The following is a 56995-nucleotide window of genomic DNA, read 5'->3' on the forward strand; positions in this document are numbered from 1 at the left end:
GGACTCACGCTGGCCGACCACGTACTGGGCGGTAACCCGAAGGGCCCCAAGCCGACGCGCGCCGCCGGGCTCGGCCTGTTCCACGACCCCTTCGTCGCCTTCGGCTTCATCGCGGCGTGCACGCAGAAGGTCGAGCTGTCGACCCAGGTGCTGATCCTGGCGCAGCGCCAGACGGCGCTGGTCGCCAAGCAGGCCGCCAGCCTCGACGTGCTGGCCGGCGGTCGCTTCCGCTTCGGCGTCGGCGTCGGCTGGAACGAGCTCGAGTTCGTCGGCCTGAACGAGAACTTCCACAACAGGGGCAAGCGCTCGGAGGAGCAGGTCATCCTGATGAAGAAGCTGTGGGCCGAGCCCTACATCAGCTTCAAGGGCAGGTACCACACCATCGAGGATTCCGGCATCAACCCGCTGCCGCCCAGGCGCTCGATCCCGCTGTGGTTCGGCGGCCACATGGACGTCACCCTCGACCGCATCGCCAGGTACGGCGACGGCTGGATGATGCTGGCCCATCCGCCGGGCGACGCCGCAATCGCCGAGTTCGACAAGTTGCGCCGCAAGCTCGAGGCCGTCGGCCGCGATCCCAAATCCGTCGGCCTCGAGGTCTGGACCTCGACCGGCACCGGCGCCGAGGCCGAATGGCGCGAGGAGATCAAGTTCTGGAAGAAAGCCGGCGTCACCCACGTCGTGCTGCACAACACCTTCGGCGGCTACCATCACAAGCGCATGGAGGGCCGCACGATGGCGGAGCATGTCAACGCGATGCGGCGGTACCGGACGGCAGTGGCCGACCTGCTCTAAGCACCGGAAATGCCTGTGCTGCCGCACCGATAAGAACCCGATAAAACGCATTGCTGGCAGGCACTTAGACCTCACTCCGACACAGCTAGGGGTGGAAATAGGGGCTCCGCACCCTCCCTCCTAGACTCCCTCGCAATGGCACGACGAACCGTTGGCCGTTGAAAGGGATTCGGATGTCCATCGCACGCGTGGTCCGCTAATGGCGGGCCGAATCAAGATCGAGCCGTACAAGCCGCTCGACACCAGCACGTCGCCGGTGCCCGGTGGCGGCTACATCGACGTCGACGCCAGCGTCGGCAAGTTCGGCCCCTCGCCGCTGACGCAATTCGGCCTGCAGGCCGCCGAGGGCGTGGCCGCCATCGCCACGACGGCCACCCACCACCTCGCCCCCGACAACGAGGCCGTGGTCAAGGCCGCCGACACGCGGCTGAGCGAGACCGAACAGGCGCTGCTCTTCGATCCGCGGACCGGCCACCTCAACCGCCAGGGCCAGGACGCGCTGACGCAGGCACCCGCGGTGCTCGAGGCCTACCGCGCGGCGCAGGACCGCGAGCTGGCGGCGACGGCCAACGACGACCAGCATCACATGCTGCGCCAGCTCAACGAGCGCCGGCTGGCGAGCTTCAGCACCGTGGTCGAGCGCCACGCCGCCGCCGAACGGCAGCGCTGGCACGACGCGGCCGGCGATCGCCGCATCGCGCTGATGCGGGCCGATGCCGCGCTACACTGGAGCGACGACGCCCTGCTGCGCCGCGCACTGGGCACGGTCCGCGCGGAGGTGCGCGAAAAGGCCGAGCGCCACCCATGGGACTCGGCGCTGACCGAGGCCACGCTGTCGCGTGAGACCAGCCGCACGCTGGCATCGGCGATCGAAGCGGCGGTCGAGCGCGATCCCGAACGCGCCCAATCCCTGCGCATGCGCTACGACCAGCATATCGAGGCGCCCGATCGCGCCGCACTGGATGCGTTGCTCGCCGAGGCACAGACGCGCCAGCGCGCGCAGCGGGCCAGTGCCGAGATCCTGAACAGCACGCCGCCGGACGGCCAGGCCCCGACGCTGACGTGGCAGCTGCAGCAGGCCGAATCCATCGCCGAGCCCGCCGTGCGCGCCGCCGCCGTCCGCAGCCTGCACGCCGCCGCCGCGGCGGCCGAAGGGCGTGCACGTGCGCAGGCCGAGCAGGTGCTGGCACGCGTGCTGAAGGACGGCCTGACCGACCCATCCCAAATCCCGCTGCGCGAATGGGTGGCGCTCGACCCCGAACGCCGCCAGGCGATCGAGACACGCCTCGACCACAACGCGGCAGGCACCGAGCCGGCGGCGAACCCTGCGCTGATCGACGAGCTGGCGACACAGATGACGGAGGCGCCGAGCGTCTTCGCGCGCCGTGATCTGGTGCTGTCCATTGCGCACCACCCGCTCCCGCAATGGCAGCGCTTCCGCGATCTGCAAGCCGGCCTCCGGCGCAACGACCCTGCGACCGAGGACGAGATCCGCGCCATCAAGCGCGGCCTGCAGCTCGCCAACAAGATGCTGCCGGCAGACACGCCCGACGATGTCGCAACCAACTACCGCGCCGAGCTGGTCGACGAGATCGGTACTTGGCGTCGCCTCTCCGGCAAGAGTCCCGACGATGCTGACATCGCCGCAATGCTCCGTCGCGTCGAGCTTCCGCCGATAGACTATCAACTGCTGCAGTCCGGAATGGGCCGTCCTCCGGCACGGGGCCGCTTTCTGACTCTTCAGCAAAGGTCAAGATTCGATCAGTACAGTCAAGGGCTTTGGCGGGTTCGGCAATACAATCGCGACTACACAGAGTTCCAGGGTCCGCACTGGGTACCCTCGCGCCAAGACATTACTCGCATAAATCAACAGGCAGAAGCCTATGCGAGAATACACCAGTTCTTCCAGCATCACGGAATCGCTTTGCGGTCCCGTGACTACGAGGCGATTCGTCAACAAGAGCTTCGCGGCGCCACGCTCCAATCAATTCTCGGCAGCCTCGGCAGAGGTCAAACCACTGCGACGGTCCGCCCGAGGGTGAACGACTACGGACGACCGGCTCCTGGCGTCAACACCGGCGAGCCGACCGGAAGACACAACCGACCGTCCTCCGAAAGTGAAATTGTACCAGGTTGGCAATTTCTCGGGCAAGTTCCCGCCGGATCAGTCGGCCACAACCAACCACCACGGAGACGCGCCTCCGTTGCCCCGCTTGACACAAATCGACATCATTCCTTTCCACAGCAATGGTGGAATCCCGAGAGAAGGGCCCCATTTCCCTTCTCGCTGGCAGCAAGAAACTTCTTCGACAGTAAAATCATTGAAGTCATGAGAAACGAACACTGGAACAGGGATCATTCCAAGTACAATGAACGCATCGGAATCGCTTTGAATGAGTATCTGAAAAGACCCGACATTGTGAAGAGGGGTATCACACCTCAAACAATGACGAGAGAGCAAGCCGAAGAACTCTATGACGCTGTAGTGACAAGCAATCCAGACCCCTTTGTCCAAGATCACCTCAGTAAGATGCTTGAGAGCGCATCTAGAGTTACAACCATGCGCCTGATGCGAGGGAATATACAATGACCAAAGACGATCACTTGGCGGAACTGGAGACACACCTCCGTACACGACTCTCGCCAGACTTTGCTCGCGTCTCGGTCGGCAAGACAGAGGACGAGAACGGCATGCGACACGTTTTCCTTCTTCCGAAGCGCCTGCTGACACATGCCGAAGTGGTTTCGAGGTGCAGGGAAGTAGCGCCGATCATTCGCGCAGCGATTCCAGAAAAGTCGGATGGATGGGCAGTAGCCATCCTTGTCGAGCGCATATTCGGTGACCCAATGGGCATCTACTTTCTTGGATGGTCAGGCCATGACGATGAGTGGAGATTCTCCGAGCCACCGACTGACCACACTGATTGGCAGAATTTATTCCGGCGCCTGAGCGAACTTCTGGCCTCCCACGCCGGAGAGAAACGCGATGGAGAGGAAGAACCTTTCTTCTTACGCGATCAGGATAATGGTCTTCCCAAACTGACGGTAAGCATCAGCAGGATTGAACTCCTGACTGCATCGCTAGTTGAAAGTATTCAGGAGTTACTTGGGTCCAGCCACCCAGATTGGTCCGTTGAAGTGCGGCTCTTCTTATCGCCGAGTGTCGAAGGAGTTCCTCTCGATGGGATCGAAATTCGGGTCGACGAGATTGTGGAGTACTGGGACAGAGAGCACTTAAGGAAGGTCCTCGGCGATCGTCTGAAGATTTAGGGCTGATCGCCCCAGTTGCCGAACACTCCAGCGCGACCTTTGGGAAGGGAAGTAGAACGGGACCATCCAATCGGGTACGTCGACTATCGAGCTGGTTCGCAGGTCATGCGCGCGCCGACCATGGGGTCGGGGACCGATACCGGTTGCGGCCTTTTATCCTCTCTTGCCGGAATGGTCCGCGGGAACTCGAGCACATCATGCGCGCGCATTCCAGATCCCCTGAGTTCGCACCGCGCTAGGTATCGGCCAGCGTGGCGGGCCGAATCAAGATCGAGCCGTACAAGCCGCTCGACACCAGCACGTCGCCGGTGCCCGGTGGCGGCTACATCGACGTCGACGCCAGCGTCGGCAAGTTCGGCCCCTCGCCGCTGACGCAATTCGGCCTGCAGGCCGCCGAGGGCGTGGCCGCCATCGCCACGACCGCCGCCCACCACCTCGCCCCCGACAACGAGGCCGTGGTCAAGGCCGCCGACACGCGGCTGAGCGAGACCGAACAGGCGCTGCTCTTCGATCCGCGGACCGGCCACCTCAACCGCCAGGGCCAGGACGCGCTGACGCAGGCGCCCGCGGTGCTCGAGGCCTACCGCGCGGCGCAGGACCGCGAGCTGGCGGCGACGGCCAACGACGACCAGCATCACATGCTGCGCCAGCTCAACGAGCGCCGGCTGGCGAGCTTCAGCACCGTGGTCGAGCAACACGGCGCCACCGAACGGCAGCGCTGGCACGACGCGGCCGGCGAGCGCCGCATCGCGCTGATGCAGGCCGATGCCGCGCTGCACTGGAGCGACGACGCCCTGCTGCGCCGCGCGCTGGGCACGGTCCGCGCGGAGGTGCGCGAAAAGGCCGAGCGCCACGTCTGGGACTCGGCGCTGACCGAGGCCGCGCTGTCGCGTGAGACCAGCCGCACGCTGGCATCGGCGATCGAAGCGGCGGTCGAGCGCGATCCCGAACGCGCCCAATCCCTGCGCATGCGCTACGACCAGCATATCGAGGCGCCCGATCGCGCCGCACTGGATGCGTTGCTCGCCGAGGCACAGACGCGCCAGCGCGCGCAGCGGGCCAGTGCCGAGATCCTGAACAGCACGCCGCCGGACGGCCAGGCCCCGACGCTGACGTGGCAGCTGCAGCAGGCCGACGCCATCGCCGAGCCCGCCGTGCGCGCCGCCGCCGTCCGCAGCCTGCACGCCGCCGCCGCGGCGGCCGAGGCGCGCGCCCGCGCGCAGGCCGAGCAGGTGCTGGCACGCGTGCTGAAGGACGGCCTGACCGACCCATCCCAAATCCCGCTGCGTGACTGGGTGGCGCTCGACCCCGAACGCCGCCAGGCGATCGAGACACGCCTCGACCACAACGCGGCAGGCACCGAGCCGGCGGCGAACCCTGCGCTGGTCGACGAGCTGGCGACACAGATGACGGAGGCGCCGAGCGTCTTCGCGCGCCGTGATCTGGTGCTGTCCATTGCGCACCACCCGCTCCCGCAATGGCAGCGCTTCCGCGATCTGCAAGCCGGCCTCCGGCGCAACGACCCTGCGACCGAGGACGAGATCCACGCCATCAAGCGCGGCCTGCAGCTCGCCAACAAGATGCTGCCGGTAGACACGCCCGACGATGTCGCAACCAACTACCGCGCCGAGCTGGTCGACGAGATCGACACCTGGCGCAGGATCAACGGCAAGCATCCCGACGACGACACCATCCGGGAGATGCTGCAGCGAACGTTGCCTTCGACGGCGGCGGTTCACGCCATCAAGTTCCCGTTCAATCCGCAGCTTGATTCGCCAATCCACCCGGCCAGGCTGCCGGTGCCACGACGCATGGAACGGCAGGCGATCGATCTGCTCCAGCTTCTCTGGCTGCTCTGGAGAGGCATCGCGATTGGCCTGAAGGTCGATCAGGACTCCACGCCGCCGACTCGCTCGACCACGCCAACGCTTCCGCCGCCAGCCGACGGCCGGTCATCCGACAAAGCGACGCCGGCGCCCAATGTCTCCGAGGTGGAGAGGAGCCCGGAACCGGGCAACTCTTTCGTGCTGGCCCCGCGCATCACGCCCGCGCCACCCGTGAAGCCATTGCCGGGCTTCTCGCCAGCGCCGCATGTTCCTCCGCTGCCGGGGATCATTCCCCTTCCGCAAGAGCCATCGATTCTCAAGGGACCCGAGCTCGATCCTCCACAGCTACCGTCGCGATTGGAGAACATTCCCCAGATTGAGCCTGGCCCACTCATCGTAACTTCAGACAACCTGAGCGAGGCCCTCAGGATCTACGGCCGGGAGCGTTGGGAGCTGCATCATCACTTCCCTCGGCAATGGTGGAAGCCCAACGGTCCGGACAGCATTCCGTTCGGACCGGGGGCCAAGAAATTCTTCGACAAGCAGTTGATCCTGATTCCGAAGAGTCAGCATTGGGGTACGCTGCACAGCAAGTACAATGAGGCCGTTGGAGAAGCGTTGAAGATCTACCTGGCAGGTAAGAGCCAGGCTGACATCGAGAACATGGACGAAATCGAGGCCAAAAAATGCTTCGACGAAGTGATAGAAATGGTACGAGAGCGGGGCAGTGCCGAAGCCAAAGAGTTTTTAAAGAACATAGGAAGATTTGAGCCGAAGAATGACAATACTCCCCGGATTCAATAGGTGACGTGATGACGAATGCCCAAGATGAAGATCAGATGGCGCGAGAACTTCGCCTGGTTTCTCCAGATATCGGCGGCGTGGGTGCGCTGGGGAAGGTGGATGGTACGCAGTTGTTCTCTCTCCGGCTCGCTCGCATGCTCACCACTGACGAAATTGTGGCCGTATGCCGCCTCATGGCGGCAGAAATCCGAGCCACTATTCCCGAAAGACCAGATGGGTGGGCCGCAGCCATCCGTTTCTGGCAACATGGTGGCTCCTTCATACAACCGATGGGTAACTATTTCCTCGGATGGGCAGGACGGGCGGATGAGTGGTCTGTGTACGAAGGCCAGGACCGGAAAGACACGGCTCACGCTGACTGGCTGGCCTTGCGCGAGCGCCTGAGGGCGGCGCTGGCCGCGCTCGGGACCGAGGGAGAAGCAAATCGCCATACTGGCGACTTCGCCCTGATGAAAGGTGAAACATTCCCGCGCGAACACTGGGTATACATCTGCCGAGCCGAGTTCCTGACGAGGGACGTGATCACCGCCATTCAAGATGTGCTCAGAAACGGCTACAGCGAATGGATGGTTGATATCACATTCGCCCTTCCCCCTCCCTTCGACGACCTCCTGCGGGGCATCGAGATCCGAGCCAACGGCGTCAAGGAGATATGGGACAGGGACGAAGTTGAAAGAGTACTTGGCGACCGCCTGAAGATATAGGCAAGAAAGACGCGCCAGTGGCCGGCGCGTTGACGCCGCCCCCGGTTGAACCTCATGTGGACCGCGCACAGGCGATCAGGTATCCGCCAGCGCCTTCAGCATCCGATCGCGCGCCGCGAAGTCGCCCTCGTCGTGCACCGGCTGCACGCAGACATGCGTCGCGCCGGCGGTGAAGTGGGCGCGCAGGCCGTGCTTGATGGTCTCGGCGTCGCCCCACAGGCACATGGCGTCGATGAAGCGGTCGCTGCCGCCGTTCGACAGGTCGTCCTCGGTGAAGCCCTCGCGCAGCCAGTTGTTGCGGTAGTTGGGCAGCACCATGTAGCGCGCCAGTTCCTTGCGGCCCAACGCCCTCGCCTTCGCCGGATCGGTCTCGATCGTGACCTTCTGCTCGACGGCGAGGATCTTGCCCGCGCCGAGGATCTTCGCGGCCTGCGCCGTGTGCTTGGGCGTGACGTTGTAGGGCACGGCGCCCATCGACTTCTCGCCGCTCAGCGCCAGCATCTTGGGCCCGAGCGCGGCGACCACCACCGGCTGGCCCTCGCCGTCCTTGTTGATGCCCTCGAGATAGGCGCGCATGGCGCCCAGCGGCTTGTCGTAGCGATGGCCGCGCAGGCCCTCGACCATCGGGATGTGGCTGACGCCGAGGCCCAGGATGAATCGATCGCCGTGCAGCGCGTTGAGCGACACCGTGGCACGGCGCGCGGTGAAGGCGTCGCGGGCGTAGATGTTGGCGATCGAGCTGCCGATCACCAGCTTCTCGCTGGCGCCCAGCAGGAAGTCGGCCAGCGACATCGATTCGTAGCCGCGCGACTCCGGGTACCAGAAGGCCGCGTAGCCGTTGCCCTCGACCGTGCGCATCAGCGCGCGCAGGCCCGGCCCGTCGAGCCGGTCGGTCGGATACCATACACCCAGGCGTCCAAGCTTCATCACGCGGCCCTCCCGAGGATCGTGCGTCGCACCGGCTCCAGGCTGCGTCCCTGGATGTCCTGCGCCAGGCCGCGCAGGATGTCCTTGTCCCTCGCGCTCTTCACCGCGATCGAGAACTCGCAATGCGTCACCACCTTGCCGTAACGCTCGGCGAGCTTCCTGGCGATCTGGTCGTAGGTGGCGACGGTGACGTAGTTGTGCAGCACGTCGTCGCTGATGTGCTGCGCCATCTCCTCCCAGCGCTGGGCGCGCGAGAGCAGCTTGAGTTTGTCGGCGAGATCGCCGAGGCCGAGATGCTCGAAGGCGGCGCGGTATTGCGGCGTGGAGGCGTAGAAGGAGATGCGGGCGCGCGCATCCTCCACCCTGGGCGCCAGCTCGGCCTCGGTGGCGGCGGTCACCACCAGCGGCTTCATGCAGACCTGGAAATTGTCCAGCGATCGGCCCGTGCGCTGGGCGCCTTCGCGGATCGCCGGCAGCATTACCTGCTCGATATACGAGGGCGTGCACACCGGATGGGCGCGCACGCCGTCGGCGACCTCGCCGCAGATACGGCTCATGATCGAGTTCACCGCGGCGATGTGGATCGGGATGTCGGGATGCTCGATCGGGCCGGGATTGAACAGCGGCACCATCAGGTTGATGGTGTAGTGCTCGCCCTGCACGTCGAGCTTCGTGCCGTTCTGCCAGTGGTCCCACACCGCGCGCACCGCGCGCACGTATTCGCGGATCCACGGGCCGGCGGGCGAGGCCTTCATGCCGAAGCGCCGCTCGATATGGGCGCGCACCTGCGTGCCCAGGCCCAGCACGTGGCGCCCGCGCGACAGCTTCTGCAGGGTCCAGGCGCTCATCGCCATCACCGTCGGGCTGCGCGGAAAGGCGATGGCCACCGAGGTGCCGAGCTTCAGCCTCTTCGTGCTCTGCGCCGCCAGCGCCAGCAGGATGAACGGGTCGTCCTTGGTCTCCTCGACCACCAGCCCGTCATAGCCGAGCTCCTCCAGCAGCGCGGCCTGCGCGGCGATGCTGTGCAGATCGAGCGGGATCTCCGGTGCGCGCAGTCCGGGGTCGACCTTGCCCAGCGGCAGCAGGGTTTCGAGCAGCATGTTCGGGCTCCACCATCACGCTGTCATTCCGAGCGCAGCGAGGAATCCAGCGAGATCGACTGGATTCCTCGCTGCGCTCGGAATGACAGGAACTCTACGCCGGCAGGCGTGTCGACTGCCAGGTGGTCATCTGCCATTTGCCGTCGCGGTTGGCGTAGGCCAGCATGAAGCGGATGGCGAAGGCGTTGGGCGTGCCGTTGGACGTCACCTTGATCTGCGCCTTGCCGGTCAGCACCACGGCGCTGCCGAGATCCTGCGCCACCACCTCCGACGGCTCGACGGCGGAGTAGACGGTGGCGCCCGACTCCATGTTGCCGATGAGGCTCGCCTTGGTGTCGATGCGCGCCGAGGAATGGGTGTAGATCAGGTCGTCGGCGATCAGCTCCCGGAGCGTCGCGATGTCCTTGCTGCCCATCGCCGCCATGCGCCGGGCATCGAGGTCGATGATCATCTGTCCGCTGCCGGCCATGGCTGTCTCCTCTTGTCTTCGCTTTCCCTTCCCCCGGAGGGGGAAGGCAAGGATCAGTTGTAGTTCAGCTTCAGGCCGGGCTCCGGCCATTGCATGACGCCGAGCTGGCCCTGGTCCGACAGCGTGATGTACGCCGTCTTCATGTCGGGGCCGCCGAAGCAGATGTTGGTGGGATAGATGTCCGGCATCTTGACCGCGCGCACGATCTCGCCCTTGGGCGAGATCTCGGTGATGAAGCCGGTGGTCAGCGTGGCGACGCAGATGTTGCCGCTGGCCATGACGGCGAGGCTGTCGAAGCGCGCCTTGCCGGGCAGGCCCATGATCATGCGCCCGCCATGCGGCGCGTGGCCCGAGGGCTTGCGCACGACGCCGGGCGCCTCGATGTCGAAGGCCCACAGCCGCGCGCCCTCGGTGTCGGCGACGTAGAGGGTCTTCTCGTCGGGCGAGAGTCCGCAGCCATTGGGACTGAGGATCGGATAGGCGAGACAGGCGATCTTCGAGCCGTCGGGCTGCGCGTAGTACAGCCCGCCGTGATCGCGATGGCGCGCGTAGCGCTTGCCGAGGTCGGTGAAGTAGAAGCCGCCCGCCCTGTCGAACACCAGGTCGTTGGGCGCCGACAGCTTGTGGCCGTCGCAGTCGCTGTAGAGCAGCCTGGCGACGCCCGTGTCGCGCTCGATTCGCTGGATCGAGCCGCCCACATAGTCGGGATGCGGCCCCTGTCCCATCGAGACGCCTTCGACGTAGCGGCTGCCGCCGTTGTTGCAGAGATAGAGCGCGCCGTCGGGGCCGACCGCCAGCCCGTTGGGCCCGCCGCCGGCGGCGGAGAACAGCGAGACCTTGCCGTCGGGCGTCACGCGCGAGCAGCGCTGGTTGCGGATTTCCGTGACGATCACCGAGCCGTCGGGCATCGCCACCGGCCCCTCGGGAAAGCCCAGGCCGGTGGCCAGGATCTGCACGTCGGTCATGGTTCTCCTCAGATGCTGATGTCGAGCAGGTTGTAGTCCTTGATCGAGGCCTTCGCTGCCGCGTCCCAGGTGTAGCGCTCGCCCGACTGCACATGCGGCTGGTAGGCGAAGGGCGTCTCGTGCGGGAAGCGCTGGCGGCGCGCGTCGATGGCGTAGCCCAGCATCTTCGAGCGCTCGCGGATATGGCCCGCGTCATAGACCGTCGGCTTGGCGTGGATGCCGCCGCCCCGCACGTCGAGCACAGATCTGCGGCGATGGAAGCCGAAGTTCAGCGTGACGCGCCAGTCCTTGCTGGTGTTGGCGAAGGAGCCGTGCACGGCCTGCCGATTGGTGATCGCCACGTCGCCGGGCTTGCAGATGATCGGCACCGCGTCGGGCAGCCGATCGCTGCCGGCCTTCGCCATCATGGCCTTGATGTCGACCTTGTTGAGCTTGTGCGAGCCGGGGATCACCCACACGCCGTTGGCCGGCGTGCAGCCATAGAGCTGGGCCATGAAGTTGAAGCCGTGCGTGCCCTGGTCCCATTCGGGATGGTCCCAGTGCGTCACGCCATCGCGATGCCAGGCGACCGAGGCGCCCAGCCCCGGCTCCTTGATGAAGATCGCCTCGTTGAACGGCGTGAAGTCGGGACCGTTGATCGCCGCGGCCACGGCCAGCAGCTGCGGATGGCCGTAGACGCGCAGATGGGCTTCGGAGAACTGCAGCGAGCCCAGGATGAGATAGACGATCTCCTTCGGCGCGTCGGCGGCGGCCCTAGGCTCGAACATCTTGGCGGGATGCCGCCCGTTGGCCAGCGTGGTGCCGCCGAAGGGATCGCCCAGCGGCTTCGACCACAGGAGGTTCGGCGCCTCGCAGTCGGCGGCCAGCGCCGGCCGGCCCTTGGCGTCGACCGGCGAGCCCTTCTCGCTCGGCAGGCGATCTAGGATATCCCGGAAGTCGGCCTCGATGTCGGCGAGCTCGTCTTCCTTCAGCACGCCCTCGAAGACGTAGAAGCCGCAGCGCCAATAGGCGTCGATAATCGCCGGATCGAGCTTGCCGTCGGCTGCGAGGCGGATCGGCCCGCGATTGCCCAGCGCGAAGGCTCGCGTCTCGCCCGCCTTCAGGTAGGCCTGCATGGCCGCTTCCTCGGGGCCGTAATCCACGGCCAGCGCCGGCTGGGTCATGCCGCGTCCTCCGTTTCCTCCGACTTTGGCCGAAGGATAGGGCCGCGCGGCGGCGCCTGACAATCGGCGCAGCTTGCCTTCCCCGGCAAGGCAGGCATGATGGCCGGCAAGAACGAGTACAGACGCCTGCGGGAGGCGACGTCATGCGTGGTCGAGTGCTATCTCTCCCTCTCCCCGCCTGCGGGGAGAGGGTCGGGGTGAGGGGTAGATTGGGGTTGCGCACGATGGCGGTGCGCCACTCCTTGCGGCCCCTCAACCCAACCCTCTCCCCGCAGGCGGGGAGAGGGAGGAAGACGGCATATGCGAACGCCCTGCCCCACCGGGGGAAGGTAGATGTATAGCTACATCGCGCGGCGTCTGGCATTTGGCGCGGTGACCGTGCTCTTCGTGTCGATCATCGTCTTCGTGATCATGCGCATCCTGCCGGGCGACCCGCTGGTGGCGATCTTCGGCCCCGAGGGCATGAGCAAGCTGACCGAGGCGCAGCGCGCGCACTACATGGCCGAACTGGGCCTGAGCGATCCGCTCTGGGTGCAGTACCTCGACTGGGTCAAGGCCATCATCGCCGGCGATTTCGGCCGCTCCTTCTTCCGCTCCGAGAGCGTCGCCGAGATGATCGTCAGGCGCGGCGCCCTCACGGCCGAGATCGCGATCCTCTCGGTCCTCATCTCGTGGATCGTCGGCATCCCGGTTGCCATCGTCAGCGCGCGGAAGCCCAACAGCGTCGCCGACGGCGTCGTGCGCTTCTTCAGCATCCTGTTCCTCGCGGTGCCCGGCTTCTGGGTCGGCATGCTGATCGTGCTGGCGCTGCTGTTCTGGTTCGGCTACCGCGCGCCGATGGCCGGCGCCTCGCTGTTCGCCGATCCGCTCGCCAACTTCCAGCTGGTGATCGGCCCGGCCGTGGTGCTCGGCCTGGGCCAGGCCGCCTATATCGCGCGCATGGGCCGCTCGGCCCTGCTCGAGGTGATCCGCGAGGACTACGTGCGCACCGCGCGCGCCAAGGGACTGAACAACAGGCTGGTGATCGCGCTCCACGCGCTGCCCAACGCGCTGCTGCCGGTCATCACGCTGTCGGGCGTGCTGCTGGGACTCGTGCTGGCCGGCTCGATCCCGGTCGAGCGCGCCTTCGGCACGCCGGGCCTGGGCAACTCGATGTTCCAGGCCGTCAGCGAGCGCGATGTCTTCGTCATGCAGAACCTGGTGTTCCTCTACGCCGTGGTCTTCGTGGCGATCAACATCGCGGTCGACGTGACCATAGCCCTGCTCGATCCGAGGATCCGCTACCGATGACCGTGACCTCGGCCGACCCCAACGCGCCCGCCGCGGCCGCGCCGCGCCGGCGCTCGATCCTGAGCGGCGTCATCACGCTGGCGCGCCGCTCGCCGATCTCGGCCTTCTGGGGCGTGGTCGCGGCCCTGATCGTGCTGATATCGATCAGCGCCGATATCGTGGCCCCGCACCCGCCGCTGCAATCGAACTTCCGCGCCATGCAGAAGCCGCCCGGCGAGGCGCACTGGTTCGGCACCGACCAGGTCGGCCGCGACACGCTCTCGCGCGTGATCCATGGCAGCCAGACCTCGCTCACCGTGGCGGTCGGCGCCGTGCTGTTCGGCACGACGCTGGGTGCGCTGTGGGGCCTGGCCTGCGGCTATTTCGGCGGCCGCTTCGACATGATCAGCCAGCGCATCATCGAGTTCCTGCAATCCTTCCCCGATCTCATATTGGCGATGGCCATCGCCATGGCGCTCGGCGGCGGGCTGGGCACGGTGATCGTCGCCATCGCCATCACGCGAATACCCTTCGGCGGCCGCGTCATCCGGTCCGTCGTGCTGTCGCTGAAGGAGATGCAGTACGTCGAGGCGGCGCGCGGGCTGGGTGCCTCCCACGCGCGCCTGATGTTCCGCCACATCCTGCCGCAATGCGTGGCGCCCTACCTGATCCTGGCCACGACGCATCTGGGCGTCGCCATCGTCATCGAGGCCTCGCTCGGCTTCCTCGGCGTCGGTATCCCGCCGCCGAATCCGACCTGGGGCAACATGCTGGCCGATGCGCTGAACGCCGGCCTGGTGCCGCCGTGGTGGTTGGTCTTCTTCCCCGGCGCCGCGATCACGCTCACCGTGCTCGCCTTCAACCTGCTGGGCGACGGCATCCGCGACCTGCTCGATCCCAGGCTGCGCGGGGCGGTCTAGGAAGCACGCCCCAGCACCCGCAGGCTCGCGCGCGTCGCCTCGGCGAGGACCGCGTCGATCTGTGCCGTCGAGGCGTTCTTCGCACCGGTGAAGTAGACCACGATGCGGATCGGTGCGCCGCCGCCGGGTGGCCAGACGATGCCGATGTCGTTGTGCGTCGCCCGGGCTCCGGTCCCGGTCTTGTGCGCGACGCGCGAGCCCGACGGCACGCCCGCCTTGATGCGGCCCGCGCCGGTGGGCGTGTCGATCATCCACTTGGTCAGCAGCCGGAGATGATCGGGCGACAGGCGCGTGCCCTGCAGGACGGTCTTCAGGTTGTCGACGTACTGAGCCGGCGTGGTGGTATCGCGCGGATCGTCCGGCAGCGCGGTATTGAGATCGGTCTCCAGTCGATCGACGCGCGTGAGCCGATCGCCGATCGACCTGTACCAGGCCCGCCACGCCTCGATGCCGCCCATCTCGCGGATCAGGATATTGGCCGCGGGATTGTCGCTGACTTCGACCGCCGCCTTGCAGAGCCGCTCCACTGTCAAGGTCGAGCCCACCGCCGGCTCGGTGACCGGCGCGTGCGCCACCATGTCGCCCCGGGAGATCGCTATCGGACGATCGAGCGTCTCGAGACCGCGCTGCACGCGTTCGAGAACGCAGGCCGCGAGAAACAGCTTGAATGTCGAGCAATAGGCGAAGCGCTCGTCCGCACGCCAGGCGACGCGCCGGTCGCCGTCGTCGGCGCAGAGTCCGATCCGCCCGCCGTGCCGGACCTCCAGCGCCGCGAGGTTCAGCGCGGTGGCGGGCTGGGCCCGCGCAATTGATGGCAGGAACCCGGCGGCGCCCAGGGCTGAGATGAGGGTTCGGCGATTCATTCTGGTTTCCTTTCAGTGAGGGGACAGCGGCCGGAATACGGGCAAGCCGAGCCCTAGCCAAATGATCGTTCGTCAGCTTAGACATGAGTCGGATCGAGCCTCAGGAAACCCGCGATGGATGTCTCCCGCCTGCCCCTCAACGCACTGCGCGCCTTCGAGGCCTCGGCGCGGCTGGGCAGCTTCACCAGGGCCGGCATGGAGCTGCGCGTCGGCCAGACCGCGATCAGCCATCAGGTGAAGGCGCTCGAGAAGGCGCTCGATGTCACGCTGTTCAAGCGCCTGCCGCGCGGCATCGCGCTGACCGAGGAGGCGCAGGCGCTGCTGCCGGTGCTGACCGATGCCTTCCGTCGCATGAGCGAGAAGCTGCATCAGCTGAGCGACGGCAACTTCCGGGAGATCCTCACCGTGGGCGTGGTCGGCACGTTCGCGACCGGCTGGCTGATCCAGCGACTCCCGGGCTTCACCGCAGGCCATCCCGACATCGATCTGCGCATCAAGACCAACAACAACACGGCCGACACCCTGCTCGACGGCCTGGACTTCTTCATTCGCTTCGGCGACGGGGCATGGCACGGCACCGATGTCGTGCACCTCATGGACGCACCGCTGTCCCCTGTCTGCGCGCCGTCGCTCGCCAGGGGCATCCGCCGGCCGAAGGACCTGCTGGGCATGCATCTGCTGCGCTCATACCGGCGCGACGATTGGCCGTTGTGGTGTCGATCCGCCGGCATCACCCCGCCCAGCCTGCGCGGCTGGATGTTCGACTCCTCGCTCGCGCTCGTCGAAGCCGCCGCCCAGGGCGCCGGAATTGCCCTGGTCCCGGTCGCCATGTTCCGCCGCGACCTCGCCAGCAAACGCATCGTCCAGCCGCTCAAGGCGGCCACGCCGGCCGGAAGCTACTGGCTGACCCACCTCAAGACCCGTCAGGAGACGGCGTCGATGAAGGCGTTCAGAACCTGGATCCTCGCCGAGCTCAAAGCGGCGTAAGCCTCAGAACGCGCGTGAGCTATAGAATCCCTTTCTACAGCTCTTACTCGATCACGCTGCGGCGCCGTTGCCCAGCGGCACCTTCACGCCGTCGTCGTGCAGGTGGCAGGAGGCGAAGTGGCCGGGCACGACCTCGCGCAGCGTCGGCACGTCGACCCGGCAGCGTGCCATCGCGTACGGGCACCGCGTGTGGAAGTGGCAGCCCGGGGGCGGGTTGATCGGGCTCGGCACGTCGCCGGTCAGGATCACGCGCTTGCGGCCGCGGGCGCTGGCCTTTGGGATCGGGACCGCCGACAGAAGAGCCTCGGTGTAGGGATGCAGCGGCATCTCGAACAGGCTGGTCTTGTCGGTCATCTCGACGATGCGGCCGAGATACATCACGGCGACCCGGTGGCTGATGTGCTCGACCACCGCCAGGTCGTGCGCGACGAAGAGATAGGAGAGGTTGAACTCCTCCTGCAGGTCCATCAGCAGGTTGATGATCTGCGCCTGGATCGACACGTCGAGCGCCGAGACCGGCTCGTCGCCGACGATCAGGTCGGGATTGAGCGCCAGCGCGCGGGCGATGCCGATGCGCTGGCGCTGGCCGCCGGAGAACTCGTGCGGGAAGTTGCCGATCGCCTCGGGCCGCAGGCCGACGCGATCGAACAGCGCCGCCACCTTCTCCTTGCGCTCCTGCGGCGTGCCGATCTCGTGGATGGTCATCGGCTCGCCGACGATCTCGCCGGCGCTCATGCGCGGATTCAGCGAGGCGTAGGGGTCCTGGTAGATCATCTGCATGCGCCGGCGATAGGGCAGCAGCTCGGCGCGATCCAGATGGGTGATGTCCTCGCCACCGATGCGGATCGAGCCGTCGGTCGGCTCGAGCAGGCGCAGGAGCGTTCGCCCGACCGTCGACTTGCCGCAGCCGCTCTCGCCCACCAGGCCCAGGGTCTCGCCGCGCCTGATCTCGAAGGACACGCCGTCGACCGCGTAGACATGGCCCGAGACGCGCGAGAAGACCCCGCGCGTGATCGGGAAGTGCTTCTTGAGGTCCTTGACCTCGAGCAGGGTCTCGCTCATGGCGCGACACCCGCCAGGATCTTGTCGGCGTGCCAGCAGGCGATGTGATGGCCGGGCCTGTGCTCGGCAAGCGGCGGCACCACGCGCGCGCACTGGTCGGTGGCCCAGGCGCAGCGCGGCGCGAAGCTGCAGCCCGGCGGCAGGCGGAACAGCGAGGGCACCATGCCCTTGATCTCGTTCAGCCGCGGGCGCGCCCTCGTCTTGCTCGCGGCGACGTCGAGCTGAGGGATCGAGCCCAGCAGGCCCTTGGTGTAGGGATGGCCGGGGTTGTCGAACAGCTCCGCGGCCGGCGCCTCCTCGACCTTGCGGCCGGCGTACATCACCACCACGCGGTCGGCGTTCTCGGCCACCACGCCCATGTCGTGGGTGATCAGGATGATCGCCGTGCCGAAGGTCTCCTGCAGCTCGCGCATCAGATCGAGGATCTGCGCCTGGATGGTGACGTCGAGCGCCGTGGTCGGCTCGTCGGCGATCAGCACCTTGGGATTGCACGACAGCGCCATGGCGATCATGACGCGCTGGCGCATGCCGCCCGACATCTGGTGCGGATAGGCATGCGCGCGCCTCTCCGGCTCGGGGATCGACACGCGCCGCAGCATCTCGACCGCACGATCCCACGCATCCTTGCGCGAGAGGCCCTGGTGCAGCGCCACGGCCTCGGCGATCTGCTTGCCCACCGTGTAGAGCGGGTTGAGCGACGTCATCGGCTCCTGGAAGATCATCGAGATCTCGTTGCCGCGGATGCGCTCCATCTCGGCGTTGCTGAGCTCCAGCAGGTTGCGGCCTTCAAAGCGCACCGCGCCGCCGACGATCCGGCCCGGCGGATTGGCGACCAGGCGCAGGATGGAAAGCGCCGTGACGCTCTTGCCGCAGCCCGACTCGCCCACCACGCCCAGGGTCTCGCCCGCCTTCAGCGCGTAGGACACGCCATCGACGGCGCGCACCTGACCGATGGCGGTGAAGAAATGGGTCTGCAGGTCCTCGACCTGCAGGACCGTCTGGGCCGGCGTTTCCGTCACGCCGGCCGACACTACCGACGCCGACTCGGGAGGATTCAACGCGAGACTCCCTCAAAATTATCATGTTAGCCTTGGCCCACAAATGAGATGGGCGAAGCCATCTGAGCACAATGTGTGTGGTCTGCAAAAGACCAAATGGGAGGACGGAAACCATGGGCAAGGGATCCAAGCCAACGCATCCGAATCGTCGTCAGTTCGTGAAAGGTGCCGCCGCGCTCGGCGGCATCAGCGTCTACGGTCTGCCCTGGGGCGCCTGGGCGCAGGGCGTGCCCAACGAATTCGACGGCTCGAAGTTCCAGCTTGCCGCGCCGGAGCCGAACCCGAAGAAGGGCGGCGTGCTGCGCTACGGCATCACCATGCGCGCGCCGCACTTCGACTTCCACCAGTCGGGCACGATCAACAATCTGGGCAGCCAGGGCTGCATGTTCGACAACCTGGTGCGCCGCGATCCGCGCGATTCGGGCAAGACCATCATCCCCGATCTCGCCCATAGCTGGGAGATCGGCAAGGACGGCAAGACCTTCACCTTCCACCTGCGCAAGGGCGTGCAGTTCCACGACGGCGCCGAGCTGACCTCGGAAGACGTCAAGGCCACCTTCGACCGCATCGCCAAGCCGCCGCAGGGCATCTCGATCTCGCGCAGCACGCTGTTCGCCGCGGTCAGCGAGATCACCGCGCCCGACAAGCACGTCGTGCAGTTCAAGCTCTCGGCGCCCAGGCCGGCCGCCTTCATCATGGGCGCCATCGCCAGCGGCTGGAACGGCATCGTGCGCAAGAAGACGCTGGAGGACAACCAGTACAACCTGCGCCGCGTTCAGGACATCCCCGGCACCGGCCCGTTCAAGAGCAAGCGACGGGTCGAGAACGAAGTCTGGGCGATGGAGCGGCACCCGAACTACTGGAACAAGGGCCTGCCCTATCTCGACGGCGTCGAGTTCTATCATTCGCTGCCCTTCTCGCCCGAGCTGGGCTCCGCCCTGCTGTCGGGCCGCACCGACTATGCGCGACTGCTCGATCCCGGCTCGCTGCGCCGCGTGAAGGCGACGGCCGGCATGTCGGGCACCGACTTCTACCAGTCGGTCATCCAGGCGACCTGGATGAACAACAGGAAGAAGCCGATGGACGACCCGCGGGTGCGCCGCGCCTTCCACCTCGTGCTCGACAAGCCGGTGCTGGTCGACGTGGTGAAGGACATCGCGCCGATGATGGTCGGCGGCTTCATCTATCCATTCTCGGACTTCGCCACGCCCAAGGCCGAGCTCGAGAAGCGGCTGGGCTACCAGCCCAACCCCGACGCGGCGATCAAGGAAGCCAGGGCGCTGATGAAGGCGGCGGGCCACGAGAAGGGTATCACCGGCCTCGACTATCTCGTGCGCGAGGTGGCGAGCTTCAAGCTGTGGTCACAGGCCATCCAGGCCATGCTGCAGCAGACGCTCAACGTGCAGAGCAACATCCGCACGGCGGTGGAATCGGTGTGGTTCGACGACGTGCGCACCGGCAAGTTCGACCTCGCCATCGGCGCCATCGTCTCGACCCTGCTCGACCCCAGCGACTACTTCAACGCCTGGTACAAGAAGGACGGCCCGCAGAACTACTCGAACTGGGACAATCCCAAGTTCAACGCGCTGCTGCCGCAGATCGACGCCGAGGTCGACGCCGCCAAGCGCCTCGCGCTCATCCGCCAGGCCGAGATGATCATGGAGGAGGATCCGCCGCTCCTGCCGATGTCGTGGGAAAAGATCAACGACGGCTGGTACAACTACGTGAAGGGCCACCGGCCGAACGACTATTTCGGCATCTACGACGTGGTGCGCCTCGACACGTTCTGGCTCGACAAGTAGCGAGGTGAATGCCTTCCCCCGGAGGGGGAAGGTGCCCGAAGGGCGGATGGGGGATGTCGAAGACGGACTCCGAGTGTGTTGAGACATCCCCCATCCGTCGCGCTGCGCGCGCCACCTTCCCCCTCCGGGGGAAGGTAAGATGGCAATGAACGACATCGACGTACTGATCGCAGGCGGTGGTCCGGTCGGACTCACCGCCTCGATTCTGCTCTCGCGGCACGGCGTGCGCTCACTGCTGGTCGAGCGCCACCCCGGCACGGCCATCGTGCCGAAGTCGCGCGGCATCAACGCGCGCACCATGGAGATGTACCGCCAGTGCGGGCTGGACGACGCGATCCGTGCCGCCGGCTTGGACTCGGAGCGCACCGGCCTGGTCGTCTGGGCCGAGAGTCTCGCGGGCAAGGAGATCGAGCGTCGCGTGCCCGGACGCGCCACCGCCGCCAGCATGGCGATGACGCCGGTGCGCAACTGCCTGTGCGCGCAGGACGACCTCGAGCCGGTGCTGCGGCGTTTCGCGGAGGACTCGAAGCTCGCCGAGCTGCGCTTCAGCACCGAGCTGACCGCGCTCAGCTACGACGACAGCGGCGTCCGCGCTGTGCTGCTCGATCGCACCGCCAATACCGAGAGCGCGATCCGCGCCCGCTACCTGATCGCCGCCGACGGCGCGCAGAGCCGTATCCGCCGCCAGCTCGGCGTTCGCATGATCGGCGAAGAACGCGTCTACGACAGCGTCAACATCCTGTTCCACGCCGATCTCGGTCAATGGGTCGAGCACCGGCCGGCGGCGCTGTACTTCATCGAGCAGCCCGAACTGCGCGGCACTTTCCTCACCATCAACGGCACCGACCGCTGGGGCTTTCTGATTCACAGCCTCAGCCAATACGGCTTCAAGCCCGAGGACTTCACGCCCGAGCTCTGCACGCGACTGGTGCGCCAGGCCGTGGGCGCGCCCGACCTGCCGATCTCGATCCTCGGCGCCTCGCCCTGGGAGGCCTCGGCGATCGTCGCCGACCGCTACCGGGATGGCCCGGTGTTCCTCGCCGGCGACGCCGCGCACGAGATGCCGCCGACCGGCGGCTTCGGCCTGAACACCGGCGTGCAGGACGTGCACAACCTCGCCTGGAAGCTGGCCGCCGTGCTGCGCGGCAACGCCGACCCGGCCCTGCTGGACAGCTACCACGCCGAGCGCCGGCCGCTGGCCGAGACCATCACCCGCGCCAGCCTCGCCAACGCGTTGTCGATGGGTCGCACCTCGCGCGCCACCTCGGCCGTGCTGCCGCGCCGCGAGTTCCTCAACGAGTAGGGTCTGATCTTCGGCATCGCCTACACGTCGAGCGCCGTGATCCCCGACGGCACGCCGCCGGTGACGGTCGCCGATCCCACCACCGCGTACGTCCCGAACGCCCGCCCCGGCAGCCGCGCCCCGCATGTCTGGCTGCAACGCGGCGAGAAACGCCTGTCGACCATCGACCTCTTCCGCACGCAGTTCACCCTGCTCGCCGGGCGCGACGGCGCCGCCTGGGTCGATGCCGCGCGCAAGTCCGCGTGGCCGTCATGGCCGCCCCTGCTCGCCTATCGTATTGGCGCGGACTTCACCGATCCCGACGACGACTGGCATACGATCCACGGCGTGCAGCCCGACGGCGCGGTGCTGGTGCGCCCCGACGGCTACGTCGCCTGGCGCAGCGCCTCGGCTGTGCGTGATCCGCAACAGTGTTTGTCCGACGTCGCGGCACGGCTGCTCGGTCGCGCGTTGCAGCCGGTGCCGTCCGGCGCCTAGCATGCGCGCCGCAACCATTGGAAGGACCACGCCATGAAGATCGCCTTCTCCCCCGCCTCGCCCTACGTGCGCAAGTGCACGGCCTGCGCCATCGCCCGCGGCATCGACAGCCAGATCGAGCGCTGGAAGGTGGGCACGACCGATCCGGCGCTGCTCGATCTCAACCCGCTGTCGAAGGTGCCGACCTTCATCACTGGCGATGGCATGGTGCTCTACGACAGCCCGGTGATCTGCGAGTATCTCGACAGTGTCGGCGATGCGCCCAGGCTGTTCCCGCATGCCGGTCCGGCGCGCTGGACGGCGCTGCGCCAGATGGCGCTGGGCGACGGCATCCTCGACGCCACCCAGCCGCGCCGGCGCGAGCTCACCCTGCCGCAGGACGACGGCCGCAAGGCCTATATCGCCACCCAGCAGGCCAAGGTGAAGCACGCGCTCGCCGTGCTGGAGAAAGAGGCCGGCACCCTGGGCGCGCTGACGACGATCGGCGAGATCACCATCGGCTGCGCGCTGGGCTACCTCGACTTCCGCTACGCCAACGAGCCGTGGCGCGACGGCCATCCGAAGCTCACCGCCTGGTACGAGCGCGTGGTCAAGCTGCCGCCGCTGGCGCAGACGATGCCGGTGGGGTGAGGCTGCACTCTACCGGCGCAAGGCGGTTGCATTGGGGCTTCGGCCGGAAGGGAAGAGGGTGACGATGGAGTCCCCGTCACCTACTTGCATTTGATCTCTTGCTTGTATTCCCCGCTGCTCGAGCGCTCGCGCTTCACCTCACAATGGCCGTCCTTGTACTCCTCTTTCCATGCGCCATCGCTTGCACGCTCGCGCTTGTATTGCCGTGATCTGTCCTTGTACTCTTCCTTCCATGCGCCGCCGCTTGAGTATTCGCGCTTGTATTCCCGCGATCCGCGCTTGTACTCCTCTTTCCAGTCGACACTGCTTGCGGATTCACGCCTGAACTCGCTGAACGCGCCGCCATATCGCGCGCTTGCCGTATCCGGCGCGACCAGGAGGATCAAGGCGACTGCCATCACGGGGACTCGCACGGCTTTCCCTTCCCTGGTTGACCATCACCGAAAACGGCCGACATGGTTCCCGGTTCCAGGCCCGTTTGGGCCTTTGGGAAATCGACCATGCGATAACGGCGACGAAGAGACGGAGGTGAGGAAGTCTCGAGACAATGTGTCGTAGCGCGTGGCAACGCGTCGCAAGTACCTGGTACGGCAGAAGCAGTTCTCGATGCAGTTCGACCTGGAACGACCCTGGATCCCTTGCCACGCGCGGGATTGGTGGGTGCCGTCTAGGCTGGCGCACCCATCACGTAGGGTTTCAGCGCCGCGTACATCAGCGCGTGCGTCGGCGTCGGCACGCCGAGCCTGCGGCCCATCTCGACCACCTTGCCGCCGAGCCACGGCAGCTCGATGCGATTGCCGCGCTCGAGGTCGAGCGCCATCGACGCCTTCATGGTCGGCGGCGCGTTCCGGTTGAAGCCCAGCATGCGATCCAGCGTATCGGCCGGCAGCGACGCGCCGCTGGCGCGGCCGACATCGATCACCTCCTGGTAGGCGGCGATGAAATGCGGGTGCATGTCGGGGTCGTCGCGCAGCTCGCCAATGGGGCGACGGGTGAGCGCCATGACGCTGGCGTTGGTCGCCAGCAGGATGAACTTCAGCCACAGCTCGGTGACGATCTGATCTGTCAGGATCGTCTCGAAGTTCGCATTCTTCGCCAGCGCCAGGAACGCCTCGGCGCGCGGCGACCGCCTGCCGTCGAGCTCGCCGAAGATGATGCGCATGAAGGTGCCGACCTGGCGGATCACGCCGGGTGCGGCGATCGAGGCGCTGATCTGCGCCACGCCGCCCATGACAGCGTCGGGCCCGAGGATCGGCGCCAGGCGTTCGGCGGCGTCGATGCCGTTCTGCAGCGGAATCACCGCGGTGTCGCGGCCGATCAGCGGCCTGATCCGTTCACCGGCGCTCTCGACATCCCACATCTTGACGCAGAACAGCACGATGTCGACCGGACCGACCGCGGCGGGATCGTCGCTCGCCTGCGTCGGCACGATGTGCGTGTCGCCGCGCCCGCCTTCGAGCCGCAGGCCCTTCTCCTTCATCGCCTGCATGTGCGCACCGCGCGCGATGAACGTCACATCGGCGCCCGCCTTGGCCAAGGCGGCACCGAATCCCCCACCCACGCCGCCGGCGCCGACAACCGCTACTTTCATACGTGTCTCCGCGTTCTGATATCTGGACAGTAGGCAGTCCCAGCGTTCGCCAACAGCGATAGACGCGACAGAAAGCCGGTGTCGTGACAATCACGGAACCACAGAGGCCTGCGTCGATGCCGTCACGCGCAACCCAGCCCCAATCAGAGACCAGGCAACGTCAGCTCGAACTCCCTCGAGACCATGCCGGCACGAGCCTCCTCGTCCCTAAGTGGCGTCCAATCCTGCTTCAGGCGCGCAACGGGAGCCTCGACATGGACCTCGACGGCGTCGCCAAGCTTCCCAACACCCAGCAGGGTGAGCGCGCGTACCTCAACGAACTGGAACAGAATCGGTGGGTGCTCATAGCATAGGCGCGTCCTCTCCTTCGCTCTGCCGATGGCGAGCGCGAGCTCGAATGCGGCATCGAAATCGGCGGCGCTCACCAGGTGCACGTAGTCAACGATACCGCTGCATCCCTTTCCTTCGACGACGAACGCCATGCGCAGTTGCACGCTGAACCAGGCAAGCGTCTCGGTCGTGTTGGTCGGGCTCTGCACGGACATCAGGCGCCGGCGAACGGGAGAAGAACGCTCCGGGTGGAATGTTGCCCGCAAAGGAAATCGGCTGCGGTCCTCGTCGCCAAGCGCGAGCCAGGCACGATGGACTTCCATGCCATCCAGATTATCACCATCGGCCGCGACTTGAATCCCGTCGGTTTCCGGGAATTCCACGCGCAAGTCCGCCGCACCCTCGCCTCCAGCCAGGCGCGCAAGCATGAACGCTTGTTCCTGGGGCCGGCCATAGTCCGACCGGAACAGGAAGACATGATCGGCGACTGCTTCATCGCGATGGGGGTCGCCAATGCGCCTCGTCCGCGCCCTCATGCTGTGCCAGCCGGGAACAATCCTATCGATGAACAGCCGATGTTCCCGATCGGTAAGGTATTGGGTATAGCCGACATATTCATCGAGAGCTGTCATGTGGTCGTAGGCGTCCCTGAGGATCATCTCGAAATGGCTGATGTCGTCCTCGATCATGACTGCGGGGCGGTTCTCGCCATCGTACCAGGTCAGACGCCCGACGCCGTCGCAATCGAGCAGATAGAGCTTGCCCTCAGGGTTGTTGGAGAGATCGAAGTCCAGGCTGAAACGGCGATGATCGTCCCACAGCTCGATCCACCACGCTTCCTCGTCCGGCCAGTCCTTGAGCCATAGACTCTCATCCCACCATTTGATGAACTCGGCGGCCGACAGCGCACAGAACGATCCACCCGCGCGATGGCCGGTCTTGTGGATTCCGGCGTCACGCATGTGACTTAGCGTGCGACTCAGATATTCCCACCCATAACCGACCGTCCGCTTGCTGGAGATCCAATAGAAGAAGAACCCGATAACCCAGCGCGGGCCGCTCGTTGTCGGGTCATGCATCACCTCGACCGCGAAGCGGGACTTGTCACCGAATACTCTGCTCAAAAGCATTTGCACTCCACCGTCAGCCATCCTCGCACATGAGCCGCTCGTGCCGCCTTCTAGAGTAAAGTGTACGCGTCCTCCATATACTGAAAGTGGTGTTTATCCAGCTATGTGGCGTCGAAAGCGCAATCCACCTGTGGCAGGCCTGATCATCGCTCAAGCCGTTCGAGCGTGGGTTTTGCCGCTTCCCCGAAGTACTACTGGATCTGCGCCCTGGTGAGATATCCCTGGAAGTGCACGTTCCCTGTGTTGTCATCCTGGTACTTGTAGTAGACGCCGTGCTCGTTGCGGCCGATCCAGGTGTTCTTGTCGGCCCGTACCGAGTTCTCTTCGTAGACCTGCTCCGCATCTGGCGGGATTGGTGTCTTCCGCACCTCATCCTCACGCTGGTACTTTTTCAGCACCTCATGGCCGTCGCGGTGGGCTGGATTCTTCACATAGGGAAGCCTGCCCCTCTGGAACTCTTCATACTCCTCATTGGTGAACGGCCTGCCATCGGGGTGATACTGCCATTTCTCGTACTCATAGATCATCGGTGGCCTGAACTCGGGCGGCGAGTAGCCCTCCCGCCACGGCGGTAGCTCGGGCGGCACAAGCCCCGGCAGAGGCAGCGGCGGTGGGACGGGCGTGTATCCCTCGGGTGGCTGCGCCGGTACGGCCTGCGGGAACGTCTCGGGTTTCTTCAGTTCCTCCACGAGATCGGCCGGCAGCATATCGCGGCGATCCGACGGTTCGGCCCGACTATCGACCTCCGGTACGTTGGGAACCGAGGTCATCCTCTCCGATGGCCAGCCATCGACCGGTGGCGGCGGCACCGGCATATGGGATCGGCCCGGGGGCCATGTTTCCTGATCTTTTTTCAGGCCAATCGTGATGCCCCTCAGAAGTAACCATAGGAGCTGGAGCAATTCGATTGCCTGCTGTTCCATGCGCCTTGGTACCGGTAGCCTGGCCGGGTGTAGGGGTGGGTTGCTTTGAGGGTCGAACGGAAACCTGATGCTGTAGATCGACGCCGGAGGGAGCGAACGTTCCACCATATCCCGGATGGCGCCGTCGTCCGGGCTCGTGCCGTTGACCCTTCGTGACGTGTCGATCTCCTCGACCAACATCGCACGATAGTTGGTGACGCTGTCGGACGTGTCCGTGGGCAGCAGCTTCGCGGCGAGTTGCAAGCCGCGCTTGATGGCGTAGAGCTGGTCCTCGGTTGTGGGATCGTTGCGCCGGATGCCGGCCTGCCAGTCGCGGAAGCGCCGCCACTGCGGCAGCGGCAGATGCGCGACAGCGGGGACGAGGTCGCGGCGCACGAAGGCGTGCGGCGCCTCGGTCATCTCGGTCGCCAGCTCGTCGACCAGAGCAGGGTTTGGCGCCGGCTCGGTGCCGCGTGCGTTGTGGTCGAGGCGGGTCTCGATCGCCTGGCGATGGTCGGCGTCGAGTTTCACCCAGTCACGGATCGGGATCTGCGTCGGGTCGGTCAGATCGTCCTGCAGCACGCGTGCCAGCACCTGATCGGCCAGGGTCCGGGCGTGCGCCGCGTCGGCCGCGGCGGCGCTGTGCAGGGTGCGGATGGTGGCGGCGCGCACCGCCGGATCGGCGATCGCCTCGGCCTGCCGCAGGCGCCACTGTGGCACCGACGATTCGCCGTCCGGAGGCGTGGCGTTCAGGATTGCCGCGCTCGCCTGGCGGGTGTGCTCGCGCGTCTGCGCTTCGGCAAGCAACGCGTCGAGGGCGGCTCGGTCTGATGCCTCGATATGCTGTTCGTAGCGCGTGTGCAGGGAGCGCGCGCGTTCAGGGTCGCGCTCGACCGCCGCCTCGATCGCCGCCACCAGCGTGCGACTGGTCTGCCGGCGCAGCGTCGCCTCGGTCAGTGCGGAGTCCCAGCCATGGCGCTCGGCCTGCTCGCGCACCTCCGCGCGCGTCGTGCCCAGGGCGCGGCGCAGCATGGCGTCGTCGCTCCAGTGCAGACGGGCGTCGGCCTGCATCTGCGCGATGCGCCGTTCGCCGGCCTCGTCGTACCAGCGGATGCGCTCGGCGGCGCTGTGGCGCTCGACCTGGGTGCTGAAGCTCGCCAGCCGGCGCTCGCTGAGGTCGTGCAGCATCTGGCGCTGGTCGTCGTCGGACATCGTCGCCATCTCGCGTGCCTGCGCCTCGCGGTAGGCGTCGATGACAGCCGGCGCCTGCGTCAGCGCGTCCTGGCCTTGCAGGTTGAGGTAGCCGCTGGTCGGATCGAACAGCAGCGCCTGCTCGGTCTCGCCCAGGCGCGCATCGGCGCCCTTGACGATGGCTTCGTTGTCGCCGGCGAGGTGCTCGGACAGCACGGTAGCGACGCCGGCGGCGCCTTCGGCGGCCTGCAGGCCGAATTGCAGCATCGGCGAGGGGCCGAACTGGCCGGCGATGGCGTCGATGGCGAGGTAGCCGCCGCCCGGCACGGCCTGCGTGCTCACGCCAAGCGGCTTGTAGGGTGGGATCCGGATTCTGCCGGCCATGCGCGTTCCGCTTCATCGGGGCACGGCGCGGCGCCGTGGATCGAGCGCGCAAGACTCGCCGTGCCCCAGCGGGAAGGCTATGACAGGGCGTGTGGGAAGCCGATTTGAACCCCTACGAGTGTCGCCGACGGGGCTTTGGTCCTACGGAGAGAGGCAGTATTTCCACCCCTACGCGTGTCGTCACGGCGTCCACCAGTAGCGCGTGATGTGGAAGAAGATCGGGGCGGCGAAGATCACCGAATCGAGCCGGTCGAGGATGCCGCCGTGGCCCTCGATCAGGTTGCCCCAGTCCTTGACGCCGAGGTCGCGCTTGATCGCCGACATCACCAGGCCGCCGCAGAAGCCCATCAGGCAGATGATCAAGGCCAGCAGCCCGGCGTCGAACACGCTGAACGGCGTGATCCACCACAGCGCGCCACCGAGCGCGGTGGCGCTGGCGACGCCGCCCAGGAAGCCCTCGACGGTCTTCGACGGCGACAGCGAAGGCGCGATCTTGCGGCGGCCGAACAGCTTGCCCCAGACGTATTGCAGCACGTCGCTCGACTGCACGACGATCACCAGGAAGGCGACCAGCAGGAACTGGCGGCCCTCGTAGCCGGGGATCGGCAGCATCATGATCGCCGGCACGTGGGAGATGCAGTAGACGCAGACCATCATGCTCCACTGCGTCTCCGAGATGCGCTCGAGGAAACGCGTGGTATCGCCGCGCAGCACGGCGATGATCGGCGCGACGAGGAAGGCGTAGACCGGGATGAAGATCGAGTAGAGCCCGTACCAGTCGATGGCGATCAGCACGTACTGCGCCGGCAACACGATGAAGAAGATGCCGGCCAGCACGAAGTGATCGGCGTGGCGCGTCTGGACGAGCGTCAGCATCTCGCGCAGCGCCAGGAACGAGCAGATCGCCACCAGCACGATGATGGCGATGCTGCCCAGCAGCACGGCGACACCCATGAACGCCACCATCACCCACCAGGCGCGGATGCGGGCGTTGAGGTTCTCGATCGTCGGGCTGACGACACCGCGTGCGTACGCGCGGCGGTCGAGCACCATGCCGACCGCCGTGGCGATCAGCAGCAGGACGCCGACGCCGAGGAACAGAACGACGGTGTGCTCGGTGGCGCTCACGGCGCGCTCTCCACCGCCGCGCCCGAGCCCGAGCCGAGATGGCGCGGCGCCAGCGACAGCAGCGCCTCGCGGGCGCGCGCGAGGAAGGCCTCGCGCGTCTCCTCGGGCCGCAACGTCAGCGGCGCGCCGAAGGTGACGGTGCAGAGCAGCGGGATGGGCAGGAACTCGCCCTTGGGCAGCACACGGTTGAGGTTGGCGATCCACACCGGCACGCATTCGACGTCCGGCCGCATATGCGCCAGCCAGAACAGGCCGTTGCGCAGCGGCAGCAGCTTCTGGTCGGTCATGTTGCGGGTGCCCTCGGGGAAGACGATCAGCGAGGAGCCCTCCTCGAGCGCCGCGCGCATGCGCTCGACCGCCTCGCGCCCGCCGCCCGTCCGCGGGATGGTGACGGCGCGGAAGACGCGGTCGACCACCCAGCGCCGCGCCTTCGTGGCGTACCAGTAATCCTCGCCGGCGATCGGCCGCGTCGTGCGCCGGATGGCGCGCGGCAGCGAGGCCCACAGCAGCACGAAATCGCCATGGCTGGTATGGTTGGCGAAATAGACGCGCTGGCGGATCTCCGGCGCGCAGCCCTGCCACAGCGGCCGCGCGCCGGTGGCCAGTCGCGCCGCCTCGATGACCAGCGTGGCGGCGGCTTCTTCGAGGAACGTGCGCTGCATCAGATCGCCGCCATCCACCCGGCGCCGAGCAGCGCCGCGACCTGCAGTATGGCGGCGACCGCCTGCAGGCGCAGCAGGCGCAGGCAGCCTCTGGAGCGATCGGCCATCGGCCGGCCGGCGCGCTCCGCCCCCGCCAGGCCCAGGGCCGCGAGCGCCGCGTCGAAACGCGAGGCGCCGTCCTGGTGACCGGCCATGCGGCGCAGGGCGGCAGCGTCGAAGCCCACGCGCAGCGCCAGCAGCGTCTCGGCCAGGCCGAGCGCGACGGAGACCGAGATGGCCACGAGCACGATGGCCGGCGGCTTCGACAGCAGCGACAGGACGGGCACGGCGATCGCGCCCGCCACGGTGAGCGGTCCGGCGATGCCGTGGATCAGGCGGCCCTGGTCGAGCAGGTCGGCCAGCGTCTCCTCGCTCATGGCGCCGCCACGGCCGGCACGAACGCGCCGGCATCGAGCATGATGCGCGGCTTGGCGGCGCGCACCATCGCCACCGCCTGGGCCGCGTCGGCGGCGCGGCCGCTTTGCAGCAGCCAGGCGGCGATCGCGGCGGCGCTGCGGCCATAGCCCAGGGCGCAGACCACCAGCACCGGACCGTCGCGGCGCAGCGCCTCGATCGCCGCCGCCGCCCGCTCCAGCGCCGCGCGCTCGAGCGGCACGAGATCGAGGGTGGGATGGGCGTGGACGATTTCCAGCCCGCGCGGTGCCGGCAGCTCGGCGCAGAGATCGACGACGCGCCGCGTCGGCAGCGCCGCGAGCTCGTGCCGAAGCGGCATGCGGCCGATCCAGACGCCGTCGGCGACATGCACCGCCGGAGGATCGCGCCGCGTCCACAGACGCGCGTTGATCCAGGCGCCGACGCGATAGGGCAGGAAGAGCAGCCACGCCGCCACGCCCTGCCGGCCGTCGCCGCCCTTCTGGAAGGCCGCGGCGCCGAGCAGGGCGTAGGCGGCGCCGACGAGGGCGAGCGACAGGGCCGGCCACAGCAGCCAGTATCCCGCGCCGCCCAGCGCCAGCGCCGCGGCAGCGGTGGCGATGGCCGCGAGCGAGTAGCGCAGCGCCAGCACGCGGCGGCGCGGGATCGGCGTGAGGACCGGGCGATGCAGCGGCGAGCGCGCGTGCCACGGCCAGAGCCACAGGACCAGCACGCCCAGCAGCGCGCCGGTCGGCAGGTCGATGAAGTGATGCTGCCAGGTCGTCAGCACCGAGGCCGCGACGATCGCGAACCACAGATGGATCAGCCAGCGCCAGCGCGGGCCGACATGGCGGGCGTAGAAATCGGCCAGCACCACCGACAGCGCGACGTGCAGCGAGGGCGCCTGGTTGAACGGCTTGTCGAAGCCGCCCAGCACCTCGAACAGGAAGCCGGGCACGCCGTCGACCAGCGGCCGCTCGAAGGTCATGCGCAGCGGGAAGAGCACGAAGCAGAGCACCGCGACGATCTGCGCCGTCAGCAGGCGGCGCACCTGGATGGCGAGTTCCTCCTCGTCGCGGCAGACGAAGAACGAGGCGGCGTAGAAGGCGTTGATCGACCAGTACGGCAGGATGCTCCAGGCGAGGAACGGGATGTGGCGCTCCCAGTCGAGCACGACAAAGCCGACATCGCTGCGCCGGCTGGCGAGCCAATTGGCGCCGCCATAGCTGGCGTAGAAGAACACCGCCGTGATCGCCAGCCACAGCAGCGCCTTGCGCCAGGGACGGGTGGTCATCATGAACCTGCCTTCCCCCGGAGGGGGAAGGTGCCCGAAGGGCGGAAGGGGGATGTCGAAGACGGACACCGATTTCGTTGCGGCATCCCCCTTCCGTCGCGCTGCGCGCGCCACCTTCCCCCTCCGGGGGAAGGATGAGTTGTGTCCCCACTCACGCCGCACCCCGCCTGCGCGCGAGGCTGACGGTGAAGATGCCCCAGCCGTCGATGCGCTGGTCGATCTTCTCGAAGCCGGCCTCGGCGACGAGCTGGTCCATCTCCTCCTGGGTGCGGCGGCGCATCACCCAGGCCTGACCCTGGCGATGGCTGGTCAGCGCACGCGCGATCAGCTCGAGCTGCGGATGCCAGGGCTGGCCGGTGTAGACGAGATAGCCGCCCTCGGGGATGGCGCTGGCCATGCCGGCCAGCGAGCGGCGCACCAGCTCGTTCTCGGGGAACAGTTCGTAGAGACCCGAAACGATGCCCAGGGTCGGCGCCGGGTCGATACCCTGGAAGCTGGCGGTCGAGAACGCGTCGGCCTGCACGAAACGGGCGACGTCCTGCAATGCTTTGCTATGGATGAGCTTCTGACCCGCCTCGACATTGATCGGGCTGTAGTCGCGCAGCAGGATCGAGTCCGGACGCTGCACGCCCTCGGTCAGCGCCTCCAGCACGTAGCGGCCGTGGCCGGCGGCGATGTCGAGGATGTGCACCGGACGGCCCTGCTCGCGCAGCCTGGCCATGGCCGCGCGGATCATCTCCTCGGCATGCACCTTGCGCTGGCGGATGCCGCGCCACCCGATCGAGTACAGGTAGATCCTGTCGACCAGCCGGCCGATCGGCCCCAGCCCTTCCGGCGTATTGCGATAGACATAGTCGAGGCTCGAGCCGGAATCGAAGCCGGTCCGGTGGCCGACCTTGATGCCGCGCGAGAACAGCCCGCCGACCTTCAGCCAGAAGCGCGTCATCGCCCAGTAGATGCCGCGCGCGGTGCCCAGCGACAGCGGCGTCGCGAGACGATCGGCCTCGTCGCGCGTGTGGCCCCACCGATCAGCCTCGAGCAGCGACGGGCGGCCGGGCTTCTCGAAGAAGCGATCGAGGATGAAGCGGCGCGCATGGCCCACGGCCGAGGAGCGGTCCCGCTCGCCCAGGGTGTCGTGATAGAAGCCAGGCAGCACGCGGCGCTCCTTGGTTGGCGTGCCGAGCTCCTCGAAGAATTTGTGCTGCGGTCCGGCATGCACCACCCAGTCGGCGCCGGAGATCAGCACCTGTGTCGGCACGGTGATGGCACGGGCGTCGGCCACCACGCGCTCGGCCGCCTCGTAGAGCTGGGTGAGGATCTTCACCGAGATGGCGCGCGTCACCAGCTCGTCGGTCTCGTAGGACGCGATGCGCTCGGGATCGTGGGTCAGCAGCCTGGGCTTGACGTAGCTGTTGACGAAGCGGCCCGGCCACAGGCTCTCCAGCAGCTTCAGCGCCGGGCGCGCGAAGGGCACGTAGAGCTTTACCTTGAACGCGGGCGACGCCAGCACCATGCAGCGGATGCGCGGCGCGTAGTCGTGCGCCCAGGTCGCCGCCAGCACGGCGCCGACGCTCTGCGCCACCACCGCCATGTCCTGCGCGGCGATGCCGTAGGTCGCCGCGATATGCTCGACGAAGACCTGCAGGTCGCGCACCGAGGCCGCGAAGCTCGGGCTGTCGCCGCGCGCACCCGGCGAACAGCCGTGGCCGCGCGCGTCCCAGGCGAAGAAGGCGAAGTCCTGGAGGTCGAGCTCGTCGGCCAAGTGCGCGACGCGGCCGGAATGCTCGTGCCCGCGATGCAGCAGGATGACGGCACCGCGCGGCGTGCCCTCCGCCGGCCAGTGGCGGTAGAACAGCGCGACGCCGTCATGGGTGGCAAACGTCTTTTCCTGCGCGATGCGCATGGTGGCCTCGGGCACTTTCTATCGTTGGCTATGGTTTCGCCGATGCCAGGCCGGCTCGGACGCGGTTGACGATGTTCCAGGCAATCAGCACCGAGACCACCGCCCATAGCAATCCGAGCCAGTCCGGCGTCGCGCCGCCCAGCCCGACCCAGGCGCCCAGCGCGCCGAAGACCAGCGCGCGGTCGCTCTTGCCCATCGGCCCGTCGTAGCGGCGCTCGCCGCCCACCATGGTGCCCAGCACACCGGCGAACTCGCTCATTGTGGCGAGGAAGACGACCGCGCCGACGCCCGGCAGCCCCCATGGAATGCCATGGATGAACGGGATGTAGAGCGCGGCGTCGGCCACGACATCGCAAAGCTCGTTGAGATAGGCGCCCAGCGCGCTCTTCTGCCCGAACTCGCGCGCCAGCATGCCGTCGGCGGCGTTCAGCGCCATGCGGACCAGGAACCAGGCCGGGATCAGCAGGAAGAGCCAGGGCATCGCCCTGCCCCACACGAGCGCCATGACGCCCACGGCGATCGAGCCCAGCGCCGCCGCCACGGTCACCTGATTGGCGCGCACCCCCGCCCGCGCCAGCCCGCCGACCATCGGCCGCAGCAGCGCCTGGAAGCGCGGCTTGAGCGCGTACAGCGAGGTCATAATTTAACACCGTTCATAATGAGTGAGCACATACTCTTTTTCCTGTGTTCGGACAAGCGGGGATTTTTTCAGGACGCAGTACGGGGGGCTCCGGATGGGGACATATCCGGAGCCTAACGGCTTGAATTCACCTGTCCATTTCCGCCCCTACGGTTGGCAGGGCGCAGCGCGACGCGCTCACGGAAAGGAATGTTAAAGGCGAAGGTAGGAGTCCGTCATCGACATCCCCCTTCCGCCCTTCGGGCACCTTCCCCCTCCGGGGGAAGGAATTGAAGCATCAGATGATCTTGCGCGCCTTCAGATCGGCGATCTGCTCCTTGCTGTAGCCGATCGCGAGCAGCGCCTGCTCGTTGTGCTCGCCCAACTCGGGAGCGATGCCGGGCCTGGCCGGCGTCTCGGAGAACTGCCAGGGCGTGCCGTGCACCTTCAGGCTCTTGCCGAGCTTGGGGTACTCGACATGCGTGACGTAGCCGTTGGCGATCACGTCGGGGTCGTTCGACGCCTCGAGCAAGGTGTTGATCGGCGCCGAGACGATGTCTGCGTCGCGCAGCTTCTTGACCCAGACGTCGCGCGAGCCGGTGGCGAACAGGCTGTCGAGCAGCGCGAGCAGCTCGATGCGCTTGTCGTCGTTGTCGATGATGACGCCGAGATTCTCGAAGCCGGCCTCCTTGATGCGCTCGTGGAATCCCAGGCCCTTCATCGCGTCGGCCCAGTTCTCCGGCCCGGTGAGCTGGAAGACCAGCGGCTTGCCGTCCTTGTCGTTGAAGCTGGCGCTGATGCCGGGCCGCGCCGGCGTGCCGGTGATGCGCGCCTGGCCGGTGACCGGATTCTGATTGCGCCACATCGTCGTAGTGAAGGTCCAGCCCATCAGGCGGATCACCGCGCCGAGCAGCGACAGCTCGATCTTCTGCCCCTGCCCCGTGGCGCGCGCATGCGTCAGCGCCGCCAGCGCGCCGCCGAAGGCCAGCATGGCGCAGCTCTCGTCGGCCACCGAGGCGATGCCGGTGCGCATCGGCAGGCCGGGCATCGAGTAGGCCTCGGCGATGCCGCCCAGCGCCTGCGCCATCGAATCGGTGCCGGGCAGATGGCCGTTCGGGCCCTTGGTGCCGTAACCGGAGATCGAGACGTAGACCAGCCTCGGGTTGATCTTGCGCAGCTCCTCGTAGCCGAAGCCGTTGCGCTCGGCCGCGCTGGGCCGGAAGTTCTGGCCGAAGATGTCGGCCTCGGCGACCAGCTTGTGCAGGATGGCGCGGCCCTCGGGCTCCTTGAGGTTCAGGGTGACGCTCTTCACGCCGCGATTGTTGGTCTCGAAGAAGGTGCTGGCCATGCCGGGCAGCACGGTCATGCGCCGCGAGCCGTCGCCGCCGTCGGGCGTCTCGATCTTGATCACGTCGGCGCCGAGATCGGCCATCAGCATGTAGGGCACGGTTCCCGCCTGTGCCGTCGAGCACGACACGACCTTGACGCCCTGCAACGGACCATGCGGCATACGGATACTCCTCCCCTTCTGTCATTCCGAGCGTAGCGAAGGATCCTGAAAGGTTCCTCGCTACGCTCGGAATGACAGCTAGTACAAATGACAGGCCACGGCGTGGCCGCGCGTGACGTCGCGCAGCGGCGGCTCCTCCTGCGAGCAGCGCGGCATGACGTAGGGACAGCGCGTGTGGAAGCGGCAGCCCGAGGGCGGATTGAGCGGCGACGGCACCTCGCCCTTCAGCTCGATCTCCTCGTCCTGCTGGTTGGCGCGCGCGATCAGCACGGCGGAGAACAGCGCCTTGGTGTAGGGATGGCGCACGTCGTCGAACAGGTCGGGCGTCGGCGCCTTCTCGACGATCTTGCCGAGATACATCACCACCGTGTGGTCGGACATGTGCCGGACCGTGGCGAGATCGTGCGCCACCAGCAGGTAGGCGACGTTGCCCTCGGCCTGGATGTCCTTCAGCAGGTTCATCATCTGCGCGCGGATCGACACGTCGAGCGCCGAGACCGGCTCGTCGAGCACGATCAGCTTGGGCGACGAGGCCAGCGCCGCCGCCAGCGCCACGCGCTGGCGCTGCCCGCCGGAGAATTCGTGCGGGTATTGCTGCGCCTGGTCGGGCCGCAGGCCGACCTGTTTCAGGAGCTCGGCGACGCGCGCGGCGATCTTCTCCTTGTCGCCCCATCTGGTGACGATCAGCGACTCGGCGATGATGCGGCCGGCCGTCATGCGCGGGTTGAGCGACGACCACGGGTCCTGGAACACCGCCTGCACCTTGGTGCGATAGGATCTCAGGTCGTTGCCCCGCAGGCCGTGGATCGGCTCGCCCTCGAGCAGGATCCGGCCCTCGGTCGGCTCCTCGAGGTTGAGGATCATGCGCGAGGTCGTGGTCTTGCCGCAGCCGGATTCACCCACGAGACCCAAAGTCTCGCCGGCCCGGATGTCGAAGGAGATGTCGTCCACCGCCTTCACATGGCCCAGCGTCCGCGACAGCAGGATGCCCTTGGTGAAGGCGAAGTGCTTGCGCACGTTCTCGACACGCAGCAGCGGTTCAGCGCTCATGACGACGAAGAGTGCAGCGAATCGGCATGGCTGTCGACCTCAACGGACGCCTGTCAGCACTGCATCGGGCAGCCAGGTGACGATCCTGGGCTGCCAGACCAGCAGGGTGATGACCAGCAGCTGGATGCCGATGAAGGGCCAGATGCCGAAATACATGTGGCGCAGGGTGATTTCCGGCGGCGCAATGCCGCGCAGGTAGAAGATCGACGGCGCCATCGGCGGCGTGAGGTAGCCGGTCTGCAGCATCACCAGGAACAGCACGCAGAACCACACCTTGTCGAAGCCCGCCGCCTCGATCAGTGGCGCGGTGATCGGCACCACCATCAGGATGACCACCAGCGGCTCGAGCATGAAGCCGGCGACGAAGACGATGAACATGACGAGGAACAGCAGGCCCCACTTGCCGACGGCGAACTCCGCCAGGAACTCCTGCAGGATGATCAGCCCGCCCGAGCCGACGAAGACGGCGGCGAACATCTGGCCGCAGACGACGATGGTCAGGATCATCGCCGTGATGCGCACGGTGCGCATGGTGGAGTCGACCAGCACCGTCCAGGACAGCCGCCTGTAGGCCACCGCCAGCAGCACGGTGCCCAGCGCGCCCGTCGCGGATGCCTCGGTCGGCGTGGCGATGCCGGCCATCATCGAGCCGAGCACGGCGACGATCACCACCACCGGCGGTACCAGCACCTTGCCGGTGAGCAGCAGCTTGGCGCCCAGCGGGGGCTCGTCGGCCGCTTTCGGCAGGCGCGGGCCGTATTCCGGCTTCAGGGTGCACAGGATCACGATGTATATGATGTAGGCCAGCGCCAGCATGAAGCCGGGCACGAACATGCCCAGCATGATGTTGCCGACCGAGGCGCTGGCGACCGGGCCGATGACCACGGCCAGCACCGAGGGCGGGATGATGGTGCCGAGCGAGCCGCCGGCGCAGATCGTGCCCGAGATCAGGCTCTTCGAGTAGCCGTAGCGCAGCATCGCCGGGATCGCCAGCAGGCCGACCACCGTCTCGGTGGCGCCGACCACGCCCGAGGTGGCGGCGAAGATCACGCACATCAGCACGGTGCCCACGGCCATGCCGCCGGGCACGCGCCGCGTCCACATGTGGATGGCGTCGAACAGGCGCGAGGCGATGCCCGAAGCCTGGAACATCGCGCCCATGAAGATGAACAGCGGCACGGCGGCCAGCACCTGCGCCGTCGCTGTCTCCTCGATCTTCTGGATGAACTGGTACTGCAGGCCCTCGAGACCGAACGACTGCACGCCGAAGATCACCGCCAGCGACATCATGGCCAGCGCCACCGGGAAGCCGGTGAGGATGGCGGCGATCAGCGCCGGGAACATCCACAGCGAGCTCATGCGACGCCGCTCAACGGCCGCCTGTCATCCCGAGCGCAGCGAGGGATCCTTGCGGCCATGAAAGATCCCTCGCTGCGCTCGGGATGACAGGAGGATCTAAACGCCATGCCCATCCGCGGCCTCCTCCGGCGGCTCGAAGGGCTTGCCGGAGAGCGAGGCGATCCGCTTGATGATCTCGGCGAGGATCTGCAGCGTGAAGATCGCGAAGCCGACGAACATCACGAGCTTGAATGGCCAGGTGATGGGGTTCCAGCCGCCCGTGCCGGAGCGCTCGCCGCTCTTCAGTGCGCTCAGGAAATGGTCGTACAGGCCCCACGAGAGGAAGGCCACGGTCGGCAGCACGATCAGCGTCAGCCCGGCCAGGTCGAAGTAGCGGATGCGCGGCCGCGTGCGGCGGTCGTACAGCAGGTCGACGCGCACGTGGCTGTCGGTCGACATGGCGTAGGCGATCGACAGCACGAACGAGGCGCCCATCAGCCAGGTGTTGAGGTCGTTGCCCCAGATCGTCGGCGCGTCGAAGACGTAGCGCATCACCACGTCGTAGAGCATCAGCACGACGAGGACGATCACCAGCAGCGCCGCCAGCGCCCCGAAGAAGCGACTCAGGCCGTCGACCGTCCGCACCAATGCACGCATGCCGGGCTGTCCTCCCCGCGCTCACTTCTTCCCCCGGAGGGGGAAGGTGGCGCGCGCAGCGCGACGGAAGGGGGATGTCTCGACGAAACCGGTGTCCGGCTTCGACATCCCCCTTCCGCCCTTCGGGCACCTTCCCCCTCCGGGGGAAGGCAAGAGCGACGGGTCCTACCGGAACTCCGTCCGGTACTGCGTCGAGGGCTTCCACCGCGCCATGAAGGCGCGCTGGTGCTCGACGACCTTCTTGAACCAGCCGCCGTCGGCGGCGATGTACTTGTCCTCCCACTCGCGCGTCGCCTTGGCGACGCCGTCGAGGTAGGACTGCTCGACGCGGATGATCTCGACGCCCTCGGTCTTGTATTTCTCGAGCGCGTCGGCATCCATCATGTTGATGTTCATCCACGACTCGATGGTCGACATCTTGGCCGCCGCCTCGAGCTGGCGCCTTGTGTTGGCGTCAAAGCCCTCCCACAGCGCCTTGTCGAAGACGCACTCGAGGACGGCGCCGGGCTGATGCACGCCCGGCAGGATGATGTACTTGGCGACCTTGTGGAAGCCGAGGCTGTGGTTGATGCCCGGCGTGGCCCACTCGATGGCGTCGACGACGCCGCGCTCGAGCGCCGGATAGACCTCGCCGCCGGGCAGGATCACCGTCGAGGCGCCCAGCATGGTGGCAACTTCGGCCCACGCCCCCGAGGTGCGCAGCTTCAGGCCCTTGAGGTCCTCGATCGTGCGGACCGGCTTGCGCGAGTGCATGTGGATCTCGTCGGAGTGCGACCCGCAGGGCAGCGCGACGATGCCGAACTTCTCCATGCGCCACTGCTTCCACAGGTCGATGCCGCCGCCGGCATAGATCCAGTGCAGCAGCGCCTCGGCAGGCGGCGAGCCGACATAGCCGCCGAAGATCGCCGCGGCCTTGTCGATGCCCCAGTCGTAGCCCGACCAGGTGTGACCGGCCGGCGCCACCTTCTTCTGCACCGACTCGGTGATCTTCAGCGGGCTGCCGATGGTGCCGGCGGGAAAGATCTGGAACTTCACCTTGCCGCCGGTCAGCGCGTCGGCCTGCTTGGCGAAGCCCTGCGCGAACTGCTCGAGATGCGGTCCGCCCGGCCACGACGTCGCCGTGCGCACGGTCTGCTGGGCGCCGGCCACGCCGATCCCCAGCGACAGCGTCGCGGCGACGGCAAGTGTTGCCACCCTCATGTGTTCCTCCCTTTGATGTTCTGGCTACTACGCAGGGACACGACGCGTACGCTTACCCGGACGGCAGACTGCAACCCACCGAGCGCCTTGGCAAGGATGGCTCCGGTCTCTTCCTCCCTCTCCCCGCTCGCGGGGAGAGGGTTGGGGTGAGGGGTCGATTGTGGTTGAGCACGACGGTCGTGCGCCACTCGATGCAGCCCCTCACCCCGACCCTCTCCCCGCAAGCGGGGAGAGGGAGTGGCAACCCACGCCATTCAGATCGAGCCGATCTTCCAGCAGTCGGCGGTGTGGTCGGCGCCGATCCGTGTAGTGCCGGGATACTCTTCCAGGCAGCGCCGCTCGACATGGGCGCAGCGCGAGGCGAAGCGGCAGCCCACCGGCAGGTCCATCAGCGAGGGCGGCTGGCCGTCGATCGCGGTGAGCCTGCCGCGGGCGCCGGTCATCTTGGGCACCGAGGCGATCAGCGCGCGGGTATAGGGATGCTGCGGCGCCTCGAAGATCTGCCGCACCGGCCCGCATTCGACGATGCGTCCGGCGTACATGACGGCGACGCGGTCGCACATGCGCGCCACGACGCCGAAATCGTGGGTGATGAACAGGATCGCCATGCCGTTCTCGCGCTGCAGGCGCTTGAGCAGCTTGAGGTACTGCAGCTGGATGGTGACGTCGAGCGCCGTGGTCGGCTCGTCGGCGATCAGCACCTCGGGCTCGCCGGAGATGGCGATGGCGCCCACCACGCGCTGCTTCATGCCGCCCGACATCTGGTGCGGATACTGGCCGATGCGCTCCTCGGGCGCGGCGATGTCGACGCGGCGCAGGGCGGCGACGGCCTGCTTCATCACCTCCTTCAGCTTCGCCGGCGCGCGGCGCACGATCGCCTCGCGCAGCTGGTCGCCGACGGAGAACACCGGATTGAGCGAGGTCTGCGGGTCCTGCAACACCATCGAGATCTTGCGCCCGCGGATCTCGCGCATCTGCGCCGGCGTGCGCTTCAGGATGTTCTCGCCGTCGAGGATGATCTCGCCCTGCACGGTGCGCGCGGCGCCCTTGGGCAGCAGGCGCATCAGCGACAGCGCGGTCAGGCTCTTGCCGCAGCCCGATTCGCCCACCAGCCCCAGCACCTCGCCGCGCCGCAGGGTGAAGCTCACACCGTCGACGGCCTTCACCACGCCGCGGCGGAGAAAGAAGTGGGTGTGCAGGTCGCGGACGTCGAGGATGGTCTGCGCACGGCCCCTGCTCATAGCTGACGCAACCTCGGATCCAGCCTGTCGCGCAGCCAGTCGCCGAAGAGGTTCACCGACAGCACCAGCAGCGTGATGGCGATGCCGGGGATCAGCGCCACCCACCATGCCTCGGCGATGCGCCCGCGCCCCTCGGAGATCATCAGCCCCCAGGTCGGCGTCGGCGGCGGGATGCCGGCGCCGAGGAACGACAGCGACGCCTCGGCGATGATCACCACGCCGATGTTGAGCGTCACCAGCACCATGAAGGTGTTGAGCACGTTGGGCAGGATGTGGGTGAGCATGATGCGCAGCGAGGAGCATCCACGCACCTTGGCGAGCGCCACGAAGTCGCGTTGCCGCAGCGCCAGCACCTCGCCGCGGATGACGCGCGCGAAGCTCGCCCACAGGAGCAGCGAGATCGCCGCCACCAGCGTGCCCAGCCCCTGCCCCATGGTCACCGCGAGCAGCAGCGCGAAGAGGATCGCCGGGAAGGTGAAGGCGGCGTCGACCAGGCGCATGAGGACGGCGTCGACCTTGCCGCCGACATAGCCCGATACGATGCCGATCAGCAGGCCGACCCCGCCGCCCGCCGTCAGCGCCAGCAGCGCCACGAGCAGGCTGACCCGCGCGCCGTGGATCAGGCGGCTCAGGATGTCGCGGCCGAAATGGTCGGTGCCCAGCAGGTACTTGTCCTTGCCGCCCTCCATCCAGACCGGCGGCAGCATCTTGTCGCGCAATGTCTGGTCGATCGGCGAATGCGGCGCCAGCAGCGGCGCGAAGAGCGCCATGATGACGATGACCGAGATGATGACGATCGGGATCCACGGCACCCGCGCCGTGCGCCGCACGCCGGCGCCGCCGCGCAAGGTCAGCAGCGAGCGCCAGAACGGCCGCGGCGCGTCGGCCGCGGGTGCCGCGACGTCCTGCGGACGGTCGATCACGGCCATGGGAATTCTCCTCCGTCGTCCTGGGCGCAGCGAGGGACCTCGCGGTGCTGCGAACGGACACGGCGCATCGATCCGACCGCAATACCGCGAGATCCTTCGATTCGCTCAGGATGACGAAGTGGACTCATGCCAGCCGGATCCTCGGATCCACATAGGCGTAGAGGATGTCGACGCCGAGGTTGATGGAGAGGATGAGGATGGACTTCAGGATGATCACCGCCTGCAGCAGCGGAAAGTCGCGGTAGATCACGGCCTCGTAGGTCAGCCGCCCGATGCCCGGCCAGGCGAACACCGTCTCGGTGACGATGGCGCCGGTGATCAGGTTGCCGACGAACACGCCCCACAGGGTCAGCACCGGGATCAGCGCGTTGCGCAGGCAGTGCTTCCAGATCACCACGGACTCGGCCAGGCCCTTGATGCGCGCCAGCTTGACGAACTCGCTCTCCATGACCTCGAGCATCGCCGAGCGGGTGATGCGCATGAAGCCGGCGACCAGGAAGGTGCCCAGCGTGATCACCGGCAGCACGAAGTGCTCCGGCCCGCCCATGCGGCTCGACGGCAGCCAGCCGAGCTCGACGCTGAAGACGTAGATCAGCAGCACGCCCAGCCAGAAGCTGGGCATGGCGACGCCCAGCACCGCGACCGTTCCGGCGAATCTGTCGAGCAGGCCGCCGCGATTGAGCGCCGCCAGCACGCCCAGCGGTATGCCGGCCACCATGCCCAGCAGCAGCGCCCACGGGATGATGATCAGCGTGTTGGGCAGGCGGTCGAAGAACGCCTGGACCGCCGGCTGCTTCATGCGGATCGAGTTGCCGAGATCGCCCTGGACCGCCTTGACGACGAAGACGACGAACTGGTCGAGCAGCGAGCCGTCCAGCCCCAGCGTCTTGATCAGCGCCTCGCGGTCCTCCGCGGTGGCGTCCTCGGGCAGCATCAGGTCGACCGGGTTGCCGGTCAGCCGCCCGAGGAAGAACACAATCGTCGCGACCATCACCAGCAGGACCACGCCCTGCATCAGCCGTCGCGCGATGAACCGCTTCATCGCCTGAGCCCGTGCCTCAGTTTGCAGGCTGTCATCCCGAGCGCAGCGAGGGATCTAGGCCGCCCTTGGATCCCTCGCTGCGCTCGGGATGACAGAGCAGCTCGAAACACCCTCCGGTTCACTTCTTCGTCCACGCCTTCTGCTCCGGGCGCGGGATGCGCTCGAAGACGTCGCCCAGCTCGTGGCGGCCGGCGATGGCCTCGAACTGGCCGACCATCTTGGTGTTGATGGCGTAGTAGCCCATGCCCTCGATGATCGGAATCACCGTCCAGGTGTTGGAGACCAGCTCGACCATCTTGTCGGTCAGCGCCGTGCGCTTGTCCCTGTCGAGCTCGTCGGTCAGCGCCTTGTAGGTCTTGACGAACTCCTGGCAGGTCGCGTCGCACTGGTCCTTGGTGCCCAGCAGGCGCTGCGTGCTCTCGGGCGAGAAGGCGCCGTTGTAGCGCCACGGCGCGTCGGGCCGGCCGGCCGTGCGGTACATCGAGGCCCAGCCGATCAGCGGCGCCTGGTCGCCGCGCTCCATCGGCGGGAAGGCGCCCCACTCGTAGTGCTTGAGCGTCACCTTGACGCCGACCTTGGTCCACATGTCGGCGATGGCGGTGCCGATGTCGATCATGAACTGCGTGCCGGGCAACGCGACGTTGGCGAACTTCAGCTCGAAGCCGTCGGGATAGCCTTCCTCGGCGAGGATCTTCTTCGCCAGGTCGGGGTCGTAACGGAAGGCCTCGGCCGCCCACTTGCCCCAGCGGTCGGCGCTGAAGAAGTCGGTGTAGGCGAAGGTCGCGAACGGATGCGGCATGCGCGCCTTGCCGTTCATGACGTGCTCGATCACCTGCTTGCGGTCGATCGCCAGCGACAGCGCCTGGCGCACCCGCGGCTTGGCGATCGGCGAATCCTTCACCTCCGGCTTGTAGGTGCCGTAGAATTGGAAGATCGCCTGCATGGTGCCGGGCACAGCCAGCACCTCCAGGCCGGCGCGCGAGGCGCTCAGCATGGTCTCGGGCCCGATCGAGGCGATCGCCGCCTCGCCCGTACGCACCATGGCCACGCGCGTGCTCTCCTCCGGCACCAGCAGGATGTGCAGCTCCTTGAAGTGCGGCCGGCCGCGCCAGTGGTTGTGGGTCACCGCCTCGAACTCGATGCGGTCGCCCGCCACGTTGCGCTTGAACTTCCACGGCCCGCTGCCGATCGGCTTCTTGCGGTACTCCTCGTCGCCGACCTTCTCGATGTAGTTCTTGGGCATGATCGCGCCCTCGGGCGCCACGGCGCGCGACAGGCCGGCGGGCAGGCCGATCTGCGGCGAGTTGGTGTTCACCTTGACGGTGAGATCGTTGACCACCTCGATGCTCTTGATCGTGCGCCGCATGGTGGCGGCGGCGGCGGCCAGCGAGCCCGGGCTCATCTGCCGCTCGAGGCTGAACTTCACGTCGTGCGCCGTCAGCTTGTCGCCGTTGTGGAACACCTGGCCGGGCCGGATGAAGAAGGTCCAGGTCATGCCGTCGGGCGACAGCTCCCAGCGTTCGGCGACGCCGGGGCCGACGCCGCCCTTCTCGAAGTTGAACCCCAGAAGCGAATCGTACATCGCCGCCTGGTAGACGGCGTTGCCGGGGCGGCCCTCGAGAATCGGGTCGAGCGTCTGCGCGCCCAACGACTCGACGGCGAAGATCAGCGTGCCCTTCTGTTCCTGGGCGGTGGTTGGCAAGGCGGCGGCGACGATCAGGCCCAAGGCCAGAGTCGCAATTCGGGCGACACCACGAATCATCGTTTCCTCCCAAAACACGCCCAATGTTCTTTGCAATGGGCTGTTGATTTCAGGATGCTGACTATCGGGCGCGCGTCGAAGCGTTGTCAATGCGTGTCGGCCTGCCGGCACGCAGGGCTGCCTCCACCGCGCAGGTCAGGCTTTCACCGCCTTGCGCTGGGGCATGCGGTAGCGGTCCTGCGGGTCCTTCCAGCCCTTGAAGTTCGGCTTGCGCTTCTCGGCAAAGGCGGCGCGCGATTCCATCAGGTCGGTCTTGTCGCCGTGCTCGTGCAGCGCGTCGGCCAGCACCTTCATGTCGGGGGCCGGCTCGGGGCGCATCTGGCGCATCATGTAGACGGTGTTGACGCGCGAGGCCGGCGGCAGGGTGAGCAGATGCTCGGCCATGCCCATCGCCTCCGGCATCAGCTGCTCGGCCTCGACCAGGCGGTTGACGAAGCCGATCTGGTGGAAGCGCTCGGCGCTGAAGCGGAAGCCCAGCGCCATCTCCATCGCCACCGGATACGGCAGATTGGCGACGTGGCCGTGGTTGTAGCCGCCGAGCAGCCAGCGCTTGGCCTCGGAGACCTCGAACACGGCGCTGCGCACGGCGACGCGCAGGTCGGTGCGCTCGACCAGCATGAAGCCGCCACCCATGGCGAAGCCGTTGATCGCGGCGATCACCGGCTTCTCCAGCTTGCCCGACATGAAGGGATCCTCGATCTCGGGCCGCCTGCCGCCGGGCGCGCCGTCCTTCAGCGACTCCTTCATGTCCTCGCCGGCGCAGAAGCCGCGGCCGGCGCCGGTGAAGATCGCCACCTCCAGCCCATCGTCGTGGCGGAAGGCGGTCCAGGCCCTGGCCAGCTCGGTGCGCATCTCGTGATTGAGCGCGTTCAGCCGATCCGGCCGGTTCATGCGCACGACGAAGATCTGGCCGTGGCGTTCGGTCTCGACGACGGACATGCATTCCTCCCAACGGTTCGGCGTGATTGATCGGCCGCCCGGCACGGTCCAACATCGCCCGCCTGACCGCCAGCGAAAAACACCAGCACTGAAGGAGTGCCAGCCATGAAGATCGGAGTCTTCGCCACCTTCATGTCGCCCCAGGCGACGCCCGCCATGATCAGGGATTTCGGCAAGCGCGCCGAAGGCATGGGTCTCGATTCGATCTGGATGGGCGAGCACGTGGCGCTGTTCGACAAGAACACCTACGGCTATCCCGGCTCCAAGGACGGCCGCATCCCGGTGCCCGAGGGCGGCGGCATGCTCGACGTCACCGCGACCTTCGGCTACCTCGCCGCCGTCACCAGCAGGGTGCGCTTCGGCACCGGCGTGGCGCTGGTGCCGCAGCGCAACCCGATCTACACCGCCAAGGAAGTCGTGACGCTCGACTGGCTGAGCGACGGCCGCTTCGACTTCGGCATCGGCGTCGGCTGGAACAAGGAGGAGGTCGAGGGTTGCGGCTATCGCTGGGAGGATCGCGGCGCGCGTTGCGACGAGTTCCTCACGGTGATGCGCAAGCTGTGGACCGAGCCGGTGGTCGACTTCAAGGGCAAGTGGGTGCAGTTCGAGACCATGCGGCTGGATCCCAAGCCGATCCAGAAGCCGCACGTGCCGATCATCGTCGGCGGCTACGCCGACGCCGCCTTCCGCAGGGCCGTGCGTTTCGGCGCCGGCTGGTACGGCTTCAACCTCGATCCCGAGCGGACGAAGGGCATGCTCGCCAAGCTCGACGCCGCCTTCGCCAGGGAAGGCCGCAAGCGCTCACCCGACTACCAGATCATCATCACGCCGCCGATGAGCATGGCGGCCGACGCGATGCAGGGCTACGCCGAGCTCGGCGTGCACCGCCTGGTGCTGAACCTCGGCAGCCAGAAGGCCGAGCGCGTCGACGTACGCCTGCCGGAGATCGCCAGCCTGGTGAAGAAGGCGGCGTAGATCAGCGTGTGGTTGTTCGAACGCGACTGTCATCCCGGTCGTAGCGAGGGATGACAGGGTACCCTCGTCAGCGAACGGCGATGGCCGTCTGCAGTGCGTCGACAAAGGCGTCTGCATTCTCGATCGACACCGTCACACACCGGGCGTTCTTGCGCCTGACCGGTCCCCAGACATTCAGCTCGCACGGTTCCGCCAGGCGTATCTCCACCACATCGCTAGTGCTGCCGACATAGGAGACGCCACCTTTGGGGCCGAGCTTCGGACCGAGGCCATAAAAGAACGGCCAATTGCGCCGCGATGCGCCTGCGATCTTCTGCAATGGAATTGACTCTTTCGCGGTGCCGAAGCTCACCACGAGGCTTTGGTCGTCCAGCTCGACATATGAAGACTCCGGCCGAAAGCCGAATAGTGCGAAAAGCGGCCGCCATGCCGTGGCTATCCGGATCGCGAAACGCATCGGCCCCCTCCGGCTTTCGACAGTCAGGGTGAACGGTGCAGCGGCGCCGACGATATCGCCGATCGAGGCGCATTGTCGACGGTGGCGATTCGCGGCGGCGAGAGCGGCCATGGCGCACGGCTCCCGCCCGCACAGTGCGCTTGACGCGCCAGCCATTGCTCGGCGCACAATCCGCCGGCGGTTGGGGAAGGAGTAGCAAGCATGAAGATCGGCGGGGTGATGTTCTTTACCACGGACTCGATGCAGCCGGCGCCGCTGGCCAAGGCGCTGGAGGAGCGCGGCTTCGAATCGCTGTGGGTGCCCGAGCACACCCACATCCCCTCCTCGCGCAAGTCCGAGTATCCCTCGGGCGGGCCGCTGATCCGGCCCTACTACGACATCATGGACCCCTTCCTCGTGCTCAACACCGCGGCGACGGTGACGACGACGCTCAAGATCGGCACCGGCATCGCGCTCTTGACGCAGCGCGATCCGATAATCACCGCCAAGATGGTCTCGTCGATCGACCAGCTGTCGAACGGCCGCTTCCTGTTCGGCGTCGGCAATGGCTGGAACCAGGACGAGATCGAGAATCACGGCACCGTCTTCGAGTCGCGCCACAAGCTGGCGCGCGAACGCCTCGAGGCGATGAAGACGATCTGGACCAACGACGAGCCGGAGTATCACGGCGAGTTCGTGCGCTTCGACAAGATGAAGCAGTGGCCCAAGCCGAAGCAGAAGCCGTATCCACCGATCATCGTCGGCGGCGCCTTCCCCTACGCCGCGCGCCGCGCCATCCGCTACGGCGACGGCTGGATCCCGCGTGCCGACCGACTCGAGCAGAGCGGCATCGGCCAGACCTTGGAGAAGTTCCGCGTGCTGGCAAAGGAAGCCGGGCGCGACCCCGCCTCGCTGCCGATCACCATCTTCCGCGTCCCCGACGACATCGAGAAGCTGCATTATGTGCGCTCGATCGGCGTCGATCGCGTCACCTTCAGCCTGCCGGCGGAGAAGGAGGACAAGCTCATGCCGATCCTCGACCGCTGGGCCGATCTGCAGCGCCAGCTGGCGAAAGGCTGAATGCGCGCCGTCGTCCTGAGCGACAGCGAAGGACCCGGCGGTGTTGCGGTCAGACCCGCGTGGTGTAGGTTCGCACGACCGCAAGGTCCTTCGCTGCGCTCAGGACGACAGGTTCCATGACATCATCCACCATGCCCCGCCGCAGGATCGGCAAGACGGCGCTGGAAGTCACCGAGCTGGGCCTCGGCGGCGCGCCGCTGGGCGGCTTCCGCGCCACCATTCCCGATGCCGACGCCGCCGCCCTCGTCGCCGCGGGCTACGATGCCGGCATCAATCTCTTCGACACCTCGCCCTATTACGGCTATGGCCGCAGCGAGCTGCGCTTCGGCGCGGCGCTGCGCGAGAAGCCGCGCGAGAGCTACGTCCTGTCGACCAAGATCGGTCGCATCCTGCACGCGCAGAAGCCCGGCGAGACGCCGCCGCCGGAGTTCCGGGAAAACGGCCTGCCCGGCTTCCTGCCGACCTTCGACTACTCTTACGACGGCGTGATGCGCTCGCTCGAGCACTCGCACCTGCGGCTGGGCATCGCGCGCATCGACGTGGTGCTGGTGCACGACGTCGATTTCTGGACGACGCAGGATCGCGACGTGCTGGAGCAGCGCTTCCGCCAGGTGATGGACAGCGGCTTGCGCGCGCTCGACGAGCTGCGCCGCGCCGGCATCGTCGGCGCCATCGGCGTCGGCCTGAACGAGGCCGACATGAGCCTGCGCTTTCTGAAGGCCGGCGATTTCGACTGCGTGCTGCTGGCCGGCCGCTACACCCTGCTCGAGCAGGGCGCGCTGGCCGAGTTCATGCCGGAATGCGTCAAGCGCAACGCCTCGGTGATCCTCGGCGGGCCGTTGAACTCGGGCATCCTGGCCGGCGGCGACACCTACAACTACGTCGCCGCGCCGCCCGGGATGGTCGAGCGCGCGCGCCGCATCAAGGCGGTGTGCGATCGCCACGACGTGCCGCTGACCGCGGCGGCATTGCAGTTCCCGCTGGCGCACGAGGCGGTGTGCTCGGTGATCCCCGGCGCGCTCAGCGCCGCGGAGGTCGCCGACAACGTCGCCCACATGCGCCGCCGTATCCCGGTCGATCTGTGGGCCGAGCTGGTGCGCGAAGGCCTGCTCGATCCCGCCGCGCCGGTGCCGACGCAATAGGATATACCTTCCCCCGGAGGGGGAAGGTGCCCGAAGGGCGGATGGGGGATGTCGAAGACGGACTCCTGCGTTCGTCGTCGACATCCCCCATCCGGCGCTGCGCGCCACCTTCCCCCTCCGGGGGAAGGTAGAATTGAAAGGAGTACCCCATGCCCCGCATGACCGGCGGCGACGCCATCGTCGATTCCCTGCTCAGGCACGGCGTCGAGACCATCTACGGCCTGCCCGGCGTGCAGATGTACGGGCTGTTCGACGCCTTCGCGCGCAATGCCAACCGCATGCAGGTGATCAACGCGCGCCACGAGCAGACCACCGCCTACATGGCGCTGGGCTCTGCGCTCTCGACCGGCAAGCCCTCGGCCTACACCGTCGTGCCCGGCCCCGGCGTGATGAACACCATGGGCGCGCTGACCACGGCGTGGGGCGTCAACGCGCCGGTCATGTGCATCACCGGCCAGGTGCCCAGCGCCATGATCGGCCGCGGCCGCGGCCAGCTGCACGAGATGCCCGACCAGCTCGCCACGCTCAAGACGCTGGTGAAGTTCGCCGAACGCATCGAGCATCCCACCGAGGCGCCGCACGTCATGGCGCGCGCCTTCCAGGCGATGCTGTCGGGCCGTCCCGGTCCGGTGGCCGTCGAGATGCCCTGGGACATGTTCTCGGCCAGCGCCGACGTCACGCCGGTCGAGCCGCTGGGCAAGCGTGCCAACCCGGTGCCCGATTCCGACAAGATCGTCGCGCTCGCCAAGCTGATCGGCGAGGCCAGGGCGCCGATGATCTGGGTCGGCGGCGGCGCCGTCGACGCCGGCAAGGAGGTGCTCGAGCTGGCCGAGAAGATCGGCGCGCCCGTCGTGTCGTTCCGCACCGGCAAGGGCGTCGTCGATTCGCGCCATGACCTTTCGCTCAACACGGTCCAGGGCTTTCATCTCTGGGACAAGACCGACCTCTTGATCGGCATCGGCACGCGGCTCGACGTGCCACTGTCGCGCTGGGTGCCCTCGCCCGCCGGGCTGAAGGTGGCGCGCATCGACATCGACCCGGCCGAGCACCGCAGGCTGGCGGTGAATGTCGCGATCGTCGCCGACGCCGCCGAAGGCACGCGCGCGCTGATCGAGGCGCTGTCGAGGAAGGCCGACGGCAAGGCGTGGCGCGACGAGATCGCCGGCGCGCGCGCGGCCGGCCTGGCGCAGATCGGCAAGGCGCAGCCGCAATACGGCATGGTCGAGGCGATCCGCGAGGCGCTGGGCGAGGACGGCATCGTCGTCGACGAGGTGACGCAGGTCGCCTACATCGTGTGGTACGGCTACCCGGTGTACCGGCCGCGCACGCTGATCTCCTCGGGCTTCTCCGGCACGCTGGGCTACGGCTTCCCGACGGCGCTGGGCGTGAAGGCGGCGAACCCCGACCGCAAGGTCGTGTCGGTCACAGGCGACGGCGGCTTCCTGTTCGGCGGCTCCGATCTGGCCACCGCGGTGCAGTTCGGCATCAACCTGGTCACCGTGGTGGTCAACAATGCGAGCTACGGCAACGTGCTGCGCGACCAGCAGCGGCTCTATGACGGCCGCCACTCAGGCTCGGTGCTGACCAACCCCGACTTCCAGGGCTACGCGAAAGCATTCGGCGTGCCGTCATGGCAGGTCAAGGACGCCGCCGGCCTGAAGGGCGCGCTCAAGGAAGCGCTGGCCGCCGACGCGCCGGCGATCGTCGAGGTGGTGTCGGACATCAAGGCCGACTATCCGCCGTACGAGTTCCACCAGCCGCGGGTGAAGGTCGCGGCGCGCTGACGGTGATGGCGCAGCACTGCGTCGTCTGCGGCGCATCGAGCCTGCAGCCGGTCACGAAGTTCGCCCGGTTGCGACGGGTGACGTCCGATTGCCGGCCCTTCGACAGCGGCGGAGAGCTTGGCCAGTGCGCGCGTTGCGGCGCCGTCCAGAAGCCGGATACGCTGCGATGGCGCGCGGACTGCGCGCGGATCTACGCAGCCTATGACAGCTATGGCCTGAGCGGCGGAGCCGAGCAGGCCGTGCGCAGCGGCGACGGCAGCGCGTTTGCACCGCGCTCGGAGATCGTCCTGCGCCGCTACCGGGCATCGGTCGCGGCGCCGGCGCGCGGGCGCATCCTCGATTTCGGCTGCGGCAAGGGGCCGACGAGCCTGGCGGCATCGCGCGTGCTTTCGGGCTGGACGATCGACGGCTTCGACCAGGACGATCGCGCGCTGCCCGTGCTGTCGACGATCCCCGGCTTCGATCGGCTTTACACCGACGATCCCGCCGGCCTGCCGTCCGGTCGCTACGACCTCATCGTCCTGATGCATGCGCTCGAGCATGTCCCCACGCCCATCGACATGCTCGCGCTGCTGGCCGGCAAGCTCGCGCCCGGCGGCCATATCCTGATCGAGGTGCCGGATCGCGAGGCGAATCCCTACGATCTTCTGGTCGCCGACCATCTGCTGCACTTCGACCGCCAGGCCCTGCGAACGGTCGGTGCGAAGGCCGGCCTGGTGCCGGTTTCGGTCAGCCAGCGCTGGGTTGCCAAGGAGCTCAGCATGCTGCTCGCCTGCCAAGGAGTCGCAGAATCGCCCGAGCCTGCGCCCGATCTGCTCGATGCGAGCCGCCAGGTCGACTGGCTGTTCGCGGTGGCCGACATCTGCAGGGAAGCAGCGCGAAACCGGCCGCTCTGCATCTTCGGCTCCTCGATCGTGGGCACCTGGATCGCGAGCGAGCTGCCCACTTCGCCTGACTGCTACATCGACGAGGACCCCGGCAAGACCGGCCGCAGCCTCGACGGCGTGCCGATCGTCGCGCCGCGCGACGCGCCAGCGGGTGCGACTGTCATTCTCGCGGTCGCGCCCGCCGTCGCGGCCACCATCGCCGCGAGGCTCGCACCGCTGGGCTTCGCCTTCGTCACCGTGCCCACCTACCCGCAGAGCTGATATAGGGTGGATCGATGATGCAGGACCGCTCGAAGCTGCTCCCGGCCTTCCCGCCCGGCACCTCGGCGATCGCGATTTCGCGTCTCGCCGACAGCGCGCTCCTGGCCGAGCTCCAGGCCGTCACCGGCTACTTCTTCGCCCAGCCGACGGGGCACTATGTCGACATGGCCGCCGACGTGTACCGCGCGCTGGTGGCCGAGGCGCAGGACGAGCTCAACCGCCGCCAGATGGCGCGACGGCTGGCGGACGACCGCCGCGCCGAGCTGGCGGCGATCCTCGGCACCGACGCGATCCTGATCCAGACCAATCTCTATCTGCGCGCCACGCGGCCGAGGAGCGCCAGCGGCCAGGAGCATATCGGCTGGCACCGCGAGAGCTTCTACGGCCCCGACATGGATGCGTCGGTCAATTTCTGGGTGCCGATCCGCAACGTGTCGGTCGACAACGCCATGCGCTACGTCCCCGACAGCCATCTGATCCCCGACGACGCGATCCAGACGGTCCAGGAAGACAGCGCCGACGTGGCGCGGTACTCCGTCGGTCATTGGATCGGACTCCTCTACGCGCCCAAGCGGATCGTCGGCGGCGTCGAGCTGTCGTCCAGCCGCCCGCTGGTGGCGACGTCGGGTGAAGCCGCCATCTTCTCCGGCGCCCTCATCCACGGCGCAGCGGAGAACCGCACCGAGCAGATCCGGTTCAGCGTCGACTTCCGCGCCATCGCGCAGTGCAACCTGGCGACCGACAAGCACCACTACACGAGCGGCAAGTCGTATTTCGAGCGGCTTTGAGTGGGACCCCAATCTATTGCCTGCATTTATTGAGTCGCCTGACAACCGCCAGCGTGACAATGCTGAGTTCACTTCTCATTCAGCATATGCTCCTAGAGCGGATTCCGATTGACAGGAACGTAGCCAGCGTTGGCGAAGAAGTTGGCACATTCGACGGAGGAGAAGCGCAGCAGAAGAAGGCCGACGCCAGCCCAGAGAGACTCAAGAGAGCGAGCGGCAAGTTGGCGCAGGATGGCCTCGAGCTTGGCGAAGACCTGCTCGACGGGATTGAAGTTGGGTCTGTAGGCAGGCAGGAACAGAAGGCGTGCGCCAACAGTTCGATGGCGGCCAGCACCGCGGGGCCTTTGTGGGAACCGAGATTGTCCATGACGACGATGTCGCCGGGCGCTAAGGTCGGGACGAAGAACTGTTCGACTCAAGCGAGGAAAGTCTCACCGTTGATGGGCCCATCGATGACGTATGGTGCAGTGATGGCGTTGTGGCGCAGAGCGGCGAGGAAGGTGCTGGTTGCCAGTGGCCATGCGGGACGCGACCGATGAGGCGCTGACCGCGTGGGGCGCGACCCCGGAGGCGCGCCATGTTGGTCTTTGATCCAGGTTTCATCGGCGAAGATGAGCTTCGCCGGGTCGAGTTGCGCCCGGCTCTCAGTCCAGCCTTGCCGGTTCGCGGCGACGTCGGGCCGATCCCGCTCGGCAGCCTGGAGCGACTTATTTGGAGCGTCAGGCTCAGTGACTGCAGGTAACGATTGACTGAGCTGCGGCCAACGGCAACGCCCTGCGCCACCAAGGCCGCCCGCAACTCATCGAGCGTCATGTCCGGCTGAGCCCTCACGAGCGCGCGAACCAGTTCCTCACGGCCTGCCAATGCATAGGGCTTGCGCCGTGTCGGCTTCTTGGGCTCCAGGCTGCCGGTGCGCCGATGATGCTGCACCAGCTTGACCATACTGCTCGCGCTGACGTCGAAGCGCACCGCCACGGCTTGGCGCGACAGACCCGCCACGAAGGCTGACATCATTCGCTCGCGAATATCCACGGAAAGGTCGCCCCATCGCCGCTGACCTCCTCACGCCCAGCCAGCAGTCTGAATCACACTTCAGCCTTTCCGGGAATCCCCTACCGATTCCTGACTTTCGGAATAGGCTCAAGCTAGCTAGCGACGCCCATGGGGGCATCAAGGCGGCCGCCAGCAAGATCTTCACCGCCACCTGGCAGCGCTGTCGGGTCCACTTCATGCGCAATGCCCTGGCGCACGCCGGCAGGAGCGGGCGGCGTGTAGTCTCGGCCTTCATCGCCACCGCCTTCGCCCAGGACGACACCAAGGCCGCCAAGCAGCAGTGGCGCCGCGTCGCCGATCAGCTCAAGCCCAAGCTCCCCAAGCTCGCCGTCTTGATGGACCACGCCGAGCCCGACGTGCTGGCCTACATGAGCTTCGCCGCCCAGCATCGCGCCAAGCTGCACTCGACCAATCCCATCGAGCGGCTGATCGGCGAGATCAAGCGCCGCACCGACGTCGTCGGCATCTTCCCCAACGAGGACGCCATCACCCGCCTCGTCGGTGCCATCCTGCTCGAGCAGAGCGACGAGTGGGCCGTCCAGCGCGCCCACTACATCACTCTGGAAAGCATCGCGCCCGTCAGCGATGATCCCATCATCGGGCTGCCCGCCGTGGCCGCCTGATTGATCCGGCTCCGGCCTGGATGCGCCGCTCTGACCTTCCGTCAGCTACACCACGGCTCGGGACATGATCTTTCTCACTGACGACCCTCAGCTCGTCCGATCCATCGGTTATCGCCCTTGGGCATGCGTCAGTATCTAACTGGGCTGGTGTAACCGTGCTGCCAAGAGGCTTAGCGTGCCCTGCGCACGCAAACCCGTCGCTGACTTACTCGCATAGCGTCGACCACGCGGCATTGTGCTGGCGCACCTGCGTCACCGTCTCAGCCGAGTCGCTGGCAGCGCTGTAGGTGATCGGCTGGAACGCCGTGCACGCCGTGTCGACGGTCCCGGTGCAGGCTGCCAGTAGCAGACTAGCGACGATCGCGATTGAAGGGATCCGCATTCATCGCTCCTTGGTCGTTGGGCTTCACCTTCGCTCGGGCTCTGGCCGCAGCCGCCGTCCGCTCCAGCGCCGCAGCCGTGGCCGCAGCAGCCGCGGCCGTCTTGCCCTCACCATAAGCCCACAGCAGCACCAGGCCGATCGCCAGGGCCACCGCGCCGCCGATCAGGGCGCACTGACCCAGCCGCGATCCGAGGAAGGTCCAGATGAGGGTCATGTGCTCACCGCCTCGCCGTTGAGCAGCTTCCGCCCGTAGCGCCACAGCACGTAGGCGAGGCAGGCGACCACCAGCACGCCCAGCCCGATCTCCGTCCACGGCGACGGCAGGAAGGTGCCGAGGAAGCCCTTGGAAGCATCGGCCAGGGTGCGCACCTCGCCGACCCTGGTGACGGCGTCGGCAACGGTAATGGTTGAGGCCACCGCGCCGGTCACGGCGACGGCGCCCGTCTTCCCAGTCACCACCTGCTTGGCCGCCTCGGTCGGCGTCGCCGGCGCCGGCTTCGGTTCGGTTGCCTGCAGCACCTTCAGCGCACGCGCAAAGTGCGCCTGGTGGGCGGTGAACTCTTTCAGGCCGCTGTTCATCACGCGCATGGCGCCGAGGAAGTCCCCCCGGTCCATGCGCTCGTTGTTGCCGGCGGCCTTCCAATAGTGCCCGAAGGCCTCGGCGCCGCGCGCCGGGTCGAGCAGCAGGTCGGGGTCGCTGTCCTCGGGCAGCCCCATGCGCCGGAACACGGCGCGATAGTTGCGCTTGCCGGTGATCTGGCCCGGGCCGCGGCCGCGATAGCGGTAGCCGTCACCCGGCCGGTCATTGCCCAGCGACAGGCCGCCGCGATTGGCGTCGTCGTAGACCCAGTTGAAGAACGCGACGTCGAAGCGCTCGCGGCCGAAGGACTTCCACAGCGCGAGTTGCGCCGGGGTGGGCGCGGCGATGCCGAAGAGCCCGACGATGCGTTCGTGCGGCGTGCTGAAGTAGCTCGCCTCGGCCGTGGCGTTGAGCTGGCCGGTCTCGTTCGCCACCGAGGCGAGGAAGCCGGCCATGCGCTCGATCGTGTCGATGGCGTTGGCCGCCATGGCCTCGCGCAGCGGGCCGATCCAGGCGGCGATGGCGGCGGGCCGGGCCGCCGGCATGATGGCACGCAGCTGCATTTCGGTGAGCATGTCCGGTCTCCTATTGGCGCTTCGTTTGCCGGCGCTGGTCCTCGATCAGCGCATTGATCCGTTCGACCAGCACCGCCACTTGCACGGTGATCTGCGTCACTTTGTCTGTCAGCATGTCGATCTTCGCGTCCTGGTCGCGCAGCCGGTCGGACTGTGTCATCTGGCGGCCCTCCAGCGGCACCAGTCGCTGGTTGACGCGCGCCTCGAGCACGACGAGCTGGTCGGGCACGCGCTGCACCGCCGACTGCGTCTCCACCGTCGTCTTGAGGTTCCACCCGCCCAGCGCGCAGGTGCCGACCATGGCGGCGCGCGCGAACAGCGTCAGGACCGCATTGTGCGCCAGCTTCTCGGCCTTGGAAGGGAGGGCTGCCATCAATCCCAGCCCCTGGTGACGTCGATCGCCGCCAACACGTCGGTATCCGATGCGGCGAGAACGCGGTCCTTCAGCGCCCGTGCCCTGAGCCGACGGGCAATCACCACCTCGGATGCGGCATTGGCGAACGCAACGTACCCGGCCGCCGTAAACGGCACGCCGCTGTTGTCGTGCGCGATGAAGACGAAGTCCTCGGCCCAGGTCGCTCCCGGCACAGCCAACAGCACCATGGTCGCCTTGGTCACGAGCGCGGTGATACGGGCTTGGCTGGCCTCGTCGAGCTGGTAGACGACGCCCCCGTAGGTGAACCCCTGGGCGTTGCGGCGCGTCAGCTCGGCACGAACCTCAGCGAGGCGCAACGCCTTCGCATCATCGAGCGGCAGCGCCCAGCCGTCGCCCGACCAGCGATGCAGCGGAGTGGGAGGTCCCTCGGGTGTCTCGTCCTCGCC

General features: G+C 67.2%; 51 protein-coding genes and 2 pseudogenes (2 of these 53 only partly in view). 19 read left to right on the forward strand and 34 right to left on the reverse strand.

What is annotated here, in order from left to right:
* From KF889_27820 to KF889_27840, 5 genes are all read left to right on the forward strand, one after another.
* Window positions 1-795: the 3' portion of an LLM class F420-dependent oxidoreductase gene (locus KF889_27820; protein ID MBX3503270.1), read on the forward strand. Its footprint begins 96 nt before the window's first position; the window shows 795 of its 891 coding nt (coding positions 97-891); its start codon lies beyond the left edge, outside the window; the stop codon is at window positions 793-795.
* 199 nt (window positions 796-994) lie between these two features.
* Window positions 995-3385, forward strand: a complete 2391-nt coding sequence (locus KF889_27825; protein ID MBX3503271.1) for a hypothetical protein — start codon at window positions 995-997, stop codon at window positions 3383-3385.
* Window positions 3382-4065 carry a hypothetical protein gene (locus KF889_27830; protein ID MBX3503272.1) on the forward strand — a complete coding sequence of 228 codons (684 nt, stop codon included), beginning with the start codon at window positions 3382-3384 and terminating at the stop codon, window positions 4063-4065. The genes KF889_27825 and KF889_27830 overlap by 4 nt, the downstream gene beginning before the upstream one ends.
* A gap of 251 nt (window positions 4066-4316) precedes the next feature.
* On the forward strand, window positions 4317-6695 hold the full coding sequence (locus KF889_27835) for a hypothetical protein (protein MBX3503273.1): 2379 nt from the start codon (window positions 4317-4319) through the stop codon (window positions 6693-6695).
* 8 nt (window positions 6696-6703) lie between these two features.
* The gene (locus tag KF889_27840) at window positions 6704-7399 is read left to right on the forward strand and encodes a hypothetical protein (protein ID MBX3503274.1); all 696 of its coding nucleotides are present in this window, start codon (window positions 6704-6706) and stop codon (window positions 7397-7399) included.
* A 75-nt stretch (window positions 7400-7474) separates the two neighbouring features.
* Here the strand turns inward: KF889_27840 and KF889_27845 are convergent, their stop codons facing one another.
* From KF889_27845 to KF889_27865, 5 genes are all read right to left on the reverse strand, one after another.
* Entirely contained in the window at window positions 7475-8326 is an 852-nt protein-coding gene (locus KF889_27845) for a TIGR03620 family F420-dependent LLM class oxidoreductase (GenBank protein ID MBX3503275.1), read from the reverse strand.
* Entirely contained in the window at window positions 8326-9426 is a 1101-nt protein-coding gene (locus tag KF889_27850) for a TIGR03617 family F420-dependent LLM class oxidoreductase (GenBank protein MBX3503276.1), read from the reverse strand. The genes KF889_27845 and KF889_27850 overlap by 1 nt, the downstream gene beginning before the upstream one ends.
* Window positions 9427-9520: 94 nt before the next feature.
* The gene (locus KF889_27855; GenBank protein ID MBX3503277.1) at window positions 9521-9895 is read right to left on the reverse strand and encodes a nuclear transport factor 2 family protein; all 375 of its coding nucleotides are present in this window, start codon (window positions 9893-9895) and stop codon (window positions 9521-9523) included.
* Window positions 9896-9948: 53 nt separating this feature from the next.
* Window positions 9949-10860 (reverse strand): SMP-30/gluconolactonase/LRE family protein, encoded by a 912-nt coding sequence (locus tag KF889_27860; GenBank protein ID MBX3503278.1) that lies wholly within the window; start codon window positions 10858-10860, stop codon window positions 9949-9951.
* Window positions 10861-10868: 8 nt separating this feature from the next.
* Complete coding sequence (locus KF889_27865) at window positions 10869-12023, reverse strand: phytanoyl-CoA dioxygenase family protein (protein MBX3503279.1); 1155 nt, start codon at window positions 12021-12023, stop codon at window positions 10869-10871.
* 333 nt (window positions 12024-12356) lie between these two features.
* On the opposite strand from KF889_27865, the gene KF889_27870 reads away from it, so the two are divergent.
* On the forward strand, window positions 12357-13313 hold the full coding sequence (locus KF889_27870; protein MBX3503280.1) for an ABC transporter permease: 957 nt from the start codon (window positions 12357-12359) through the stop codon (window positions 13311-13313).
* Window positions 13310-14212, forward strand: a complete 903-nt coding sequence (locus KF889_27875; protein ID MBX3503281.1) for an ABC transporter permease — start codon at window positions 13310-13312, stop codon at window positions 14210-14212. Before KF889_27870 ends, KF889_27875 begins: the two co-directional genes overlap by 4 nt.
* Here KF889_27875 and bla read toward each other — a convergent pair.
* A complete protein-coding gene (gene bla, locus KF889_27880) occupies window positions 14209-15075 on the reverse strand; it encodes a class A beta-lactamase (GenBank protein ID MBX3503282.1) in 867 nt (288 codons plus the stop codon). The genes KF889_27875 and bla overlap by 4 nt on opposite strands.
* 114 nt (window positions 15076-15189) lie before the next feature.
* Here bla and KF889_27885 point away from each other — a divergent pair, with 114 nt between their 5' ends.
* Window positions 15190-16062 (forward strand): LysR family transcriptional regulator, encoded by an 873-nt coding sequence (locus tag KF889_27885; protein ID MBX3503283.1) that lies wholly within the window; start codon window positions 15190-15192, stop codon window positions 16060-16062.
* 51 nt (window positions 16063-16113) lie between these two features.
* Here KF889_27885 and KF889_27890 read toward each other — a convergent pair whose 3' ends face one another.
* A complete protein-coding gene (locus KF889_27890; protein ID MBX3503284.1) occupies window positions 16114-17124 on the reverse strand; it encodes a dipeptide ABC transporter ATP-binding protein in 1011 nt (336 codons plus the stop codon).
* Window positions 17121-18155 (reverse strand): ABC transporter ATP-binding protein, encoded by a 1035-nt coding sequence (locus KF889_27895; protein MBX3503285.1) that lies wholly within the window; start codon window positions 18153-18155, stop codon window positions 17121-17123. The genes KF889_27890 and KF889_27895 overlap by 4 nt, the downstream gene beginning before the upstream one ends.
* Before the next feature lie 140 nt (window positions 18156-18295).
* Here KF889_27895 and KF889_27900 point away from each other — a divergent pair, with 140 nt between their 5' ends.
* From KF889_27900 to KF889_27915, 4 genes are all read left to right on the forward strand, one after another.
* A complete protein-coding gene (locus KF889_27900) occupies window positions 18296-19984 on the forward strand; it encodes an ABC transporter substrate-binding protein (GenBank protein MBX3503286.1) in 1689 nt (562 codons plus the stop codon).
* Window positions 19985-20123: 139 nt separating this feature from the next.
* Window positions 20124-21287 carry an FAD-dependent monooxygenase gene (locus KF889_27905; protein ID MBX3503287.1) on the forward strand — a complete coding sequence of 388 codons (1164 nt, stop codon included), beginning with the start codon at window positions 20124-20126 and terminating at the stop codon, window positions 21285-21287.
* A 36-nt stretch (window positions 21288-21323) separates the two neighbouring features.
* Window positions 21324-21764, forward strand: a complete 441-nt coding sequence (locus tag KF889_27910) for a hypothetical protein (GenBank protein ID MBX3503288.1) — start codon at window positions 21324-21326, stop codon at window positions 21762-21764.
* 33 nt (window positions 21765-21797) lie between these two features.
* Complete coding sequence (locus tag KF889_27915) at window positions 21798-22394, forward strand: glutathione S-transferase N-terminal domain-containing protein (protein ID MBX3503289.1); 597 nt, start codon at window positions 21798-21800, stop codon at window positions 22392-22394.
* Window positions 22395-22474: 80 nt separating this feature from the next.
* Here the strand turns inward: KF889_27915 and KF889_27920 are convergent, their stop codons facing one another.
* The 20 genes from KF889_27920 to KF889_28015 form a co-directional block, all read right to left on the reverse strand.
* Complete coding sequence (locus KF889_27920) at window positions 22475-22792, reverse strand: hypothetical protein (GenBank protein ID MBX3503290.1); 318 nt, start codon at window positions 22790-22792, stop codon at window positions 22475-22477.
* Window positions 22793-23061: 269 nt separating this feature from the next.
* Entirely contained in the window at window positions 23062-23985 is a 924-nt protein-coding gene (locus KF889_27925) for a 2-dehydropantoate 2-reductase (GenBank protein ID MBX3503291.1), read from the reverse strand.
* 143 nt (window positions 23986-24128) lie between these two features.
* A complete protein-coding gene (locus KF889_27930) occupies window positions 24129-25445 on the reverse strand; it encodes a hypothetical protein (GenBank protein ID MBX3503292.1) in 1317 nt (438 codons plus the stop codon).
* A 191-nt stretch (window positions 25446-25636) separates the two neighbouring features.
* Window positions 25637-27922, reverse strand: coding sequence for a hypothetical protein (locus KF889_27935; GenBank protein MBX3503293.1), 2286 nt, complete (start codon window positions 27920-27922; stop codon window positions 25637-25639).
* A gap of 180 nt (window positions 27923-28102) precedes the next feature.
* Window positions 28103-28975, reverse strand: a complete 873-nt coding sequence (locus tag KF889_27940; GenBank protein ID MBX3503294.1) for a phosphatidate cytidylyltransferase — start codon at window positions 28973-28975, stop codon at window positions 28103-28105.
* A 71-nt stretch (window positions 28976-29046) separates the two neighbouring features.
* Entirely contained in the window at window positions 29047-29712 is a 666-nt protein-coding gene (locus KF889_27945) for a 1-acyl-sn-glycerol-3-phosphate acyltransferase (GenBank protein MBX3503295.1), read from the reverse strand.
* Window positions 29712-30128 (reverse strand): hypothetical protein, encoded by a 417-nt coding sequence (locus tag KF889_27950; GenBank protein ID MBX3503296.1) that lies wholly within the window; start codon window positions 30126-30128, stop codon window positions 29712-29714. Before KF889_27950 ends, KF889_27945 begins: the two co-directional genes overlap by 1 nt.
* Window positions 30125-31420 carry a phosphatase PAP2/dual specificity phosphatase family protein gene (locus tag KF889_27955; GenBank protein ID MBX3503297.1) on the reverse strand — a complete coding sequence of 432 codons (1296 nt, stop codon included), beginning with the start codon at window positions 31418-31420 and terminating at the stop codon, window positions 30125-30127. Before KF889_27955 ends, KF889_27950 begins: the two co-directional genes overlap by 4 nt.
* Before the next feature lie 148 nt (window positions 31421-31568).
* Entirely contained in the window at window positions 31569-33320 is a 1752-nt protein-coding gene (locus tag KF889_27960) for a bifunctional alpha/beta hydrolase/class I SAM-dependent methyltransferase (GenBank protein ID MBX3503298.1), read from the reverse strand.
* A 28-nt stretch (window positions 33321-33348) separates the two neighbouring features.
* Entirely contained in the window at window positions 33349-33960 is a 612-nt protein-coding gene (locus tag KF889_27965; GenBank protein MBX3503299.1) for a CDP-alcohol phosphatidyltransferase family protein, read from the reverse strand.
* A gap of 277 nt (window positions 33961-34237) precedes the next feature.
* Window positions 34238-35455 (reverse strand): CoA transferase, encoded by a 1218-nt coding sequence (locus tag KF889_27970; protein ID MBX3503300.1) that lies wholly within the window; start codon window positions 35453-35455, stop codon window positions 34238-34240.
* Between the two features lie 72 nt (window positions 35456-35527).
* A complete protein-coding gene (locus KF889_27975; GenBank protein MBX3503301.1) occupies window positions 35528-36499 on the reverse strand; it encodes an ATP-binding cassette domain-containing protein in 972 nt (323 codons plus the stop codon).
* A 39-nt stretch (window positions 36500-36538) separates the two neighbouring features.
* On the reverse strand, window positions 36539-37858 hold the full coding sequence (locus KF889_27980; GenBank protein MBX3503302.1) for a TRAP transporter large permease subunit: 1320 nt from the start codon (window positions 37856-37858) through the stop codon (window positions 36539-36541).
* 96 nt (window positions 37859-37954) lie between these two features.
* The gene (locus KF889_27985; protein MBX3503303.1) at window positions 37955-38494 is read right to left on the reverse strand and encodes a TRAP transporter small permease subunit; all 540 of its coding nucleotides are present in this window, start codon (window positions 38492-38494) and stop codon (window positions 37955-37957) included.
* A 165-nt stretch (window positions 38495-38659) separates the two neighbouring features.
* Window positions 38660-39694: a TRAP transporter substrate-binding protein DctP gene (gene dctP / locus KF889_27990; protein ID MBX3503304.1), complete on the reverse strand. Its 1035-nt coding sequence runs from the start codon at window positions 39692-39694 to the stop codon at window positions 38660-38662.
* Window positions 39695-39948: 254 nt separating this feature from the next.
* Window positions 39949-40935: an ABC transporter ATP-binding protein gene (locus KF889_27995; GenBank protein ID MBX3503305.1), complete on the reverse strand. Its 987-nt coding sequence runs from the start codon at window positions 40933-40935 to the stop codon at window positions 39949-39951.
* Window positions 40932-41864 (reverse strand): ABC transporter permease, encoded by a 933-nt coding sequence (locus KF889_28000; protein MBX3503306.1) that lies wholly within the window; start codon window positions 41862-41864, stop codon window positions 40932-40934. Before KF889_28000 ends, KF889_27995 begins: the two co-directional genes overlap by 4 nt.
* Window positions 41865-41988: 124 nt before the next feature.
* Entirely contained in the window at window positions 41989-42906 is a 918-nt protein-coding gene (locus tag KF889_28005; protein ID MBX3503307.1) for an ABC transporter permease, read from the reverse strand.
* A 118-nt stretch (window positions 42907-43024) separates the two neighbouring features.
* A complete protein-coding gene (locus KF889_28010) occupies window positions 43025-44668 on the reverse strand; it encodes an ABC transporter substrate-binding protein (protein MBX3503308.1) in 1644 nt (547 codons plus the stop codon).
* 135 nt (window positions 44669-44803) lie between these two features.
* Window positions 44804-45607, reverse strand: a complete 804-nt coding sequence (locus KF889_28015; protein MBX3503309.1) for an enoyl-CoA hydratase/isomerase family protein — start codon at window positions 45605-45607, stop codon at window positions 44804-44806.
* A gap of 105 nt (window positions 45608-45712) precedes the next feature.
* On the opposite strand from KF889_28015, the gene KF889_28020 reads away from it, so the two are divergent.
* Window positions 45713-46582, forward strand: a complete 870-nt coding sequence (locus KF889_28020) for an LLM class F420-dependent oxidoreductase (protein MBX3503310.1) — start codon at window positions 45713-45715, stop codon at window positions 46580-46582.
* Window positions 46583-46649: 67 nt separating this feature from the next.
* Here KF889_28020 and KF889_28025 read toward each other — a convergent pair whose 3' ends face one another.
* Entirely contained in the window at window positions 46650-47150 is a 501-nt protein-coding gene (locus KF889_28025) for a hypothetical protein (GenBank protein ID MBX3503311.1), read from the reverse strand.
* 90 nt (window positions 47151-47240) lie between these two features.
* Here KF889_28025 and KF889_28030 point away from each other — a divergent pair, with 90 nt between their 5' ends.
* From KF889_28030 to KF889_28050, 5 genes are all read left to right on the forward strand, one after another.
* Window positions 47241-48098, forward strand: a complete 858-nt coding sequence (locus KF889_28030) for an LLM class F420-dependent oxidoreductase (GenBank protein ID MBX3503312.1) — start codon at window positions 47241-47243, stop codon at window positions 48096-48098.
* Window positions 48099-48214: 116 nt separating this feature from the next.
* Window positions 48215-49240 (forward strand): aldo/keto reductase, encoded by a 1026-nt coding sequence (locus KF889_28035; GenBank protein ID MBX3503313.1) that lies wholly within the window; start codon window positions 48215-48217, stop codon window positions 49238-49240.
* Between the two features lie 149 nt (window positions 49241-49389).
* Complete coding sequence (locus KF889_28040) at window positions 49390-51024, forward strand: hypothetical protein (GenBank protein MBX3503314.1); 1635 nt, start codon at window positions 49390-49392, stop codon at window positions 51022-51024.
* Window positions 51025-51029: 5 nt separating this feature from the next.
* Complete coding sequence (locus tag KF889_28045) at window positions 51030-52172, forward strand: class I SAM-dependent methyltransferase (protein MBX3503315.1); 1143 nt, start codon at window positions 51030-51032, stop codon at window positions 52170-52172.
* 14 nt (window positions 52173-52186) lie between these two features.
* Window positions 52187-52960 (forward strand): phytanoyl-CoA dioxygenase family protein, encoded by a 774-nt coding sequence (locus tag KF889_28050; protein MBX3503316.1) that lies wholly within the window; start codon window positions 52187-52189, stop codon window positions 52958-52960.
* Between the two features lie 92 nt (window positions 52961-53052).
* Here KF889_28050 and KF889_28055 read toward each other — a convergent pair.
* Window positions 53053-53974: pseudogene (locus tag KF889_28055) on the reverse strand (IS630 family transposase).
* 131 nt (window positions 53975-54105) lie between these two features.
* Between KF889_28055 and KF889_28060 the strand changes: the two are divergent.
* Window positions 54106-54636, forward strand: a pseudogene (locus tag KF889_28060) (transposase).
* A 350-nt stretch (window positions 54637-54986) separates the two neighbouring features.
* On the opposite strand, the gene KF889_28065 reads toward KF889_28060, so the two are convergent.
* The 4 genes in view from KF889_28065 to KF889_28080 are tightly spaced (at most 10 nt apart) and all read right to left on the reverse strand, a layout consistent with a single transcriptional unit that may run on beyond the window.
* A complete protein-coding gene (locus tag KF889_28065; GenBank protein MBX3503317.1) occupies window positions 54987-55232 on the reverse strand; it encodes a hypothetical protein in 246 nt (81 codons plus the stop codon).
* Window positions 55229-56173 (reverse strand): hypothetical protein, encoded by a 945-nt coding sequence (locus KF889_28070; protein MBX3503318.1) that lies wholly within the window; start codon window positions 56171-56173, stop codon window positions 55229-55231. The genes KF889_28065 and KF889_28070 overlap by 4 nt, the downstream gene beginning before the upstream one ends.
* Before the next feature lie 10 nt (window positions 56174-56183).
* The gene (locus KF889_28075; GenBank protein ID MBX3503319.1) at window positions 56184-56546 is read right to left on the reverse strand and encodes a hypothetical protein; all 363 of its coding nucleotides are present in this window, start codon (window positions 56544-56546) and stop codon (window positions 56184-56186) included.
* Window positions 56546-56995 carry the 3' portion of a DUF4376 domain-containing protein gene (locus tag KF889_28080; protein ID MBX3503320.1) on the reverse strand. 264 nt of this gene lie beyond the right edge of the window, so the window shows 450 of its 714 coding nt (coding positions 265-714); its start codon lies off the right edge, out of view; the stop codon is at window positions 56546-56548. Before KF889_28080 ends, KF889_28075 begins: the two co-directional genes overlap by 1 nt.

The sequence above is a fragment of the Alphaproteobacteria bacterium genome, assembly GCA_019635875.1.
Classification (GTDB): Bacteria; Pseudomonadota; Alphaproteobacteria; order Reyranellales; family Reyranellaceae; genus JAFAZJ01.

Excerpts from the sequence above, each read along its gene's own strand:
- KF889_27940 (MBX3503294.1), bottom strand. The coding sequence starts at position 28,975 with ATGGTGCTCGACCGCCGCGCGTACGCACGCGGTGTCGTCAGCCCGACG.
- KF889_27955 (MBX3503297.1), bottom strand. The coding sequence starts at position 31,420 with ATGATGACCACCCGTCCCTGGCGCAAGGCGCTGCTGTGGCTGGCGATC.
- KF889_28010 (MBX3503308.1), bottom strand. The coding sequence starts at position 44,668 with ATGATTCGTGGTGTCGCCCGAATTGCGACTCTGGCCTTGGGCCTGATC.
- KF889_27950 (MBX3503296.1), bottom strand. The coding sequence starts at position 30,128 with ATGAGCGAGGAGACGCTGGCCGACCTGCTCGACCAGGGCCGCCTGATC.
- KF889_27885 (MBX3503283.1), top strand. The coding sequence starts at position 15,190 with ATGGATGTCTCCCGCCTGCCCCTCAACGCACTGCGCGCCTTCGAGGCC.
- KF889_27860 (MBX3503278.1), bottom strand. The coding sequence starts at position 10,860 with ATGACCGACGTGCAGATCCTGGCCACCGGCCTGGGCTTTCCCGAGGGG.
- KF889_27945 (MBX3503295.1), bottom strand. The coding sequence starts at position 29,712 with ATGCAGCGCACGTTCCTCGAAGAAGCCGCCGCCACGCTGGTCATCGAG.
- KF889_28070 (MBX3503318.1), bottom strand. The coding sequence starts at position 56,173 with ATGCTCACCGAAATGCAGCTGCGTGCCATCATGCCGGCGGCCCGGCCC.
- KF889_27935 (MBX3503293.1), bottom strand. The coding sequence starts at position 27,922 with ATGGCCGGCAGAATCCGGATCCCACCCTACAAGCCGCTTGGCGTGAGC.
- KF889_28000 (MBX3503306.1), bottom strand. The coding sequence starts at position 41,864 with ATGGCCGTGATCGACCGTCCGCAGGACGTCGCGGCACCCGCGGCCGAC.
- KF889_28035 (MBX3503313.1), top strand. The coding sequence starts at position 48,215 with ATGACATCATCCACCATGCCCCGCCGCAGGATCGGCAAGACGGCGCTG.
- KF889_27830 (MBX3503272.1), top strand. The coding sequence starts at position 3,382 with ATGACCAAAGACGATCACTTGGCGGAACTGGAGACACACCTCCGTACA.
- KF889_28005 (MBX3503307.1), bottom strand. The coding sequence starts at position 42,906 with ATGAAGCGGTTCATCGCGCGACGGCTGATGCAGGGCGTGGTCCTGCTG.
- KF889_27930 (MBX3503292.1), bottom strand. The coding sequence starts at position 25,445 with ATGCTTTTGAGCAGAGTATTCGGTGACAAGTCCCGCTTCGCGGTCGAG.
- KF889_27975 (MBX3503301.1), bottom strand. The coding sequence starts at position 36,499 with ATGAGCGCTGAACCGCTGCTGCGTGTCGAGAACGTGCGCAAGCACTTC.
- KF889_27965 (MBX3503299.1), bottom strand. The coding sequence starts at position 33,960 with ATGACCTCGCTGTACGCGCTCAAGCCGCGCTTCCAGGCGCTGCTGCGG.
- KF889_27890 (MBX3503284.1), bottom strand. The coding sequence starts at position 17,124 with ATGAGCGAGACCCTGCTCGAGGTCAAGGACCTCAAGAAGCACTTCCCG.
- KF889_28040 (MBX3503314.1), top strand. The coding sequence starts at position 49,390 with ATGCCCCGCATGACCGGCGGCGACGCCATCGTCGATTCCCTGCTCAGG.
- KF889_28015 (MBX3503309.1), bottom strand. The coding sequence starts at position 45,607 with ATGTCCGTCGTCGAGACCGAACGCCACGGCCAGATCTTCGTCGTGCGC.
- KF889_27870 (MBX3503280.1), top strand. The coding sequence starts at position 12,357 with ATGTATAGCTACATCGCGCGGCGTCTGGCATTTGGCGCGGTGACCGTG.
- KF889_27865 (MBX3503279.1), bottom strand. The coding sequence starts at position 12,023 with ATGACCCAGCCGGCGCTGGCCGTGGATTACGGCCCCGAGGAAGCGGCC.
- KF889_28020 (MBX3503310.1), top strand. The coding sequence starts at position 45,713 with ATGAAGATCGGAGTCTTCGCCACCTTCATGTCGCCCCAGGCGACGCCC.
- KF889_28025 (MBX3503311.1), bottom strand. The coding sequence starts at position 47,150 with ATGGCCGCTCTCGCCGCCGCGAATCGCCACCGTCGACAATGCGCCTCG.
- KF889_27850 (MBX3503276.1), bottom strand. The coding sequence starts at position 9,426 with ATGCTGCTCGAAACCCTGCTGCCGCTGGGCAAGGTCGACCCCGGACTG.
- KF889_27980 (MBX3503302.1), bottom strand. The coding sequence starts at position 37,858 with ATGAGCTCGCTGTGGATGTTCCCGGCGCTGATCGCCGCCATCCTCACC.
- KF889_28045 (MBX3503315.1), top strand. The coding sequence starts at position 51,030 with ATGGCGCAGCACTGCGTCGTCTGCGGCGCATCGAGCCTGCAGCCGGTC.
- KF889_27840 (MBX3503274.1), top strand. The coding sequence starts at position 6,704 with ATGACGAATGCCCAAGATGAAGATCAGATGGCGCGAGAACTTCGCCTG.
- KF889_27825 (MBX3503271.1), top strand. The coding sequence starts at position 995 with ATGGCGGGCCGAATCAAGATCGAGCCGTACAAGCCGCTCGACACCAGC.
- KF889_27985 (MBX3503303.1), bottom strand. The coding sequence starts at position 38,494 with ATGCGTGCATTGGTGCGGACGGTCGACGGCCTGAGTCGCTTCTTCGGG.
- dctP (MBX3503304.1), bottom strand. The coding sequence starts at position 39,694 with ATGAGGGTGGCAACACTTGCCGTCGCCGCGACGCTGTCGCTGGGGATC.
- bla (MBX3503282.1), bottom strand. The coding sequence starts at position 15,075 with ATGAATCGCCGAACCCTCATCTCAGCCCTGGGCGCCGCCGGGTTCCTG.
- KF889_27995 (MBX3503305.1), bottom strand. The coding sequence starts at position 40,935 with ATGAGCAGGGGCCGTGCGCAGACCATCCTCGACGTCCGCGACCTGCAC.
- KF889_27900 (MBX3503286.1), top strand. The coding sequence starts at position 18,296 with ATGGGCAAGGGATCCAAGCCAACGCATCCGAATCGTCGTCAGTTCGTG.
- KF889_27905 (MBX3503287.1), top strand. The coding sequence starts at position 20,124 with ATGGCAATGAACGACATCGACGTACTGATCGCAGGCGGTGGTCCGGTC.
- KF889_27845 (MBX3503275.1), bottom strand. The coding sequence starts at position 8,326 with ATGAAGCTTGGACGCCTGGGTGTATGGTATCCGACCGACCGGCTCGAC.
- KF889_28075 (MBX3503319.1), bottom strand. The coding sequence starts at position 56,546 with ATGGCAGCCCTCCCTTCCAAGGCCGAGAAGCTGGCGCACAATGCGGTC.
- KF889_28050 (MBX3503316.1), top strand. The coding sequence starts at position 52,187 with ATGATGCAGGACCGCTCGAAGCTGCTCCCGGCCTTCCCGCCCGGCACC.
- KF889_27875 (MBX3503281.1), top strand. The coding sequence starts at position 13,310 with ATGACCGTGACCTCGGCCGACCCCAACGCGCCCGCCGCGGCCGCGCCG.
- KF889_27855 (MBX3503277.1), bottom strand. The coding sequence starts at position 9,895 with ATGGCCGGCAGCGGACAGATGATCATCGACCTCGATGCCCGGCGCATG.
- KF889_28030 (MBX3503312.1), top strand. The coding sequence starts at position 47,241 with ATGAAGATCGGCGGGGTGATGTTCTTTACCACGGACTCGATGCAGCCG.
- KF889_27920 (MBX3503290.1), bottom strand. The coding sequence starts at position 22,792 with ATGGCAGTCGCCTTGATCCTCCTGGTCGCGCCGGATACGGCAAGCGCG.
- KF889_27960 (MBX3503298.1), bottom strand. The coding sequence starts at position 33,320 with ATGCGCATCGCGCAGGAAAAGACGTTTGCCACCCATGACGGCGTCGCG.
- KF889_27925 (MBX3503291.1), bottom strand. The coding sequence starts at position 23,985 with ATGAAAGTAGCGGTTGTCGGCGCCGGCGGCGTGGGTGGGGGATTCGGT.
- KF889_28065 (MBX3503317.1), bottom strand. The coding sequence starts at position 55,232 with ATGACCCTCATCTGGACCTTCCTCGGATCGCGGCTGGGTCAGTGCGCC.
- KF889_27915 (MBX3503289.1), top strand. The coding sequence starts at position 21,798 with ATGAAGATCGCCTTCTCCCCCGCCTCGCCCTACGTGCGCAAGTGCACG.